Annotated in this window: 53 protein-coding genes, 1 tRNA gene and 1 pseudogene (1 of these 55 cut by a window edge); 34 read left to right on the top strand and 21 right to left on the bottom strand. The window is 65.3% G+C overall.

What is annotated here, in order from left to right; genetic code table 11:
- The 4 genes from AADX97_RS12510 to AADX97_RS12495 all read left to right on the top strand — a co-directional run.
- On the top strand, positions 1-218 hold the 3' portion of the coding sequence (locus AADX97_RS12510) for a porin (RefSeq protein ID WP_374236203.1). It extends 1111 nt beyond the left edge of the window; the window shows 218 of its 1329 coding nt (coding positions 1112-1329); the start codon falls outside the window, past its left edge; it ends in the stop codon at positions 216-218.
- A gap of 367 nt (positions 219-585) precedes the next feature.
- Positions 586-1779 carry an efflux RND transporter periplasmic adaptor subunit gene (locus AADX97_RS12505; RefSeq protein ID WP_374236202.1) on the top strand — a complete coding sequence of 398 codons (1194 nt, stop codon included), beginning with the start codon at positions 586-588 and terminating at the stop codon, positions 1777-1779.
- Complete coding sequence (locus AADX97_RS12500) at positions 1776-3029, top strand: ABC transporter permease (protein ID WP_374236201.1); 1254 nt, start codon at positions 1776-1778, stop codon at positions 3027-3029. Before AADX97_RS12505 ends, AADX97_RS12500 begins: the two co-directional genes overlap by 4 nt.
- Positions 3022-3738, top strand: a complete 717-nt coding sequence (locus AADX97_RS12495; protein WP_374236200.1) for an ABC transporter ATP-binding protein — start codon at positions 3022-3024, stop codon at positions 3736-3738. The genes AADX97_RS12500 and AADX97_RS12495 overlap by 8 nt, the downstream gene beginning before the upstream one ends.
- A gap of 1307 nt (positions 3739-5045) precedes the next feature.
- Here AADX97_RS12495 and AADX97_RS12490 read toward each other — a convergent pair.
- Both AADX97_RS12490 and AADX97_RS12485 read right to left on the bottom strand, forming a co-directional pair.
- On the bottom strand, positions 5046-5513 hold the full coding sequence (locus tag AADX97_RS12490) for a tetratricopeptide repeat protein (protein WP_374236199.1): 468 nt from the start codon (positions 5511-5513) through the stop codon (positions 5046-5048).
- Positions 5514-5669: 156 nt separating this feature from the next.
- The gene (locus tag AADX97_RS12485) at positions 5670-7190 is read right to left on the bottom strand and encodes a multiheme c-type cytochrome (RefSeq protein WP_374236198.1); all 1521 of its coding nucleotides are present in this window, start codon (positions 7188-7190) and stop codon (positions 5670-5672) included.
- 431 nt (positions 7191-7621) lie between these two features.
- Here AADX97_RS12485 and AADX97_RS12480 point away from each other — a divergent pair, with 431 nt between their 5' ends.
- From AADX97_RS12480 to AADX97_RS12465, 4 genes are all read left to right on the top strand, one after another.
- Positions 7622-8212 (top strand): cytochrome c, encoded by a 591-nt coding sequence (locus tag AADX97_RS12480; RefSeq protein ID WP_374236197.1) that lies wholly within the window; start codon positions 7622-7624, stop codon positions 8210-8212.
- A gap of 13 nt (positions 8213-8225) precedes the next feature.
- Positions 8226-9509: an NAD(P)/FAD-dependent oxidoreductase gene (locus AADX97_RS12475; RefSeq protein WP_374236196.1), complete on the top strand. Its 1284-nt coding sequence runs from the start codon at positions 8226-8228 to the stop codon at positions 9507-9509.
- Positions 9510-9535: 26 nt separating this feature from the next.
- Positions 9536-10132 (top strand): hypothetical protein, encoded by a 597-nt coding sequence (locus tag AADX97_RS12470; RefSeq protein WP_374236195.1) that lies wholly within the window; start codon positions 9536-9538, stop codon positions 10130-10132.
- A gap of 176 nt (positions 10133-10308) precedes the next feature.
- Positions 10309-10794, top strand: coding sequence for a hypothetical protein (locus AADX97_RS12465; protein WP_374236194.1), 486 nt, complete (start codon positions 10309-10311; stop codon positions 10792-10794).
- Positions 10795-10842: 48 nt separating this feature from the next.
- Here the strand turns inward: AADX97_RS12465 and AADX97_RS12460 are convergent, their stop codons facing one another.
- The 5 genes from AADX97_RS12460 to AADX97_RS12440 all read right to left on the bottom strand — a co-directional run bounded on the left by AADX97_RS12460 (position 10843) and on the right by AADX97_RS12440 (position 13846).
- On the bottom strand, positions 10843-11367 hold the full coding sequence (locus AADX97_RS12460; protein ID WP_374236193.1) for an ATP-binding protein: 525 nt from the start codon (positions 11365-11367) through the stop codon (positions 10843-10845).
- 139 nt (positions 11368-11506) lie between these two features.
- Positions 11507-12325 (bottom strand): DnaT-like ssDNA-binding domain-containing protein, encoded by an 819-nt coding sequence (locus AADX97_RS12455; protein ID WP_374236192.1) that lies wholly within the window; start codon positions 12323-12325, stop codon positions 11507-11509.
- The gene (locus AADX97_RS12450; protein ID WP_374236191.1) at positions 12322-12546 is read right to left on the bottom strand and encodes a helix-turn-helix domain-containing protein; all 225 of its coding nucleotides are present in this window, start codon (positions 12544-12546) and stop codon (positions 12322-12324) included. The genes AADX97_RS12455 and AADX97_RS12450 overlap by 4 nt, the downstream gene beginning before the upstream one ends.
- Positions 12547-13061: 515 nt before the next feature.
- The gene (locus AADX97_RS12445; RefSeq protein WP_374236190.1) at positions 13062-13229 is read right to left on the bottom strand and encodes a hypothetical protein; all 168 of its coding nucleotides are present in this window, start codon (positions 13227-13229) and stop codon (positions 13062-13064) included.
- A 152-nt stretch (positions 13230-13381) separates the two neighbouring features.
- Positions 13382-13846 (bottom strand): helix-turn-helix transcriptional regulator, encoded by a 465-nt coding sequence (locus AADX97_RS12440; protein WP_374238754.1) that lies wholly within the window; start codon positions 13844-13846, stop codon positions 13382-13384.
- A gap of 141 nt (positions 13847-13987) precedes the next feature.
- Here AADX97_RS12440 and AADX97_RS12435 point away from each other — a divergent pair, with 141 nt between their 5' ends.
- The 3 genes from AADX97_RS12435 (at position 13988) to AADX97_RS12425 (ending at position 15381) form a co-directional block, all read left to right on the top strand.
- Complete coding sequence (locus AADX97_RS12435; protein ID WP_374236188.1) at positions 13988-14344, top strand: flagellar transcriptional regulator FlhD; 357 nt, start codon at positions 13988-13990, stop codon at positions 14342-14344.
- Positions 14341-14940, top strand: a complete 600-nt coding sequence (locus AADX97_RS12430) for a FlhC family transcriptional regulator (RefSeq protein ID WP_374236187.1) — start codon at positions 14341-14343, stop codon at positions 14938-14940. Before AADX97_RS12435 ends, AADX97_RS12430 begins: the two co-directional genes overlap by 4 nt.
- Positions 14941-15060: 120 nt before the next feature.
- Positions 15061-15381 carry a helix-turn-helix transcriptional regulator gene (locus tag AADX97_RS12425; RefSeq protein ID WP_374236186.1) on the top strand — a complete coding sequence of 107 codons (321 nt, stop codon included), beginning with the start codon at positions 15061-15063 and terminating at the stop codon, positions 15379-15381.
- 1263 nt (positions 15382-16644) lie between these two features.
- Here AADX97_RS12425 and AADX97_RS12420 read toward each other — a convergent pair.
- Positions 16645-16735, bottom strand: a tRNA-Ser gene (locus AADX97_RS12420).
- Between the two features lie 219 nt (positions 16736-16954).
- Between AADX97_RS12420 and AADX97_RS12415 the strand changes: the two genes are divergently transcribed.
- A complete protein-coding gene (locus AADX97_RS12415; RefSeq protein ID WP_374236185.1) occupies positions 16955-17755 on the top strand; it encodes a class I SAM-dependent methyltransferase in 801 nt (266 codons plus the stop codon).
- 171 nt (positions 17756-17926) lie between these two features.
- Here the strand turns inward: AADX97_RS12415 and mobB are convergent, their stop codons facing one another.
- On the bottom strand, positions 17927-18487 hold the full coding sequence (gene mobB, locus AADX97_RS12410) for a molybdopterin-guanine dinucleotide biosynthesis protein B (RefSeq protein WP_374236183.1): 561 nt from the start codon (positions 18485-18487) through the stop codon (positions 17927-17929).
- A 240-nt stretch (positions 18488-18727) separates the two neighbouring features.
- On the opposite strand from mobB, the gene ettA reads away from it, so the two are divergent.
- The 5 genes and pseudogenes from ettA to AADX97_RS12385 all read left to right on the top strand — a co-directional run bounded on the left by ettA (position 18728) and on the right by AADX97_RS12385 (position 23390).
- On the top strand, positions 18728-20395 hold the full coding sequence (ettA, locus tag AADX97_RS12405; protein WP_374236181.1) for an energy-dependent translational throttle protein EttA: 1668 nt from the start codon (positions 18728-18730) through the stop codon (positions 20393-20395).
- 28 nt (positions 20396-20423) lie between these two features.
- Positions 20424-22523 carry an EAL domain-containing protein gene (locus AADX97_RS12400; RefSeq protein WP_374236180.1) on the top strand — a complete coding sequence of 700 codons (2100 nt, stop codon included), beginning with the start codon at positions 20424-20426 and terminating at the stop codon, positions 22521-22523.
- A gap of 59 nt (positions 22524-22582) precedes the next feature.
- Positions 22583-22839: pseudogene (locus AADX97_RS12395) on the top strand (DUF815 domain-containing protein); the annotation flags it as partial.
- Positions 22840-22897: 58 nt separating this feature from the next.
- Entirely contained in the window at positions 22898-23020 is a 123-nt protein-coding gene (locus AADX97_RS12390) for a DUF815 domain-containing protein (RefSeq protein WP_374236208.1), read from the top strand.
- A gap of 205 nt (positions 23021-23225) precedes the next feature.
- Complete coding sequence (locus tag AADX97_RS12385) at positions 23226-23390, top strand: hypothetical protein (protein ID WP_374236179.1); 165 nt, start codon at positions 23226-23228, stop codon at positions 23388-23390.
- A gap of 67 nt (positions 23391-23457) precedes the next feature.
- Here AADX97_RS12385 and AADX97_RS12380 read toward each other — a convergent pair whose 3' ends face one another.
- Positions 23458-24624 carry a hypothetical protein gene (locus AADX97_RS12380; protein WP_374236178.1) on the bottom strand — a complete coding sequence of 389 codons (1167 nt, stop codon included), beginning with the start codon at positions 24622-24624 and terminating at the stop codon, positions 23458-23460.
- 496 nt (positions 24625-25120) lie between these two features.
- Here AADX97_RS12380 and AADX97_RS12375 point away from each other — a divergent pair, with 496 nt between their 5' ends.
- The 6 genes from AADX97_RS12375 to AADX97_RS12350 all read left to right on the top strand — a co-directional run bounded on the left by AADX97_RS12375 (position 25121) and on the right by AADX97_RS12350 (position 34752).
- Positions 25121-25507: an RES family NAD+ phosphorylase gene (locus AADX97_RS12375; protein ID WP_374236177.1), complete on the top strand. Its 387-nt coding sequence runs from the start codon at positions 25121-25123 to the stop codon at positions 25505-25507.
- Between the two features lie 83 nt (positions 25508-25590).
- Positions 25591-26658, top strand: a complete 1068-nt coding sequence (locus AADX97_RS12370; protein WP_374236176.1) for a DUF6973 domain-containing protein — start codon at positions 25591-25593, stop codon at positions 26656-26658.
- A 401-nt stretch (positions 26659-27059) separates the two neighbouring features.
- Positions 27060-28256, top strand: coding sequence for an RtcB family protein (locus tag AADX97_RS12365; protein ID WP_374236175.1), 1197 nt, complete (start codon positions 27060-27062; stop codon positions 28254-28256).
- A gap of 368 nt (positions 28257-28624) precedes the next feature.
- Positions 28625-31657 (top strand): chemotaxis protein CheB, encoded by a 3033-nt coding sequence (locus AADX97_RS12360; RefSeq protein WP_374236174.1) that lies wholly within the window; start codon positions 28625-28627, stop codon positions 31655-31657.
- Positions 31654-32094, top strand: coding sequence for a PAS domain-containing protein (locus AADX97_RS12355; RefSeq protein WP_374236173.1), 441 nt, complete (start codon positions 31654-31656; stop codon positions 32092-32094). The genes AADX97_RS12360 and AADX97_RS12355 overlap by 4 nt, the downstream gene beginning before the upstream one ends.
- A gap of 147 nt (positions 32095-32241) precedes the next feature.
- Positions 32242-34752, top strand: a complete 2511-nt coding sequence (locus AADX97_RS12350; RefSeq protein ID WP_374239294.1) for an EAL domain-containing protein — start codon at positions 32242-32244, stop codon at positions 34750-34752.
- Positions 34753-35277: 525 nt separating this feature from the next.
- Here AADX97_RS12350 and AADX97_RS12345 read toward each other — a convergent pair.
- Both AADX97_RS12345 and AADX97_RS12340 read right to left on the bottom strand, forming a co-directional pair.
- Positions 35278-36762, bottom strand: a complete 1485-nt coding sequence (locus AADX97_RS12345) for a heavy metal sensor histidine kinase (RefSeq protein WP_374236171.1) — start codon at positions 36760-36762, stop codon at positions 35278-35280.
- The gene (locus AADX97_RS12340) at positions 36759-37436 is read right to left on the bottom strand and encodes a heavy metal response regulator transcription factor (RefSeq protein ID WP_374236170.1); all 678 of its coding nucleotides are present in this window, start codon (positions 37434-37436) and stop codon (positions 36759-36761) included. The genes AADX97_RS12345 and AADX97_RS12340 overlap by 4 nt, the downstream gene beginning before the upstream one ends.
- A gap of 283 nt (positions 37437-37719) precedes the next feature.
- Between AADX97_RS12340 and AADX97_RS12335 the strand changes: the two genes are divergently transcribed.
- The gene (locus AADX97_RS12335) at positions 37720-38175 is read left to right on the top strand and encodes a hypothetical protein (RefSeq protein WP_374236169.1); all 456 of its coding nucleotides are present in this window, start codon (positions 37720-37722) and stop codon (positions 38173-38175) included.
- Positions 38176-38274: 99 nt separating this feature from the next.
- Here the strand turns inward: AADX97_RS12335 and AADX97_RS12330 are convergent, their stop codons facing one another.
- From AADX97_RS12330 to AADX97_RS12295, 8 genes are all read right to left on the bottom strand, one after another.
- Positions 38275-38820, bottom strand: a complete 546-nt coding sequence (locus AADX97_RS12330) for an NADH-quinone oxidoreductase subunit B family protein (protein WP_374236168.1) — start codon at positions 38818-38820, stop codon at positions 38275-38277.
- Positions 38821-39021: 201 nt separating this feature from the next.
- On the bottom strand, positions 39022-39243 hold the full coding sequence (locus tag AADX97_RS12325) for an antitoxin MazE family protein (protein ID WP_374236167.1): 222 nt from the start codon (positions 39241-39243) through the stop codon (positions 39022-39024).
- A gap of 333 nt (positions 39244-39576) precedes the next feature.
- Complete coding sequence (locus tag AADX97_RS12320; protein ID WP_374236166.1) at positions 39577-41211, bottom strand: NADH-quinone oxidoreductase subunit C; 1635 nt, start codon at positions 41209-41211, stop codon at positions 39577-39579.
- A complete protein-coding gene (locus tag AADX97_RS12315; RefSeq protein WP_374236164.1) occupies positions 41208-42704 on the bottom strand; it encodes a hydrogenase 4 subunit F in 1497 nt (498 codons plus the stop codon). The genes AADX97_RS12320 and AADX97_RS12315 overlap by 4 nt, the downstream gene beginning before the upstream one ends.
- Positions 42701-43399, bottom strand: coding sequence for a formate hydrogenlyase (locus AADX97_RS12310; RefSeq protein ID WP_374236163.1), 699 nt, complete (start codon positions 43397-43399; stop codon positions 42701-42703). Before AADX97_RS12310 ends, AADX97_RS12315 begins: the two co-directional genes overlap by 4 nt.
- Positions 43396-44361 carry a respiratory chain complex I subunit 1 family protein gene (locus AADX97_RS12305; RefSeq protein ID WP_374236162.1) on the bottom strand — a complete coding sequence of 322 codons (966 nt, stop codon included), beginning with the start codon at positions 44359-44361 and terminating at the stop codon, positions 43396-43398. Before AADX97_RS12305 ends, AADX97_RS12310 begins: the two co-directional genes overlap by 4 nt.
- A gap of 199 nt (positions 44362-44560) precedes the next feature.
- Entirely contained in the window at positions 44561-46576 is a 2016-nt protein-coding gene (hyfB, locus tag AADX97_RS12300; protein ID WP_374236161.1) for a hydrogenase 4 subunit B, read from the bottom strand.
- On the bottom strand, positions 46573-46854 hold the full coding sequence (locus tag AADX97_RS12295; RefSeq protein WP_374236160.1) for a helix-turn-helix domain-containing protein: 282 nt from the start codon (positions 46852-46854) through the stop codon (positions 46573-46575). The genes hyfB and AADX97_RS12295 overlap by 4 nt, the downstream gene beginning before the upstream one ends.
- A 216-nt stretch (positions 46855-47070) precedes the next feature.
- Between AADX97_RS12295 and AADX97_RS12290 the strand changes: the two genes are divergently transcribed.
- The 6 genes from AADX97_RS12290 (at position 47071) to AADX97_RS12265 (ending at position 51855) form a co-directional block, all read left to right on the top strand.
- Complete coding sequence (locus tag AADX97_RS12290; RefSeq protein WP_374236159.1) at positions 47071-47421, top strand: YebG family protein; 351 nt, start codon at positions 47071-47073, stop codon at positions 47419-47421.
- 497 nt (positions 47422-47918) lie between these two features.
- A complete protein-coding gene (locus AADX97_RS12285; RefSeq protein ID WP_374236158.1) occupies positions 47919-48491 on the top strand; it encodes a DUF3365 domain-containing protein in 573 nt (190 codons plus the stop codon).
- A gap of 72 nt (positions 48492-48563) precedes the next feature.
- On the top strand, positions 48564-49178 hold the full coding sequence (locus AADX97_RS12280; protein ID WP_374236157.1) for a hypothetical protein: 615 nt from the start codon (positions 48564-48566) through the stop codon (positions 49176-49178).
- A gap of 22 nt (positions 49179-49200) precedes the next feature.
- Positions 49201-50394 carry an NAD(P)/FAD-dependent oxidoreductase gene (locus AADX97_RS12275; RefSeq protein ID WP_374236156.1) on the top strand — a complete coding sequence of 398 codons (1194 nt, stop codon included), beginning with the start codon at positions 49201-49203 and terminating at the stop codon, positions 50392-50394.
- 139 nt (positions 50395-50533) lie between these two features.
- Positions 50534-51013, top strand: a complete 480-nt coding sequence (locus AADX97_RS12270; protein ID WP_374236155.1) for a CreA family protein — start codon at positions 50534-50536, stop codon at positions 51011-51013.
- A gap of 239 nt (positions 51014-51252) precedes the next feature.
- On the top strand, positions 51253-51855 hold the full coding sequence (locus tag AADX97_RS12265; RefSeq protein WP_374236154.1) for a hypothetical protein: 603 nt from the start codon (positions 51253-51255) through the stop codon (positions 51853-51855).
- Positions 51856-51905: 50 nt separating this feature from the next.
- Here the strand turns inward: AADX97_RS12265 and dksA are convergent, their stop codons facing one another.
- Complete coding sequence (gene dksA, locus AADX97_RS12260; protein ID WP_374236153.1) at positions 51906-52331, bottom strand: RNA polymerase-binding protein DksA; 426 nt, start codon at positions 52329-52331, stop codon at positions 51906-51908.
- Between the two features lie 460 nt (positions 52332-52791).
- Here dksA and AADX97_RS12255 point away from each other — a divergent pair, with 460 nt between their 5' ends.
- From AADX97_RS12255 to AADX97_RS12240, 4 genes are all read left to right on the top strand, one after another.
- A complete protein-coding gene (locus tag AADX97_RS12255; RefSeq protein WP_374236152.1) occupies positions 52792-54453 on the top strand; it encodes a porin in 1662 nt (553 codons plus the stop codon).
- Positions 54454-54651: 198 nt separating this feature from the next.
- The gene (locus AADX97_RS12250; protein ID WP_374236151.1) at positions 54652-55557 is read left to right on the top strand and encodes a metal ABC transporter substrate-binding protein; all 906 of its coding nucleotides are present in this window, start codon (positions 54652-54654) and stop codon (positions 55555-55557) included.
- Positions 55554-56153 (top strand): ATP-binding cassette domain-containing protein, encoded by a 600-nt coding sequence (locus tag AADX97_RS12245; protein WP_374236150.1) that lies wholly within the window; start codon positions 55554-55556, stop codon positions 56151-56153. Before AADX97_RS12250 ends, AADX97_RS12245 begins: the two co-directional genes overlap by 4 nt.
- Positions 56150-56980, top strand: a complete 831-nt coding sequence (locus AADX97_RS12240; protein WP_374236149.1) for a metal ABC transporter permease — start codon at positions 56150-56152, stop codon at positions 56978-56980. The genes AADX97_RS12245 and AADX97_RS12240 overlap by 4 nt, the downstream gene beginning before the upstream one ends.
- Positions 56981-57157: the final 177 nt, after the last annotated feature.

Genomic DNA, 57157 nt, shown 5'->3' with positions numbered 1-57157 from the left:
ATCGCCTGAACCGCGCCACCGCGAGCGCCCTGACCGAGCGCCGCTTCGACACCCTGACCCTGGGTCTGACCTACCGCTTCAACAAACAGGTGCGGGTGCTGGCCGACTACCAGTTCCGCGACTTCGAGGCCCCGGGGTTGCCTGGTAGTGCGGTACCCAACCAGAACCTGGCGGACGTCGACGACCTCCTCGCCTTCCGGGTCTGGGCAAGCTTCTGATCCACAGCACGGGCACACGAAGAGCCCGAGCCACCCGCTTTCTTATGCTGTTCCTCGACAGGGTCGATGGCGAGCGTCCCCACGGCGGATCGATTCTCACGGAGAGCGGGCACCCGGCACCTTTGACCTGAGTCAAGGACGAAGCGCGGCTCCATCCCCATGATTCATACAACTTGGGAGGTGCGCGATGTTCTGGAAGTCCGCTTTCGTTCGGAATGTCTCTGTCCCGTGCATTGGCCTGTGATCTCGATCCCCGTGCCGTTCCGCAACTCCGGGTCCCCGATGGGTCTTCAAGGCGTTTTCCGACGTCGACACACCCTTCTCGACCGACTCCCCGGAGTCGCTCGCCATTGCTTCTGAGCTTCCTATGAACCTTCCCAAGCCAAGCCGGCGTGTCGTCTTTCTGCTCGCGGTGCTCGTCCCGCTCATCGGCGCCTTCCTCTGGCTGGCGCTGACATCGGGTCCGCTGGCCCCGGTGCCCGTCACCCTGACCACCGTCGAGATGCGTCCTGTCACCCCGACCCTGTTCGGAGTGGGCACGGTCGAGGCGCGCTACACCTACCGCATCGGTCCGACCTTTGCCGGCCGGGTGCGGCGGGTCGAGGTGCAGGTGGGTGATCGGGTCGAGGCCGGCCAACTGCTCGGCGAGATGGATCCGGTCGATCTCGACGACCGCGTCGCCGCGGCGGACGCGGCTCTGCACCGCGCCGAATCCGGCGTGGTCGCGGCCCATGCCCAGGTCGGCGATGCGCAGGCGCGGCGGGATTTCGCCAGTGCCCAGGTCGCCCGCTACGAGCAGCTTCTGCTGTCTCGCACGGCCAGCGAGGATACGGCTGAGGCCAAGCGCCAGGAGGCCCAGGTCGCCGAGGCGGGTCTGGCACTGGCCGCAGCCAATCTGGAATCCGCCGAGCAGGATCTCGTCCGGGTCCGGGCGGAGCATGAGGCATTGGTGCAGCAGCGGGCCAATCTGCGCCTGATCGCACCGGTAGACGCACTGGTGGTTTCGCGCGACGCCGAGCCCGCTAGCACCGTCGTGGCGGGACAGTCGGTCGTGGAGGTGATCGACCCGAGTCGTCTCTGGATCGATGTCCGCTTCGATCAGCTCGGCGCCGGGGCGCTGCGTGCCGATCTGGGGGCCCGCATCGCGCTGCGTTCGCTGCCGCTGGAGACCTTGCCCGGCGAGGTGCTGCGGATCGAGCCGCGGGCCGACGCCGTCACCGAGGAGTTTCGCGCCAAGATCGCGTTTTCGACGTTGCCCGAGCCGCTGCCCCGACTCGGCGAGCTGGCCGAGGTGACCGTGGCCCTGGAGCCGCTCGAACCGGCCCCGGCGCTGCCCAATGCCGCCTTGCACCGGCGCGACGGCCAGCTCGGCGTCTGGGTGTTGGATGACGCCGGTGCGCGCTTCGTCGCGGTCGAGACCGGCGCGCGTGACCTGGAGGGTTGGGTCCAGATCCGCGACGGCCTGGTGTCCGGCGATCGCGTGATCCTGCACTCGCGCGTCCCGCTCAGGCCCAGCCGTCGGGTCGAGATCGTCGAGCAGATCCCCGGTCTGCCCCGATGATCAGCCTGGCCGGGCGCGACATCCTCCATGCCTGGGGCAAGTTCGTCTTTACCGGTGTGGGTCTCGGGCTCCTGATCGGCGTGACGCTCTCCATGGCCGGCATCTACCGCGGCATGGTCGATGATGCCGAGGTGCTGCTCGACAACAGCGGTGCGGACCTCTGGGCGGTGCAGAAAGACACGCTCGGCCCTTACGCAGAGCCGTCCACCCTCGCCGACGATCTCTACCGGGGCATCCTGACCCTGCCGGGCGTCGCGCGCGCGGCCAACGTCACCTATCTCACCATGCAGGTGCGGCCGGTCGCCCCGAATCAGACCGGCGTTCAGGCGGGCAGTCCAGCCGGCGACGAGGCCGCGCGCGAGCGCCGCGCCATGATCGTCGGCGTGGTTCCCGGCGGTTTCGGCGAGCCCGGCCAACCGCCCTTTCTGGTCGCCGGGCGCCATCTCACGCGCAGTCATTACGAGGCGGTCGCGGACGTGACCACCGGCTTTCGCCTCGGCGAGCAGGTGCGCATCCGCCGCAACCTCTACACCATCGTCGGGCTGACCCGGCGCGCGGTCTCCTCGGGCGGTGACCCCATGGTCTACATCCCCCTGAAGGACGCCCAGGAGGCGCAGTTTCTCAAGGACAACGACGCCATTATCGCGCAGCGCCGCCGCACCGCGGCCAACCCCGTCTTCAACCGACCCGGTCAACCGGAGGTGCTCGATGCTGTGCTGGCCGCCCAGACCCAGAGCAGCTCGGTGAACGCCATTCTGGTGCGTCTCGAGCCCGGTGCCGACGCCGATGAGGTCGCCGCCGACATCCGACGCTGGAAGCACCTGACCGTCTACACCCGCGCCGAGATGAACGAGATCCTCCAGGCCAAACTGATCGCCACCTCCGCGCGTCAGATCTTCATGTTCCTGGTGATCCTCTCGGTGGTGAGCGCGGCCATCGTCGCCTTCATCATCTACACACTCACGCTCGGCAAGATCCGCGAGATCGCCGTACTCAAGCTCATCGGCACGCGTAACCGCACCATCGCCGGGATGATACTGCAACAGGCGGTCGGGCTCGGGGTGATCGGCTTTGTCGTCGGCAAGACCGTGGCGACCCTCTGGGCGCCCATCTTCCCCAAATACGTCCTGCTGCTCCCCGGCGATGCCGCGCGCGGCTTCCTGGTTGTGGTGATCATCTGCGTGCTGGCGAGCCTGGTCGCCATCCGCGCCGCGCTCCGGGTCGATCCGGCGGAGGCCATCGGTGGCTGACGACACCCAAGGCATTCTTATCGAGGGGCTGCGCAAGCGCTACGGCAGCGGCGACACCGCGGTGGACGCGCTCAAGGGTGTCGACATGGCGGTCGCCCCGGGCGAGGTGGTCGGGCTCGTCGGGCCCTCGGGGTCCGGAAAGAGCACCCTGCTCAAATGTCTGGGCGCCGTGATCGAGCCCACCGGCGGGCGCATGATCCTGGGCGATCACCCCATCTACGATGACGGCTGGCGCATCCGCGATCTGCGCGCCCTGCGTCGGGACAAGATCGGCTTCGTGTTCCAGGCGCCCTATCTCATCCCCTTCCTGGACGTTACCGACAACGTTGCCCTGCTGCCGATGCTCGCGGGCCGCCCCAACGGCGAGTCGCGCGAGCGAGCGCGCGAGCTGCTCGCGGCACTGGATGTCGAGCATCGCGCGCGCGCCATGCCGTCGCAACTCTCCGGTGGCGAGCAGCAGCGCGTCGCCATCGCCCGCGCCCTGGTGAACCGCCCGCCGGTGATCCTCGCCGACGAGCCCACCGCACCGCTCGACAGCGAGCGCGCCCTCGCTGTCATCCGCATCCTCAACCGGATGGCCCTGCAATATCGGACCGCCGTCATCGTCGTCACCCACGACGAGAAGATCATCCCCACCTTCCGGCGCATCTATCATATCCGCGACGGGCGCACGCACGAGGAGGCCGGCGAGGGACGGGCGCTGGATTAGCCGACCCTGGATTGAGCCGATTGTGTGTCTGGCTTTGGCCCGAAATCAACGCATCAGTCCCTCCTCTGTAATGGCCTGGTCCGCCCCCGCTCCTCCGACGAGCCCTTTGCCCAAATTTAACGTGCGCCGTGGAAAGGCGGTGCTCTCCCAGTGGGTGAAGTCCCACCCGGCAACTGTCGCTCCAACCGGACGTCCGTGAGGGACAGGCCGGGCGCTTTGGGGTGGCGGAGATGCCCGTAATACTCAGGTGACCGGGTGATGCCGGTGGAGGGAAGGGGCCTCAGTTCAAGACAAGCGCGGGAGGTAAAACAGGACAGGAGATTGGGTGTGGATCGTGAGGACTTCGTGGCGATAGATGCCTACGGGGCCGAGCGGTGGCTCGGGAAACTGGCGCAGAGCCTCAAGCACGAGGCGTACTAACCACAGCCGATCAGGCGCGTGTTCATCCCCAAGGCCAACGGCAAGAGCCGACCGCTGGGCATCTCGACCCTCCGGGATCGGGTTTGCATGACGGCCGCGATGCGGGTGTTGGAGCTGATTTTCGAAGCCGACCTACCCATGGGAGCAGTATGGCTACCGCGCGGGGCGCAGTGCCCAGCGACGCGGCATCCCACAAGGATCTCCGATCCTACCCTACTGGCCAACCTGTCTATGCGCCGGTTTGTGCTCGGGTGGAAACAACGGGGTTTGGAGCAGCGCCTGGGCAGTCGCCTCGTGACGTATGCCGATCATCTGGTGATCCTCTGCCGGGCGCGGCAAGGCGGAGGAGGCCCTGCAGCACACGCCTCTGTCGACTCCCGGAAGAGTCGTTTGACTTTCTGGGCTACCGCTTTGAACGCATCTATTCACCGCGCACAGAACGCCCCTATCTGGGGGCGAGTCCATCACGCAAGAGCGTCCAGCTCGTGGTTGGTACGACCTATGCTTAGTCGGACCGAACAGGCCGCGACCGGCATCAGATAGGGTAGTTTGGGCGGGCGTGGCCGGCGGCGTCGCGGTCGCGGTACGCTCGCAGTCGTTTTTCGTCACCCCATCGGGCTTGAGGATCGGCTCGGGGCGAGCCGGAAGACGTCTTTGAAGTGCGGATGCACCAGCACCGCGCCGAGCATCTGCTGATCATCGGCGGTGGTGCCGTTGCGATGGTGCTTCTCGCCTCACTGCGCGCAGTGGATCGTCTGCGAGGAGAAGTCGCCCGTGCCGTCGATCGAGAGCAGGTCATGCTCATTAAGGTTGGCAAACCCCCCCAGCTTGTACAGAACGCTGTTCGCCGAACTGCAGCGTGGCAAGGGTGTTTAGTAGTTAGTGGGTCACTCCGGATGCGCCGCGGGCATCTCGCCCGGGGCCGCATCGGCACGGGCCATCGCCCGGTCGATATAGGCGATCAAGGACTCGGCTTCTTCGCGCTTTGCGGGGTCGATGCGGATCGCCTCGTCCAACGCCGCGCGTGCCAATCCGTAACGCCCGCTATGCAGATAGGCCACCGACATGCCGATAAAGGCGTTGGCATTGTTCGGGTCCAGCCTCAGGGTCTCGCGAAACCGCTCAATCGCGCCCGGATACTCCTGCTGCATCAACAGCGCACCGCCGAGTCTCAGTCGCGCCAGCGCCGAGGTCTGATCCAGTGCGACCGCCTCCTGCAGGACGGCGACGGCGGCCGGAAGCTCCCCGGCCTGAAGCTTGGCCTCGCCGTCTCGGATCAAAGCCTCGGCATCGGCGGCAAGTGTCGCTGTCGAGACCAGCAACAGGGCAAGGAAGACGATCGGAATCGTGCGCATCGGTGGCTCTCGGGGGCTGGGCGCTCCCGGACGCGAGAGCGGAGGGTTGAAACCGGAAGGGGGTTTGGATGATCGCTGATCGGGAGTGGGCACGGCGTCGCCGGCAGGTCATGTAGGGGCGACTTAAGTCGCCCCTACAGCCGAGCGCTCGGCGCCTTACTTCAAGGATCCCTCGCCATAACGCGCCTCGAAGCCTTTACGGACCACATCGAGCTGATCCTTGCTCATGCCGTTGAAATACCAGTCATGCCCGTCGATCGGCTTGAAGTATTCCTCCAGCAGGGCGACCGCGAACTCTTCATTGCCGTCCTTCTTGATCACCACCTCTTTGAGCTCCGGGATCCATTTGAAGTAGGTGTGCTGGGCGACCTCGTACATGCCGTGCCACCAGGTGTAGTCCGGTCCGCTCATGGATGCACCGTGACGCGCGCGACGACCCTCGTGATGCCAGATCTCCCACCAAGTCCACTCGATCTTCTCGTCGAAGGGCGCACCCGTGATATAGCCGTCATCCTTGAGTCGAACCATCATGGCCGCGATCGGCTTGGCGAACTTATCGTTGTAGAGGTCAACCACGTCGTCGAACTGCTTGTAATGGCCCGTGATCACGCTCTCGGCATGACAGCCGAAGCAGACCTTTTCCATCTTGGCGCGCCGATCCTTCCAAGTCAGCACCTCGATGACCTTTGAGCCCTTCGCCTCGTCGCCCACCGCCGGAATCGGCTGACCCTCGGGCACATCGAACTCCTGTCCGTTCTCCAGTTTGACCAAGTTGATCTTGGTCGAGATCGGCGGACGCAGGGTCCAGGAGATGCGCTCGCCGACGTTGTGCGTGGCCCCGATCCCCGGTCCGGCGCTCATATGGCAGGTCGCGCAGGTCGGTGCGGCCGAGTAATCCACACCCGCGACCCATTTGCGTGAATCGAGGTTCATCTCGTCGACCTTGGCGCGGTAGATGATGCCGTGCTTGGATTCGTTGTAGACCTCGATCTGCGGATGATCCGGTCCGACATGGCATTTTCCGCAGGTATCGGGGGTGCGCGCTTGAGCCCGCGAGAAGCGATGCCGACCGTGACAGGCCGTGCAGGAGCCGAGGCTGCCGTCCGGGTTGATCCGGCCGATGCCGGTGTTGGGCCAGGTCCCGGGCGTCGGGCGACCCTTGTTCTTGCCTTCGGTGTAGAACTCCAACTCGCCGCCGTGACACTGCTTGCAGCCGGCGTTGACCGCGGCGGGTCCGCCGATGACCTCGCCGAGCAGATTGTCGAGCGAGCCCAGGATCTGACCGGCTTTCGCGTGATGGGAGCCGTCCATCTCCTCGAACTCGGTCTGGTGACAGGTCGAGCAGTTCTTCGGCGTCACCACGATGGAGATGAACTCGCCCTCGTGCTTGAAAGCATCGATCGCGCCTTCTTCACGCTGATGACAGTCCAGACAGTGCACGCCGGCCTGACCGTGCGCGCTGTGGTTCCACTCCCAGTAAAGACCGGGGTTCTCGGTCATATGACAATCCACGCACTCCTCACCGCGTGGATCCCCCCAGTCGACCCCTGCCTGACCGGTTGGACGTGCCGCCTCGACCGTGACGGCGAGGGTGAGAAGCCCGATGGCGAGACCCAATCGGGCGAGACCGACCCGACCCAGGCCCACGGGACTCGGTCCGCGAGGATGTTGCTTCATAGTGCACTCCGGATTCTTTAGTTATGGATCCCGTCCTTGGGCCAGTCGGCGAGCTCTCGCGCTGACGACCCCCCGCCTGATCGACCGACACGCGCCGAAAAAACAACGTGCGCTCATCGGACTTGGCGATCACCCCTATCGGCCCGGACGATGCCGAGAGGATTTCCTGGCGTCCTTGATCCAAGTCAAATTTAGCAAACGGTTGATGGATGGTTGATCTTTGTCAATACACTGCCTCCGATCGGACTTGCGCCGGATGGACCGCCCACCGTGCCGCCGATGCCGATTCCGGAACGGATCGGCCTTGATCTACATCAAGGCCGATCCCTCGGGAGTCGTTCAAGGTGCTGCGAAAACAACAATGATCCTCCGGTCGCAACCATCTCGACATCCGCAACCCGGAGGCCTGTCGACCCAAAGGAGAGAGTGCCATGCCAGTATCCACGCGGAGCCACGCCCTGTGCGTCGCGCTCCTGATCGGGACGCTCCCGAGCCTGCCGCTCCATGCCGAGGAGGTCCGCTCCGAAGGCATGCTCGCCAACACCTGCGCGGGCTGTCACGGCACGCTCGGCGCAAGCGCCGGGGAGGTCATGCCCACCATCGGCGGGATGGACAAGGGCTATCTCGTCGCGGTGCTCACCGACTACAAAACCGGTCGGCGACCCTCGACCATCATGGGCCGCATCATGCAGGGCTATGGCGACCAAGAGATCAGCGCGATCGCAAGCTTCTACGCCGCGCAGCCTTGGGTTTCCACCGACCGTGTCGCCGTCGCGGATCAACTCGCCGAGGCCCCGGCCCTGCACGAACGCTATTGCGAGAGCTGTCATCAAGACGGCGGGCGCTCTCAGGACAAGGAATCGCCGCGCATGGCCGGACAATGGGCGGGTTATCTGGAGTACGCCATGCAGGCCTGTCGCGACGGGGAGCGCTGCCACCCGCGCAAGATGAGGAACCGCGTCGCGGATCTCTCGGACGCGGAGATCGCGGCCTTGGCCCATTTCTACGAGAGTCAGAAATAGGAGGATCGACGAGATGAAAACACTGACCCGTAGAACCTTTCTGCAGTCCTCCATGCTGTCCACGGCCGCCGTGCTTGGCGCTCCGTCGCTCGCCGTCCACGCCGCAACCCCGCCGAAGGCCCGTGTGGTGGTGGTCGGCGGCGGTTACGGCGGCGCCATCGCGGCCAAGTATCTGCGGATGTCGGACCCGGACCTCCGCGTCACCTTGATCGAAAAGGAAGCGGCCTACGTCTCCTGTCCGCTCAGCAACGAGGTGCTCGGCGGCGAGCGCGACCTGGCCAGCCTCACCTTCGACTACCGTGGGCTGACTCGGCGCGGTATCGCCGTGATGCAGGACACCGTCGTCGAGATCGACCCGGCACAACACTTCGTCAAAGGCGCGAGCGGCAACCGCTACAACTACGACAAGTTGATCGTCTCGCCCGGCGTCGATTACGACTGGGGCGCGATCGAAGGCATGTCCGAGGCGGTCGCCGAGCGAATCCCCCACGCCTGGAAGGCCGGCAAACAAACCGAAATCCTGCGCAGACAGTTGGAAGCGATGGAGGACGGCGGCGTCTTCTACATCGTCGCGCCGCCGAATCCATTCCGCTGTCCGCCGGGCCCCTACGAGCGCGCCGCACAGGTCGCGCACTACTTCTCGACCCACAAGCCCAAATCCAAGATCCTGATCCTCGACGCCAAGGACGCCTTCTCCAAACAGGGCCTCTTCCAGGCCGGTTGGCAGGAGCACTACGGCGACATGATCGAATGGGTCTCGGGGGCGCAGGGCGGCATCATCGAGGCGATCGATCCCGAGACCCGTACTTTAATGGGGTCGTTCGAGGAATTTAAGGGCGACGTGATCAACCTGATCCCGCATCAGAAGGCCGGCACCCTCGCGCAAACCGCAGGACTTGCGAATGAATCGGGCTGGTGTCCGGTCGATCAGCGGACCTTCGAGTCTTCGATCCACAAAGACATCCATGTGATCGGCGATGCCTGTATCGCCGGGGCCATGCCAAAATCGGGCTATTCGGCCAACTCGCAGGGCAAGGTCTGCGCTGCCGCCATCGTCGCCGCGATCAACGGCGAAGCTGCACCCGCGCCGTCCTATGTCAACACCTGCTACAGCATCATCGCGCCCGAGCACGGCATCTCGGTCGCGGGTGTCTATCGGCTCGAAGAGGGGCGCATCGTGGACATTCCCGGTGCGGGCGGGGTCTCGCCGGCCGACGCGGATGCCCGAACCCGCGCACTCGAGCAACAGTTCGCGTTGGACTGGTTCCGCAACATCACCTCGGATATGTTCACCTGAGCGATCAAGCAGATCGAGGGAACAGCATGACTCGAGCGTACTCAAGCCGCGCGAAGCGGCATCTTGCCCAGATCCCACTGGTCGGACTGGTCGGACTGATGCTGCCCGGAGTCGCGCCGGCGGCACCGCCATCAACCGAGCCGGGCGTCCAAAGCGACGCCGATCCGACGGCCGGAGCGTCGCGCCTGCAAGCGCTTGAGCAGCGTGTCGATGAGTTGGCGCGTCGTCTGCAGCAGCTCGAATCCGGGCCGAGCTCGGGAGCCTCCGCCGCTGCGCCGTCAAAGGCCGGCGACATCCACTGGAGCTTCGATGCCGCGTTGAGCCGGGATCCATTCAACGTCACGCATCAGAGCTTCGATCGAGGGTCCGGGCGATGCGATGTCCTGCTCAAGATCGTCGCTCCGATCCCGGACCCAACCCCCTGGCAGGTCCCGTCCGGCGCGCCCGTCCCCGTGGTCGCGCGGATCGGACTCGCAGACGGCACCGCCAGCGAGAGCCTCGTCTTCCGCCTGGCCCGCGGGCCGCGGCTCGAGCCGGGGGCCATCCTTCATCTCGAGGCCCAAGTCCCGCCCGATCAGGCCGCCGCCATCAGCGGACTGTCCGTCGGCATACGCCGGGAGTGACCCGAGATCGACCACCCCATCGCGCTCACCGGCGCGACGCACCGGGTTGAGAAGCCACACCCGAGAAGAGCCGCGTCGGCGGTTCTCCGAGCGGTGTTCGGTATCCGATCGAGAGTCGGACGGGCGCTCCTGTGCTACCGTTCGCCTCATCGCTCCGACTCCCCGACGAGACCTCCATGGCAACACGCTACCCTTTGATCCTGGTAGATGCCTCAGGGTATCTCTTCAGCGCCTATCACGCGCTGCCCAAACTGACCAACTCCAAAGGCGAGGCCATCGGGGTGCGGATGGGTGTCGTCAGCATGCTGCGCAAGCTCATCGACGAGCATCGGCCGGACTATATCTGCGTGGTCTTCGACGAGCCCGGCAGGACCTTTCGCGACGAGATCTATCCCGATCACAAGGCCAATCGTCCGGCCATGGCGGACGATCTGCGCGAGCGTGCGATCGATCGAGCGAACGGCAGAGTGACTTGTCCGAGATGGGTCCGAGCCCGGGGGAGGGGATCGACCGGGCGGCATCGGGATCGCCGCGGCAGTGATCGATACCACGGGCTCCTTCATGACAGACGGTCGGAGCACGCGGTCCGATGTGCATGTTGCGCCCGCGGAGAGCATTGCATGGCCGGAGTCTCCCGAAGCGCCCTTCCTGCGACAGCGTGAGTCACCTCTCTCCGGAGAAGATCCGCACGCACCCGATCCCGGAGCGCATCAAAAGGCACCCCCGCTGCGCCGATAACTCGGCCAGGTGAACGACACGATGGGGGAACCGGTCTCCAGCAACCGTTCCATGATGCGCTCCCCAAGGTAGATCTCCATCTCGGCGGCGGTCAGGTTGCCGATCAGGATGGTGGGGCGCATCTCCCCGTAGCGGGCATTGAGCACGTCGAAGAGCATGGCACGGCGCTTGGCGTCGGTGCCGATCGCCACACCGACTTCGTCGAGCACGAGCAGGTCCGGGGTCGTGAGCAGGGCGAAGCTCTCGATCTCTGAGCGCTTGGCGACCGGCGAGTAGGCGTCGCGCAGCATCCGCAGCGCCCCGGAGATGGACATCAGGAGCCCGGTGCGGCCGGTGCGGATTACCTCGGTGAGGATTGCGCAGGCGAGATGGGTCTTGCCGGTCCCGGGTCCGCCGACCAGCAACAGCGAGCTGCCCCGCTGTCTGAGCGCCTCGAAGCGTTGTGCGTAGCCGCTGCACACCGCCAGGGCCTCTCGCTGTGCCCGGGTGTGCGCCACATAGCCATCGAAGGTCCGGTCCAGGAAGCGGCGCGGAATCCCACAGCTCCCGACGGCCCGCTCGAGGTGTGCCTGGGCCGCTCGGAGCCGCTCGGCGGCGAGTTGGTCGACCTCGGCTCGCCCGACAGCGGCCAGATCCTCAGCCGAGAGGATCGGGGATGAGCCAAGGGATCTGATCGAGGGGGGTGGCCCCGACGCTGTAGTCCTTGTCGGCCAATCGGGGCTCCGGCTCATGGTCTTGCCTCGTCGCGTCGCTTGCCTGCAGGGTCCGCAGTCGGTTGATGAAGGTCGCGTCCCAGCTGTCGCGTTGTGTGCCGGTGTCCGTCCAGTAGACGACGAATTCGTCGACCTGAGCCGCGGCCCAGGTGCGGGTCATGCCGTGCTTGGCGGCCCAGTCGAAGACCCGTTGACTGGGTTGCCAGTCGGGCGGGATGGGGGTGCGCCCTCCCCCGCGGATGCCGGGGCGTTCCGGTGCGGAAGCGTCGTCGCCGAACAGCACTGACGGCTCACTGACGGTTCCATGACGGTTCATATACCGGTCCGGGGGAACTGTGTTCCCGATCAAAGAGGAACTCTGTTCCCTACCGACGGAACCGGGTTCCCGACCCATGGGCACGGTGTTCCCTAAGGCACGCTGTTCCCTCCTCCCGGATAGGGCGCTGGGATCCCTATTCCACTGGCACCCTTGATCCTGCTGCGAGGCGGACAGCAGAAGCCGGTAGTGAGTCGCTCGTCCGGGTCCGCCTCTCGCGCGCTCGATCAGGGTGCCATCGAGCCCGCCCAGGGCCTTGGTGATGCCGCGGCGGCTGAGCTCCGTCATCCATTCCAGGAGTGCGAGGGAGGGGAAGCACTGCTCTCCCCGTTCGTCGGCATACTCGGCCAGCGCGAGCAGCACCAGCCGCTGAGCGAGCGTCAGTCCGCGGCAGTCCCAAGCCCAATCGCGTGCCGCTCGGCTCATGTCGGGCGCCCCTGCTCGGGGCGGCGTTGCAGCAGATCCACGACCTGGACATCCAGAGCGCGGGCGATGCGGCGCAGGCTGGCGAGGGTCGGGTTGGCGTCGCCGGTCTCGATGCGGCAGATCCAGGCTTGCGAGGTTCCGGCGCGCTTGGCCACCTCGGCTTGGGTCCGACCGGATCGCCTGCGCAGGTGACGGAGGTTTCCTCCGATGGTGCTGTTCATTCCGGGCTCCGAATCGTTGTCTGTGATATCCGGGCCGGCGGACCGGGCAGACCGTGACGCTGCCGCCGCCGACATGGAACATGCGCTCGAGACCGTCCCGCCGGCAGCGTGGTCGAAGCGTGGGCCGGTGCGGAAAGCGTCCTCGAACGCTGAACAAATGGTAGGCCGATTGCGTGCGCGGCGAAGCCGCTCAAGATGACGCTTTTCGACGCCTTTCGCGTGTTTTGGGTTTTTTAGCGGCCATCGGGAGCGACGTGGCGCAGCGCGCCGAGCCGGGGCGGCCCGGCACCCGAACAGCAGGAGACGAACAGGGGGATGACGGCTGGCGCGGGCTTGGCGCTTTCCGCCGGTTCCATGCGGTGGATGGACGGACGGCCCGATCGCCCGCGCAATCGCCGGAAGGTGTGCTCTGCCGAGGGCGCGCGAGGCTGCGCGGTACCGTCGCGACCGGGCCGCATCGGCAATCGTCGCCCGACAGACACGCGGCCGCTCGCGCACGAGCAGCCGTCGTCGGATCAGGACGATTCGAGCATCGTCGCGATCGTAAGACTGATCAGACTGAGATTGATGCCGCCGATATCGATGCTCACCGCCGGCATCGCCTCCGACGGCCTGGGCTTGGGCACGCTGTCGCCCATGATCCCGCGAATTGTGGAACGGATTTCATCACTGTTGTCGAGCATGGAAAAAACCTCCGCTGTTCCGTGATCCGAAGTCGGTACATCGTGTCGAACGCGACGGATCGTCGCCCGAGGCATCGACCGGGTCAACGCAAAAACGGGGCGTGCAGCCGTCATTCCGGGGCGGATTCGCTGAACCGTGCACTCGGTCACGCTCAGCTCGCCAGCCTGACAAGCTCCAACACCGGCGCCTTGCGGACATCCTCGCTGCTGCGATAGAGGCTGTAGAGCGCCGTGACCAGCTTGGCCTTCTTCGTCGGCGTCAAGGTGGCGCCGATCTCGTCGAGTCCGGCTTCGACGGACTCGAGCAGGGTTTCCAGCAACATCACGTCGACCGGACCCCGGACCAGCGCATCCGTGCCGTCCTCGGCACGCCCCTGTCCGGTCGCCAGCCAGAGCAGGGACACACCGGCCACGCGGGCGATATCGACCAGCTTGTCCGCCCCCGGAACGCTCACGCCCGCGAGGTACTTGCGGAAGATGCTCTCGGAGATACCGCACTTTTGCGCGAACGCCTTCGTGGACAGCATGCCCTTGGCCTGTGCCAGGCGCGTCGCGAACCCGGCAGCATCCCAGCAGGCTTCTCTAAGTAAATCAGAATCTTGATTGTCCGTCGCCATGGTCATACCACCCGAGTCGAGTGCCGAGAAATCGCTTTATAGCGCTTATAATGGCGCTTCTTACGCTTTTATGTTTGACAAGATCGCTTTATCAGCACGATTATAACACTATCGACATGTTTTTCTGCCGTGAGAACGACGATGACGGACACACCCTCGGCCCCCGACCTGGAGCCACCCCGGTCCAACCCTGCGCCGAACCACGATTGCGAGGTCGATACCCTGAACCTGATGTGGCTGCTCGGCGCACGCGAGTTGGCCCGTTCGGACACCGAAAAGGCGGTCTTGGTCTATGGTCTGGACCGGGAAGTGCTGGACATCCTGCGTCACGCCTCGCTCGCGATGCTGCGCGAACTGGCCGCTTCGGGGGTGCTGTTGTTTCGACCGCGCTTTCGCGTGTGCTGGCTGCAGGACCGTCTTCGCACGACCGGGCCGTCCGCACTCGGGCTGGGGCTACAGGTGATTCTGCTCGCCGCCGAGGAGGTCGCCCAACCGTGAGACTTCAGCACCATGCCAGGACGCAGTTGGCGATTACCTTGATCCGGCGCGGCATGCGCACCTCGCTCGTCGGGCGGATCAGCGGTCTGCGCCCGGCCGTGCTGCGCACCCTCCACCGCGAGATTCACGGCTGCAAGCCTTTGCCCGGTCAACTGCCGAGCACCGGCAGTCTCCTCGGCTCGGCGCGGCGGCAGGCCAACGCGTCGGTGTTCGCAGGCTTGTATCGTGCCTTCGGCGGCGCGGCGGTTCAGCGGAGCATCGACATCGAGGCGCTGCTCACGGGGCATCGCCTCTATCTGGAGCAGATGGTGCGGCTGGCCGCATCCGACACGCTCGGCGCCCCCCTCGACATCAATCAGGGCTGGGTGATTGCCCGCGACCTGACCACGGGGCTCGTGCTCTTCCGCACCTGCGAGCGCTGCGCGATCCCCTACGTGGCAGGGGCGTTCTCGCGCCGGGCGGTGGACTGTCCGATTTGTGCGTTGAAGATGTCTCGGCCGTCGCGCGATGGGGCTGATCGCCGGCCACCCGACGAAGCCGTGCATTCACCTCCGGCCGGGAATCACAAGGATCACATCACGACAACAGATCCCTGACGTCGGCCCCCCGTTCACCCTGCAACCCGAGCGATCGCCTTTGAATCCATCTTGGCGCCCAGTCCAATCCCGGCGCGCCGAAGCGCCAATCGAACCGCTTACTTCATTTGGAGACGTTACATGCCGACCTCTGTGCTGCGCTTGCGAACCGTGCTCGAGCGCACCGGCTACAGCCGTTCCGTAGTGTATGCCCGCATCGCCGCCGGACTGTTTCCACGTCCGATCGCGCTCGGTGCACGCGCGGCCGCCTGGCCCGAGCATGACATCGAAGCGGTACTCGCCGCGCTGATCCGCGCCGTCACCGACGACGAGCTGCGCACCCTGGTCTCGGGCATCCATGCGCGACGATCGACCTTCGGTCTCGTCGCAGATGAACGCGCGCACGCCGTCACGCCGGCCTCCGCCGCGCCGCAAGCGCCGACGTCACGTCGAGCAGGCTGACCCAGCAGACGGGGCGATCGCAGAGCAAAGCCGCACTGCGGCCGCGGGACGGCAGCTTTCGGACCGGTGCGGCAGAACCAAGTGCTGTTTCACAAACGAGAGGCCCAGGGACAGATCAAGCTCGGCGCCGCTCTCGGTTCGACACCCGCGGCCCTACGGCAGCGAAACCGGCAGTACTCGCCGAAGGATCCGTCTATATCTGCATGCAGGCCGGGGACGAGGGTTCGGCGCCGCCTTCGGATCCGTCGTCAAAGAGGAACGAGGGCAACCGGGACCGAATCGCTGCGATCTTCATCGGAGGTGTTGCGTGTCGCTCGTAATTCCGTCCAGGTGCATCCGGCCGCCGGACGGACGCGCTCCCAGACGACAGGCTGACACAAACCCGGTCCACTCTAAAGGCCCAGCCGGACCCGACACGACGTTGTGATCTGCCGGGTTCGACAGGCCCGCAAAGACTTCACGGCGTGACGGATGTGCTCTGTAAGTTGCCTTCGCCGCCCCCTCTGCTGCGCCCTTCGTCGGGTAGGCAACCGGCTCGGGCCGACGGCTACCAGGGCCGGTCGGTTTCTCTCCGCTTTCCTTGCCTCGCAGCGAGCATCCACGGCAGACCGAGAGCACGCCCGGGGAGGCGACGGCACAGCTCGACGCCGTTTCCGAATCGCAGCCCGGATGCTTGAACCGAACAGTCCGAGATGTTCCGCAAAGACCAGCGATTCGAATTGACTGAGCCAAGGGCCGAACCCCTTTCTGCGAACGGCGGCGCCAGTTGAGTTCGGGCATACAATTGCGAGAGTAGCGCTGCTCCGCCGGTGCGGGCTCCGAGGATCCTAAAGCGGCACCCCGGAAGTCGGAACGCCATCTCCCGAGACCGGCGCACAGAACGGTTCGCGGCGCTCGCATCCGCAAATGCAACACGCGCGGCGTACCATGTGCTGGGGATCGTGCAGGGAGGGCCACGCAGTCCACAGAGACTCGTCAGGAAAATGTCGTTGCGGTGCCACCCCGGACATTGGGTCGATGCCGGATTGCCGCGACGTGGTGGACACGAGACCCGTTACGTCAGCGTCGCCAAGCTATGGGGGCAAGCATGGCCGTCAGGCAGGCGCCAGGGCAAGGATGAAGCGTGTTCGTGATCCGAGACGCCCCTATGAACGGCTCCGTAGATCGAACGTTTTGGTTGGGGGCATTTTTGGGGGCAGTATGGTTTATACGGGACTTTCTGAATCTTAAGCTATTGTTTTTATTTTATTTTTTCTAAGTGAGTGGCGGAGAGGGAGGGATTCGAACCCTCGATAGGCTGTTAACCTATACACACTTTCCAGGCGTGCTCCTTAAGCCACTCGGACACCTCTCCACGGGAAATCGCGATCGAGCCGGTGGGAGGATTGCTCTCCTGTCGCCATGCTCCGGTCCGCGAGCAGCGTAGAGTACAGGAAGTTATGATTGCGTTCAAATCAGGCAAAAAGACTGGAAGGACGATCCCTATGCGACGGGGAATGTCCTTTCCGAAATCCACCTCCAAAGAGAAATCCACAAAAACATGGTTTCCCGAAAGGATCCGGGGCATCCGGCGATGGCAGATGTTGCCGATCGTTACCGCCTGTATCAGCTTGCAGTCCAGAACCCGCGAACGGAGATCGACTTCGTCGACCGCACCTTTCGGCAATTACGCGGACGAAGCGCCCGCTTGCTGCGGGAGGACTTCTGCGGAACGGCGGCGGTGTGCTGCGAGTGGGTGGGTCGGCGCAAACGCAATCGGGCCTGCGGCGTCGACTTTGATCCCGATGCCCTCGCGTGGGGGCAACGTCATAACCTTGCGGCGATGGACGCGACCGCACAGGCGCGTGTCGCATTGATCGAGGGGGATGTCCGCGAGGTCGAGACGCCCTCCCCCGATATCCTGTTGGCGATGAATTGCAGCTACTGGCTGCTCCGCGACCGCTGCCATCTGCTGCGCTATTTCGAGCGGGTACGCGACGCCTTGGCTGTGGGCGGCATCTTCTTTCTCGACGCCTTCGGGGGTTACGACACCTTTCGCCTGTTGACCGAGGAGCGGCGCGTGGAGGATCCGCAGGGCGGCGGCTTCACCTATATATGGGAGCAGGCTCTGTACGAGCCCGTGACCGGCAGACTGGTCTGTCATATCCATTTTCGTTTCGACGACGGATCGGAATGGCCGCGTGCCTTCAGCTACGATTGGCGCCTGTGGACCTTGCCGGAGATCCGCGAGTTGTTGGCGGTAGCCGGTTTTTCGCGCGTGATGGTCTATTGGCAAGGTTGGGATGCGCACGGCAAGCCGGACGGCGTCTTCGTGCCGGTCGAAAGCGGGGAGCCGGACGCCGGGTGGATCGCTTATCTGACGGCGGAGAAGTAGTCATCTTTCGGGGCTGACCTGGATCCGTTCTTTGGCTTCGGGGCGAGCTTGCACATCCGGGCGGCGTGACGGCGCAGGGGCTGCCGCGGGGATGGGTTTCGCTGCGCTCGGGCTGGGCTGGGACTGAGACGTGGGAGCGGGAAGGATGTGTTTCGCTTCGCTCTACCCATCCTACGGCATTTGTTGGGTGTGGGCAGGGATGCGCAAGCGGATGTCTTGGATGCGGGACAGGATGAAATCGCCAACGGTATCGGGTGTGTCGAGAGGGAGGACAACGAGCGGCGGCTCGACCGCGAGGGGCGCGTCGGTGGCCACGGCGATGATGTCCGAATCTCCGGGGTAGAGCGGCGCTTCCCCGGTGGACGGGCGATGGACCTCGATCTTCGGATAGGCCGCATGCTTGAAGCCTTCCACAAGGACCAGATCGAGTCGCTCGAGCTCGAATCGCGCGAGCATCCGACGAAGATCCGGGTCCTCGCCCTGCACCGGATTTTGGACCTGCAACGCCCAGCGCGCCTTGGAGGCAAGCAGGGTCTGATGCGCACCCGCCTCGCGCACCTCGTAGCTGTCCTTGCCCGGCACGTCCAGGTCGAAGCGATGGTGTGCATGCTTGAGGTAACCGACACGCAGACCACGACCGCCGAGGACGGCGACGACCCGCCGGATCAAGGTAGTCTTGCCGGTCCCGCTCGGGGCGACGAAGCCGACCACGGGAATGCTTGTCTCGCCCATCGGGTTGATCCTTGGTGCACATGGGGGACGGCATCGCCTCTTCGGGCGCGCCTGTTCGTCGTTATTCTAAACGCATGAGCCCAGTCCACACCTTGGACATTTCCAGAAGGCCGGCGCAGAATGTCACCCAGAAGCGGTCGGCCCCTATACCGGTCACGACCGACGCCGCGCACCACCGCGCATTCCTCGCGAAATCCAGTTCCTCGACGGCATCGTCCCGAAGCAAAGACCCCCGAATCCATGGCTCAATACATCTTTACAATGAACCGGGTCGGCAAAATCGTGCCGCCCAAGCGCGTCATCCTGCGCGATATCTCGCTGTCCTTCTTCCCGGGTGCCAAGATCGGCGTGCTCGGTCTGAACGGCTCGGGCAAGTCGACCCTGCTCAAGATCATGGCCGGTCTCGATACCGAGATCGAGGGCGAGGCGCGTCCCCAGCCCGGCATCAAGATCGGTTTCCTGTCGCAGGAGCCGGGGCTCGACGCAACCAAAGACGTGCGCGGCAACGTCGAGGAGGCGCTCGGCCACATCACGGCGGCCTTGGAGCGGCTCGACGCGGTCTACGCGGCCTATGCGGAGCCGGATGCGGACTTCGACGCCCTGGCCAAAGAGCAGGCCGATCTCGAGAACCTAATCGAGGCCACCGACGGACACAACCTGGAGCGCACGCTGGAGGTCGCCGCCGATGCGCTGCGTCTCCCGCCTTGGGATGCCGACGTGACCAAGCTCTCGGGCGGGGAGCGTCGCCGAGTCGCGCTCTGCCGTCTGCTGCTGTCCAAACCCGACATGCTGCTCCTCGACGAGCCGACCAACCACTTGGACGCCGAATCCGTCGCCTGGCTCGAACGCTTCCTGCACGAGTATCCCGGCACCGTCGTGGCCGTCACCCATGACCGTTACTTCCTGGACAATGTTGCCGGCTGGATCCTGGAGCTCGACCGCGGACACGGCATCCCCTGGGAGGGCAACTATTCCTCTTGGCTGGAGCAGAAAGAGCAGCGACTGGAGCTAGAGCAGAAGCAGGAGCAGGCCCGCATCAAGTCCATGAAACACGAGCTGGAATGGGTGCGCTCCAACCCGAAGGGCCGCCACGCCAAGAGCAAGGCGCGCATGGCCCGGTTCGACGAGCTGCAGTCGCAGGAATTTCAGGCGCGCAACGAGACCAACGAGATCTACATCCCGCCCGGCCCGCGTCTGGGTGACATGGTGATCGAGGCCGATGGGCTGAAGAAGGCCTACGGCGACAATCTGCTCTACGACAACCTCTCCTTCACCCTCCCCAAGGGCGGCATCGTCGGCATCATCGGCCCGAACGGCGCGGGCAAAACCACGCTCTTCCGCATCCTGACCGGTCAGGAGACACCCGACGCCGGCAACCTGCGCATCGGCGAGACCGTTCAGATCGCCTATGTCGATCAAAGTCGTGATGCGCTCGACGACAGCAAAAGCGTCTGGGAGGAGATCTCCGACGGGGCCGACAACATCGTGGTCGGTCGCTACGAGATGTCCTCGCGCGCCTATTGCAGCCGCTTCAACTTCAAGAGCACCGATCAGCAAAAGCGCATCGGCGATCTCTCCGGCGGGGAACGCAACCGCGTCCATCTGTCGAAACTCTTGAAGAGCGGCGGCAACCTCCTGCTGCTCGACGAGCCCACCAACGATCTGGATGTCGAGACCCTGCGTGCGCTCGAAGAGGCGCTGTTGACCTTCCCGGGCTGCGCGGTGGTGATCAGTCATGATCGCTGGTTCCTGGATCGGATCGCGACCCACATCCTGGCCTTTGAGGGCGACTCGCAGGTGACCTGGTTCGAAGGCAACTATGCCGACTACGAGGCCGACCGGCATCGGCGCTTGGGCACCGAGGCGGATCAGCCGCACCGGCTCAAATATCGGAGGCTTACCGCCTAGACGGCCACGGGGCCGTCTGCGCCCGACCATGAGTCTGCGTCTGAACCGATTGATTCGGCAACACTGGAAACCCTGGCCGGTTGTTCCCGCCTCCACGCGCTCGGCCACTCGGGGCTTTCTGATCGCCCTGAGCGGCAGCCTCCTGACCTTAGGCCTGGTCGCCTGGGACTATCGCGAGCGGCTGTCCGCGATCGCGGACGATGCGAGCAATCAACCCGCCGAGCTCGGGGTTGCATTGGTCCTCGCGCTGGTCGCCGCGACGGCAACGGCGGCAATCACACTCTTCTTCTATTTGCGTTTCCGTGTGCTCTCTCGCGCCGAGCTGCGCGACCTCTCCGATCTGAGTGCGGCCGGAGAGACCTTGCGCACGCTGCTCGGAACCGTCTCGCACGGGGTGATCCTGACCGACATCGACGGCCGAATCCGCTTGTTCAATCCGGCCGCCGAGATCCTTTTCGGACGCCTCGCCGAAGAGACCCTGGCCTTACCGATCGAGATCCTGATCCCGGATCTGCGGCAGTCGGATGCGGTCGATGGCTCGCGGGCGAGCACCAAGCTCTCACCGCGCGTTCTGCACCTCAACGGCGTGCGCGCGGACGATCGGCGGCTCCCGATGCGCGTGCTGACCCGGCCCTTGACGCTCGACGGGGAGGATTTCCGACTGCTGATCGTCGAGGACTTGACCGAGTCCGAGCGCAGCGGGCAACGCATGGAATTCCTCGAGCAGCGCGACCCGCTGACGGGGCTTCAGAACCGACCGACCTTCGAGCGTATCCTCGGTGCCGTCGCACCGCTGCGCAGCGCGGAGCACCCCAAACATGCGCTCTGCTTGATCGACATCGACCGTTTCAAGGTGATCAACGACACCTTCGGCCACGCCGCCGGCAACAAGGTCCTCGAACAGCTCGGGCAGATCGTCAAGACCAAATTGGCCGCCGCAACCGCCCTGGCCCGCTTGAGCGGAGACGAGATCGTCGCCCTCTTCGTCGGGGATGCGGCAAATCATGCGAAGGGGCTCTGCGAAGATCTGATTCGCACGACCCGCAACTTTCTCTTCACCTGGCAGGAACGTTCTTTCGACATTACGCTCAGCATCGGCCTTGTCGCGTTCGACCCTGCGAAGGTCGGTGCCGTCGATGCGCTCGGACAGGCCGATCTCGCCTGCCGTGCCGCCAAACATCAGGGTCGCGATCGGATCCATGTCTACGGCCATCGCGATGCCGAGAGCATCCGGCACCGCGGAGATCTGGCCTTGGTGCCCGCGATCGGCCGTGCGCTGAACGACGGGCGATTCCGGATCATGGCTCAGCCGATCCAAGCGCTCAACGGCACCAACGAGCCGGTCCACTACGAGATCCTGGCCCGGATGCAGGATGAGAAGGGCAACGCCGTGGTGCCGGACACCTTCATCGCGGCGGCCGAGCGCCACATTCTCATGCCGACGATCGACCGATGGATCGTCACGCATGTCTTCTCCCACCAATCCGAGCAACTTGCCGCTTGGCACGAGGCGGTTCCGGATCGCTTCATGCTCGCGATCAATCTGTCCGGGACCACGCTGATGGACGACGGCTTCACCGCCTATCTCAAACGTCAATTCGCCGAGTACGCGGTTCCCTACGCCAGCATCTGCTTCGAGATCACGGAGACCGCCGCCGTCGCGGATCTGCGCCGCGCACGAACCTTCATGCAGGAGATGCGCGCACTCGGGACATCCTTCGCGATCGACGATTTCGGAACGGGCTTCGCCTCCTATGCCTATCTGAAGTTCCTGCCGGTGGACTATCTCAAGATCGACGGGAGCTTCGTGCGCAATCTGGAGACGAACCCGGTTGATCGCGCACTCGTCTCGTCGATCAACCATATCGGGCATGTCTTGGGCATGAAGACAATCGCCGAATGGGCCGAGACCCCGAAGCTGGTCGAGCGACTTCGCACGATGGGCGTGGACTATGCCCAAGGCTTCGCAGTCGGACGACCGTTGCGGCTGGAGGATCTTCGGCTGCATCGCGCCTTGCGACAGGATGCATCCGTGCAGGCTCCGGCGGATGTCCTGCCTCGCTCGGTCGCGCTTTCGTTGTCGTTGTCATTGTCGTTGTCGTTGTCGTTGTCGTTGTCGCAATCGTAATCGTAATCGACAACGATCAGATTCGGTGCTCAACTGATTACTGACACGTTACTAACGAGATGGGTGCCAAGAAACGACTCCTCCAACGCGCAGAGACCCTGATGGAGCGTCTCGCGGTGTTGCTGCCAGGCGGCACCGAGTCCCCGGACTGGGACGCCCACGCCTTTCGGTGGCGCCGCCGCGGCGATCGCGGTTGGTTGCAGGCGGTGCCCGCTCCGCATCGGATCGACCTCGGCGACCTGCTCTGTCTGGATCGGCAGAAGGCCGAGATCGAGCGCAATACCGTGCGTTCCTCGCCGGTCGCGGGGCCAACAACGTCCTTTTGTGGGGCTCTCGCGGGACCGGCAAATCCTCGCTGATCAAGGCGGTCTTCAATTTCCGAAGCCGCTGCACGCGAGACGCTCGAGCGTGCCGCTCTCCAGTGGGCCTTGCGCCGCGGCTCGCGCAGCGGTCGGACGGCCTGGCAGTTCGCACGCGACTGGTCCGGGCGCGGCTGACCGGCGGGATCTATGCGGCCGGCGAGCTCGACGCCTAAGGCGAATTCCGGAAACCTTTATGCCAAGGGCGTAGGTTGTGCCGAGCCGTGCGAGGCACAACCGACCGTAGGCGCAAGTTGTGCCTCCTATCGTCAGCACAACCTACGGGTATGGAAGTTTGCAGAAATCACCTACAAGCGCCGGGTGTGTGCGCTGAACCGCGGCGATGTCCTGCGGTTCGTGGATCTCACCTTCACGGGAGCGAATTCGTGAGCTCTTCGAGGGCATCGGCGAGAGTTTGATGGGAGGCGACGAGGAGAAGGTCGGGGTGCTCGACCTCACGCTAAGCTCCTTCGAGACGTCTCCCGAGCGCGCCCGCGCGGCGGACTGAAGTCCGCCTCCCCGGGGTGCCGACTGAAGTCGGCGTACCCGGGGCGTGCGGCCGGGCCCTGCCCGCTCTACCTCACCACATACGGCTTGGTCTTCACCGACGCTGCACCGGCCCCGACCAGCTCCCCCGCGTTAACCAACACCGGCTGAATCCACCCTAGCCGGCTCTCCGCCAACCCCTCGCCATAGCGGATCCGCCGGAAGTGTCCGCGCCGCCAATGCGGCTTTACGTGCCGGTCGGTCCCGCGCGGCAGGAACCCGCCCTGCCCTGCTCCACCCAAGCCTTCCGGAAGAGCACTCGGCCCGATCAGGATCCGGTCATAGGCCGTGGTCAACTTGCGGCCGATCTTCGCCGCCTTTCTCGGCCCGAGACCCCGCAGGCGCTGCTCCAGGTCGCTCCGCTCGGTAACCATCAGCTTCTCCGCATCGGGAAGGTTCAGGTACAGCAGCACCTTGGCCAGCTCCGAGATCGCGGCAGTCGCACAGGCGATCTCGACCGGCAGCGGCGGCAACACTCCGGCATCCTCGCCGCGTGGCGCGGCATAGTAGGCGTTGTGCCGCGCGAGCATGGCGCTCAGACACTCGTCCTCGTCTTGGATGAACAGGGTCACGTCCTGTGAGGCATCATCGAGCGCATAACGCTTGCCGATCGGCGAGCCGGTGAAGATCAGCTCGACCACGTGGGTCGGACGCGAGGGATCCAGCCGCAAGGCAGCCCCGCGGGTCTTGCGTTCGTGCAGGATATGGTGGGGCGGCACCTCGTAGCTGCCGACATAGGCCCCCTCGAGCTCGTGCAGACCGGTCGCCCGATTGAAGACCTGCAGCGCACAGGGGCGCGGGAAGGCGATATAGACCGTGGTATAGGGCGCACGGAAGAAACGCACCGGCAACCCCTCGGTCAGATCCGTTGCGCCCAAGAGCCTTTGAAGAGCGGGCGCCACGGCGAGGATCGGGTCACCATGCACCCGCAGGCGCGCACGCGCCAACAGCAACAGGAATGTACCCAGGTTGTAGCTCGCCGGCGCATTCATCTGCAGCCCGGCCAACCGCGTCAGCTCGGGCACGCTGCGCAGCAGCCAGGAGCTGGTCACCGATGGATCCAGAAACAGGGGCCGTAATCGGTCCCGCAACGCGTCCCCGCCGAGCAAGGATGCTTCGATCGGCGTGCCGAGCGCCGCATCCACGCGCACTGGATGCGGCAAGGCAAGGACGGCAGGGTCATGCAAGCGGTCCATCAGGCAATCGACACCGGTGAAACCCCCGCGGGCAGTTGAATCATCGAGCGAGTATAAACCCCCGGAGGCGTATCACTCGAACCGCCGGCGCTCGGGCGATCTAGCTTGCCACCGACTCAGTCAGCGCCGCCATCATGGTACCCGCTCGAAATGCCTCTCACGGAGACGCTGAGGGCACGGATGATCCGAGACCCTTCCTGCGTGCGCTCCGTGTCTTCGTATCCGATCGAGCTGATCTCAACTCAGCCGCGTCAGCCGAAGCGCGATGCGTCGCGACCGAGCATCGCAGCCCTGCAACACCTGCATCTACCGGCTGGGTCTGTCCACCCGAGGAAGTCCGAACCGCGATCGGCCGAAGCTGATCATTCTCCGGATGCTGCTCTACGAACGAACCTATTCCTGCGTTCCGTCACAAGACCCTGTTGCAACTGGTACAGGAAGGCCGGACCGAGGATGCGATCGGCGACTTCGAGTCCATCAGCACTGGATGCATCGGTTGATCCTCTCCGATCCGCCCCCCGGCACCAGGTTATTCCGGGCGCATACCCCGCAGTGGGCCAGCCGGCTCACCCGCGGCGCAGGCGCCGCAACCCGAGGCGGACGCTTCAACCGAGAAGGCGTCGAGGCGCTGTACCTGTCGCTGGATGAGGTGACCGCCTTGCGCGAGTCCCAGCAGACCTCACCCCTCCTTCCACCCTGCACGATGTGCTCGTACACCGTGGCGCTGCGCGACCTGGTCGACCTGCGCCAGCTCCACCATGTGGCGAAGGATAGGGTTGAGCGGCAGCTTTTGGCCGACCCCGGGCTGTCGGCAGGCGTGCAGACGTGCAGACTTGGTTCGACTCCGCAACACCAGGATCAGGCCCGCTCTCACGGTGCATAACGGATATTTCGAGCATTGTGCCGTATGCTATCCACCCGTCGAGGCGCCCGCCCGCGGAGCCCCATGATGCCGACCTCCTCACCATGCGTCGTCAGTTTTCGAACCTACGCACACACCGACTCATCATCCTGCTGCTGCTCGTCGGGATCCTTTGGGCCGCGCTCTGGACCCTGACCTCGGCGTTGGCGCCGTCGCTCGCGCGCGAGGCACTTCCGCCGTTGCAGGCACGGTTGGCGCCGATCGGCATCGGTCTGGGCGATGTCGCCTTCTCGGACCTTCGGATCTCGCCTTGGCTGAACGGCCTCGTGCTAAGCGATCTGGAGGCTCGACTCGATCTGAGCCCACGGGATCGGATTCAGCTGAGCTCGCAGCTCGACATCGCGACACTCGAGGTGCGACTAACCCACCCGTTCAGCTCGCGCGGCTCCATTCAGGCCACCGGCTTGGAGGTCCACCTCGATCCTTCGGATCGCCCCCCGCAATTGCCGTTCGACCGCTTTACCAACGTCCGCTTGGCGATCGGCGATCTTCCGCTGGGTGACCCTCGACAGGCCGCGAATGCGATCCGCGAGAAGCTGAAGGCGTTGTTCTTCGAGAATCACGCGGTCGGCGAGGTCGCGTTCAGCGGCGAGGTCATCCTCGTCATCGACGGTGTCGACCGGGTCGCAAACCTCTACACAGAACGCGTGGGCGAGGCCTTCAAGCTGCGCTTCCGGGAAGACGACATCCGGGCGATCGCGCAGACCAAGGGCCTGGACTTAGTCCCCGAGCAGATCGAGATCGTATCGCTCTACCCGCTGCGGGCGCCCGTCCTCCTGATGCTGACCGACCAGGCACGCACCCTCGCGACACAGTCCGCGCCGGATGATGTTTGGCTCCAAGATGCGATGCGCCACGTGATTTGGAGCTTCCTGCTGACCCGCACCTTCGGCCCGGTCTTCGCAACCAAGGTCACCGATGCCCAAGAGCTGCGGCCGGGCAATACCCCGGACGAGCGGACCATGGACTTCCACAACAATGCCATCGGCCGGCGCTTCGTCGTCGAGAATGTCCCGCTCGCTGCCCTGCCGCGTCGCGTCCGGTCGGATCCCGACGTCATCCGCCATCCCGAGGAGGTCGAGCACTTCGGCGCGGAACGCCTGCTGCGTTGAGCGAAGATGAGGAAGGACGAGAGGACCCAAGCGCAGGCGATCACCGAGCACGCTGCCGTCGGGTTGCGCTGGGTCGAGACGTTCGACATCCTGTCCGTGCATACCTCGGCAGGGCCTTATCTAGCGCCAACTGACGATAAGGAAGCACGACATCCGCCGACGGTTGGTTGTGCCTCGCAGGGCTCGGCACAACCTACGTGTTCCCGGGCGAGGCGCGCCTTGATGCGCAACCTGGCATAAGGGTTTCCGCAATTCGCCTCGGTAATCGCGATACCCGGCGCCATGCTGTATCCTTGATCAAGTGTACACAGCCGATTGCGCGGCCACATGAGACGGCTTAGGGTTGTCGATCTCGTGGCCTGAAGCGCTGACTCGACTGACCCGTCGCTGCAGGAGGACCCATGACCATCAAGCAGGTGATCACCGAAGGCGACAAGCCGGTCAAGGTCTGGACCGAGGAGCTGGACGAGCGCTCGCGTGCGCAGTTGGTCAACCTCTCCAAGCTGCCCTTCATCCATCGTCACGTCGCTGCCATGCCCGACGTGCACACCGGCATCGGCGCCACCATCGGCAGCGTCATCGCCACCGACCGGGCGATCATCCCGGCCGCCGTGGGGGTCGATATCGGCTGCGGCATGGCCGCCGCGCGCACCTCGCTCGGTGCCGACCGGCTCGACGAGCGGGCGTTGAAGAAGGTCTTCGATCAGATCAGCCGCGACGTACCGGTGGGGCGTTCCCAGCACACCGATGCGCGCGCGCTGACCGAGGCGGCCACGCCCTTCGCCGCGCCGCTCGCCGCGCTGACCGAGAAGCACCCGCAACTGCTCAAGGCCTTCGGGCGCTTCTCCAACTGGATCAACCAGATCGGCACCCTGGGCGGCGGCAATCATTTCATCGAGGTCTGCCTCGACGAGTCCGGGCGCGTCTGGATCATGCTGCACTCGGGCAGCCGCGGCATCGGCAACGCCATCGGCCATTACTTCATCGAGCTGGCCCGGCGCGACATGGAGCGCTGGATGATCCAGCTCCCCGATCGGGATCTCGCCTACCTGCCCGAGGGTACCGAGCATTTCGACGACTACGTGGCCGCGGTCTCTTGGGCGCAGGCCTATGCGCGCACCAACCGCGAGCAGATGATGGCGCTGGTGCTGGCCGCGCTATCGCGTCATCTGCCGCCCTTCTTGGTCACCGAGGCGGTGGTCAACTGTCATCACAACTATGTCGAGCGCGAGCACCACTTCGGGTCCGACGTCTGGGTCACCCGCAAGGGTGCGATCCGTGCGCGGGAAGGGGACCTCGGCATCATCCCGGGCAGCATGGGCGCGCGCAGCTACATCGTGCGCGGCAAGGGCAACCCCGAGAGTTTCTGCTCCAGTGCCCATGGCGCGGGGCGACGGATGAGCCGCACTGCGGCCGAGAAACTCTTCACGCCGGCGGATCTGGCCGCGCAGACCCAAGGGGTCATCTGCCGCAAGGACAAGGGTGTACTCGACGAGATCCCGGGCGCCTACAAGGACATCGACCAGGTCATGGCCAACCAGGCGGACCTGGTCGAGGTGGTACATACCCTCAAACAGGTCGTCTGCGTGAAGGGTTGAGTGCGGCATGAGCGTTGCTTGCTCTGCAACACGCCTGACCGGCTCAAGACTCAACCGACACTTGGCCGCAAATCCAGACATAGCCACAGCCAGTCCAGTTTCGACCGGTGGAAATCCAGGCAAGAAGTTGTCCCTTCGGCCAACCCCGAACAGCCGCAACCATCACGACAGGCCAGGCGGTTACTGCTAATCTTCCTCTCAAGGGTCTGCGGCAGACAGCCGCCTCAAGTACGCACACGCGATGACGGATCGTCACTGACCGGCTCAGGCCCTCGCGGTCGGCACGCATCGGCTCCTGCTCGCAAACACCGGCGGCTGGGCCCGCGAGTCAAGATCTATTGATGGTGACGAGAGGGATCATTGCACCCATGGCGGCAAACAATCAGAAGATCGCGCCGGCGCCGCGCGAGGAGAGTCCCGGCCTGGTGCCGGAGACGGCCGAAGCGCCCCCGGAGCGCTTCCCCATCGTCGGTATCGGCGCCTCGGCCGGGGGGCTGGCGGCCTTTGAAGCCTTCTTCTCCGGGATGCCCGCCGACACCGATCCGGACATGGCCTTCGTGCTGGTGCAGCATCTGGCCCCGGATCACAAGAGCATCCTCAGCGACCTCATCCGCCGCTATACCCGGATGCGCGTGTCCGAGGTCGAGGACGGGATGCTGGTGCAGCCCAACTGCGCCTATATCATCCCGCCCAATCGCGACATGGCCTTTCTCAACGGCGCGCTGCAACTCCTGGATCCCGCCGCCCCGCGAGGTCGGCGCCTGCCGATCGATTTCTTTTTCCGCTCGCTCGCCCAGGACCAGCACGCGCGTGCCATCGGGATCGTGCTCTCGGGCACCGGCAGCGACGGCACCCTGGGCGTGCGGGCGATCAAGGGCGAGGGCGGCATGGTCATGGCCCAAACCCCCGAGTCCACCGAGTACGACGGGATGCCGCGCAGCGCCATCGCCACCGGATTGGTGGACTACGAGCTGCCGCCGGCCGAGATGCCCGCCCAGCTCATCGCCTACGCGCTCCACGCCTTCGGCCACCCGCCCCGGTCGGGCGCGGTCCCGCCGCCCCGAAGCGACAATGGTCTGCGCAAGATCTTCGTCCTGCTGCGCGCCCAGACCGGCCACGACTTCTCCCAGTACAAACCGAGCACCATCCAGCGCCGCATCGAACGGCGCATGGCCGTCCATCAGATCACCGTCCTGGATGACTATGCGCAGTATCTGCGGCAGATGCCCGCCGAGTCGGACGCGCTCTTTCGCGATCTGCTGATCGGCGTCACCAATTTTTTCCGTGACCCCGCCGCCTTCCAGGCGCTCGAGGAAGCGGTGATCCCCCGGCTGTTTGCCGGCAAGTCGGCGGAGGTCGCGATCCGCGTCTGGTCGGTGGGCTGCTCCACCGGCGAGGAGGCCTATTCGCTCGCCATCCTGCTCGCCGAACGTCAGGAGACGCTGAAGCGGCGCTTCAAGGTGCAGGTCTTCGCCACCGACATCGACGCCCGGGCGATTGCCGCCGCGCGCGTCGGACTCTATCCGGCCAGCATTGCCACCGACCTGTCCGCGGAGCGCCTCGCGTGCTTTTTCACCGCCGAGCCCGGCGGCGACGCCTATCGCATCCACAAAGGCATCCGCGACCTGCTGGTCTTTTCCGAGCACAGCCTGATCAAGGATCCGCCCTTTTCCAAGCTCGACCTCATCAGCTGTCGCAACCTGCTCATCTATCTCGGCGGGGAGGTGCAGAAAAGGCTGATTCCGCTCTTCCATTACGCCCTGAATCCAGGCGGTTTTCTCTTTCTGGGCACGTCCGAGACGGTGGGCGAGTATCCCGATCTGTTCGAGGTGCTGGACCGTAAGCTGAAGCTCTATCGCCGCCGGGACGATGGCTACGCCGCGCGGCGACTGCCCCTGGAGCGGTTCGTGCCGCCCCTGACCGCGCGTGATCCGACGCCCCCTCGGGCGGCTGGAACCGCGGCCTTCTCGATCAAACTGCCGCTGCGCGAGCTGACCGAACAGACCCTGCTGCAAGAAGTCGTCCCGTGCGCCGCGCTGATCAACGCGCGGGGCGACATCCTCTATCTGCACGGACGCACCGGTCTCTATCTGGAGCCAACCCCCGGCGAGCCAGGGGTCAGCAATCTGCTCAAAATGGCGCGCGAAGGGCTGCGGCCCGACCTGACCACGGCCCTGCGCCGGGCGGCGGTGAACCGGGAAAACGTGCGCAGGGCGGGGGTCCGCGTGAAAACCAACGGCGCTTTCACCCGCGTCAACCTGCTCGTCTGTCCGGTAACGCCGGACCCTGCCGCGACGTCCGAGGCGCCGCTGTTTCTGGTCGTCCTGGAGCCCGCGCAATCCGGCGAAGGCGAGCCGAGGCTCCCGGTGGCCACGCGCGACGACGAGGTCGGGAGGAACGGCACCGCCAAGGACGCCGACACGCGCATTGCCGCGCTCAAGGAGGAACTGCGCGCCAAAGAGCAATACCTCCAGACCTCCAACGAGGAGCTGGAGACCATCAACGAGGAGCTGAAATCCTCGAACGAGGAAATGCAGTCGGTCAACGAGGAATTGCAGTCCACCAACGAGGAGCTGGAGACCTCCAAGGAAGAGCTGCAATCGGTCAACGAGGAGCTGGCCACGGTCAACGCCGAGCTGCAAACCAAGGTGATCGACCTGTCGCGCACCAACAACGACATGAACAATCTACTGGCCGGCACCGGCATCGGCACCGTCTTTGTCGACCATCAACTGCGCATCCTGCGCTTCACCCCCGACGCGACCCCGATCATCAACCTGATCCTCAGCGATGTCGGTCGGCCGGTGGGCCATATCCTCTCCAATCTGGTGGGCTACGATCGTCTGGTGGCGGATACTCAATCGGTGCTGGATACCCTGATCCCCAAGGAGCTCGATGTCCAGACCACGGCGGGCGTCTGGTACCGGATGCGCATCCATCCCTACCGCACGCTCGACAACGTGATCGACGGCGCGGTGCTCACCTTCGTCGATCTCACCGAGATCGTGCAGGCGCGCGAGGCGTTGCGGCGGTCCGAGGATCTGCTGCGCCTGGCCGTGGTGGTGCGCGACGCGAACGATGCCATCACCGTGCAGGATCTGGATGGCCGCATCCTGGCCTGGAACCCCGGCGCGGAGCGGCTGTTTGGCTGGAGCGAGGCCGAGGCGCTGCGGATGAACGTCCGCGACCGCATCCCCGAGGGGCTGCGCGAGGAGGCCCTGGCCAAGGTCCACCAACTGAGTCAGGCGGAAGTTCCGGAGCCGTTTCTGACCCGGCGGACGACGAAAGACGGGAGGCTCTTGGACGTCTGGCTGACCGCGTCCGCCTTGATCAACGCGACGGGGAAGCTGTACGCGATCGCCACCACGGAACGGGCGAACCGATCCGGGAGCGCCCCATGACGCGCCGGGATCAGCGACCCGAGCACGACACCCCGGAGTCGGACGCGGCACGGGCGCTGCGCCGGCAGGCCGAGGCGCGCATCGGGAACGACGCGACGCACTCGTCGACGGACCTCGCCGCGCTCACGCCCGAGGAGATCCGGCGCACGCTCCACGAACTGCAGGTGCATCAGATCGAGCTGACGATGCAGAACGAGGAGCTACGTCGGGTGCAGGCGGACATCGACGCCGTGCGAGCGCGCTATTTCGATCTCTACGATGTGGCCCCGGTGGGCTATTGCACGCTCTCCGAGACGGGACTGATCCTGGAGGCCAACCTGACCGCGGCGTCGCTGTTGGAGATGCCCAAAAGCGCGCTGATCAAGCAGCCGCTCTCCCGCTTCATCGTCAAGGACGATCAGGATCTGTATTACCTGCATCGGAAACGTCTCTTCTAGACGGGCGAACCCCAGGAATGCGACCTGCGGCGGGTCAAGTCGGATGACGCACGCGTCTGGGTGCGTCTGACGGCAACTGCCGCCCGGGCGGACGACGGCGCGCCGGTCTGCCGGGTGGTGATCAGCGACATCACAGGGAGCAAGGCCATGGAAGCGGCACGGGAAGAGGCGCTGAATCGGCTCCGGAAGATTGCCAGCCGGGTACCGGGAATGGTTTATCAGTATCGTTTGCGACCCGACGGCAGCTCCTGCTTTCCCTTTGCCAGCGAGGCGATCCGCGACATCTATCGCGTCAGCCCGGAGGACGTCCGCGAGGATGCCTCCCCGGTCTTCGCCGTGCTGCACCCGGATGACAGCGATGCTGTCGTCGCGTCCATCCAGACCTCGGCGCATGCCCTGACCCCCTGGCGGGCCGAGTATCGGGTGCGCTTCGCCGACGGCACGGAGCGCTGGCTGTCCGGCAATTCGCTGCCCGAGCGCGAAGCCGACGGCGCGGTGCTCTGGCACGGCTTCATCACGGATATCAGCGAGCGCAAGCAGGACGAGCAAGCGCTCCAGCTCGCCGCCAGCGTCTTCAGCCATGCCAACGAAGGCATCATGATCACCGCCGGCGATGGCACCATTCTCGATGTCAATGAGGCATTTACCGAGATCACCGGGTATCGCCGCGACGAGGTGCTGGGCCAAAACCCACGCCTCCTCGGCTCGGGCCGGCAGGATCAGGCGTTTTACGCGGCGCTGTGGCGCACGCTGCTCGCCACCGGCGAGTGGAGCGGTGAGCTCTGGAACCGACGCCGGAACGGAGACGTGTACGCCGTGCGGGAAAACATCAGCGCGATATGCAACGCACAGGGCAACACCCATCAGTATGTCGCTTTGTTCTCCGATATCACCGCGCTCAAGGAGCACGAAGGCCGGCTCGAACAACTGGCCCAGTTCGACGCGCTGACCGCGCTGCCCAACCGCAGACTGCTGGCCGACCGCCTGCATCAGGCGATGGCGCAGACCCAGCGACGGGGACAACGGCTGGCGTTGGGCTATCTCGACCTGGACGGCTTCAAGGCCATCAATGACCGGCATGGACACGAGTTGGGTGACCGGGTGCTGGTCGCCGTGGCGGAGCGGATGCAGGCGGTGCTGCGCGAGGGCGACACGCTCGCCCGGCTGGGTGGCGACGAATTCGCCCTGGTGCTGATCGATCTCGCCGACCCCGACGTCAGCGCGCCACTGCTCGAGCGCCTGCTCGCCGCCGCCGCCGAGCCGGTGCGGATCGGTGATCTCCTGGTGCAGGTCTCGGCCAGCCTCGGCGTCACCTTCTACCCGCAGGCGGGCGTGGTCGATGGGGATCTCCTGCTGCGTCAGGCCGATCAGGCCATGTATCAGGCCAAGCAGTCCGGCAAAAATCGCTTCTACCTCTTCGACACGCAACTGGACCAGCGCATCCGTGGCCATCACGCAGACCTCGAGCACATCCGCCACGCCTTGGCCGCGCGTGAGCTCGTGCTCTATTACCAGCCCAAGGTCAATCTGCGCACCGGCACAGTCATCGGCGCCGAGGCCCTGATCCGTTGGCGGCACCCGCAACGCGGTCTGCTGGCCCCGGCGCTCTTCCTGCCGACGACCGAGAATCACCCGCTGGCGGTCGAGGTCGGCGAGTGGGTCATCAAGACCGCCCTCGCCCAGACCGACGCCTGGCGGGCGCTCGGCCTGGCGCTTCCGGTGAGCGTCAATGTCGGCGCCCGGCAGTTACAGCAGGTGGATTTCGTCGCACGCTTGCGCGCCCTGCTGGCGGAGTACCCGGGGGTCGCGCCGTCCGGTCTCTGTCTGGAGATCCTCGAAACCAGCGCGATCGATGATCTGGTCGGGACATCCCGGGTGATCGATGCCTGCCGCGAGCTCGGGGTGAGTGTCGCGCTGGATGATTTCGGCACGGGCTATTCCTCGCTGACCTATCTGAAACGTCTGGCGGTCACCCAACTCAAGATCGATAAAAGCTTTGTATCCGGGATGCTGAACGACCCGGAGGATCTGGCGATCGTCGAGAGCATCTTGAGCCTGGCGGGCACCTTCAATCGTCAGGTCATCGCCGAGGGGGTCGAGACCCTGGAGCACGGGGAGATGCTGCTGAGATTCGGCTGCGACCTGGCTCAGGGCTTCGGCATCGCGCGTCCCATGCCGGCCCATGAGATGCCCGGTTGGCTGGCCGCCTGGCAGACCCCTGCCGGTTGGGCCGAGCTCCCGGCCGCGCGCCGCGAGCATCTGCCCTTGCTCTATGCCGGCGTCGAACACCGCGCCTGGGTTGCCGCCATCGAAGCGCATCTCGGGAGCGAGCAGGGCGTGCCCCTGCCGGATGTCCGTCAATGCCGTTTTGCGGCCTGGTTACGGACCGAGGTATCGTCTGGTCATGGCGCGGAGCCCGGCTTCCAGCGCATCGATGCCTTGCACCGGCAGGTGCACGGGGTGGTGGACGAGCTGCTGGAGCTGCGGGCGTGCGACCGAAATCCGGAAGCGCTGACCAGACTGGGAGAGCTCCATGACCTGAGGGACAGCTTGCTGGATGCCCTGAAGGAGTGGGTGCGCGAACGGAGTCGATCGACCGCGATGATCGGTGAGGTGCGGTTGAGCGACTTGTACGGCCATCTCGGACAAGCGAGATGATGTCGTGAAAACGTGCGATTGCCATGGGACCCGACAATCGGACGTGGGGGCGGTTCGAAAACCGCTGCTTCGGCAAGCAGACACTGGATTTAACCTAAAAGCGGCAGTTGAACGGCCCCCGGGGTGCGTCCCGCGCGGTGCCTGGCAAGGCGCAACGAGGCATCGTAGTGGTTCTACGACAACGCGTTGCAACACAGCCAGGTGCCGCGCGGGGCGTGCCCCGGGGGTCGTCGTGGTCATCACCCTGCAGGTGACGCCGAGTAGAGCCTCGATGTCGATTCCGATCAATCCCTTGGGCCAAATCCGGGGACAGTATACGTAACTCGAGGACGCGGCGAGTGTCGTCTGTCCACACAACTGCGGACCCTGAACAGGCGTAGGTTGTGCCGAGCCGTGCGAGGCACAACCAACCGTCGGCGCAAGTTGTGCTTCCTATCGTCAGCACAACCTACGGGTATGGAAGTTTGCGGAACTCACCTTATCTCCTCGAACCTGCTCGACAGCTCGACACCCTGCTGACCCCGGTCATGTTCCTGTGCTGGGGGCAGGCACCTGCGCGGCGGTATGAGGATGCGCACTGGGCAAGGTCACCCTAAATCGCGTCCAACCCGCGCTGGAGGCGGCTGCGACAGCACCACCGTGGGCCTCGACGACGGACTTGACGATAGCGAGGCCGAGCCCGGTGCCGGAACCCGCCGTTTCGCCGCGGCGGCCGCGGGCGGGATCGGCACGGTAGAAGCGCTCGAAGAGACGGGCAGCCTGCTCCGGCGAGATGGGTAGCCCGGGGTTCTCCACGAGGATCCGCACGTGACGCCCGTCGTCCTCGAGCTGCACGCGTACCTGCTGTCCCGTGCCGGTGTGGCGGATGGCGTTGCTCAGGAGGTTGCTCAAGGCCCGGCGCAACATCAAAGGGTCGGCCCGCGCGCAGGCACTGCCGGTCAAGATCAGAGAGACGCCGCGCTCCTCGGCCCAGGCATCGAAATAGTCGAACAGGTCTCGCACCTGGGCTGCGAGGTCCAGGACATCGGCGGTCGGGTGCAGCAGGCCGTGGTCCGCACGGGCGAGAAAGAGCATGTCGCCGATCATCTGGCCCATGCGCTCGTACTCTTCGAGGCTCGAATACAGCACCTCGCGATACTGATCGGCGTCGCGTGCGGCATTGAGCGCGACCTGGGTCTGGAGCGTGAGATTGGAGATGGGCGTGCGCAGCTCGTGGGCGATGTCCGCGGAGACATCCGACAGGCGTTGGAAGCTGTCCTGCAGGCGCGCGAGCATGGCGTTGAAGGCGACCACCAACGACTTGATCTCGGGCGGCACCCGCGTCTCGGGCAGGCGTGCACCGAGCCGGCTCGCGTCCAGGTCCGCGGCCAAGGCCGTGATGCGTCGCAGCGGGCGCAGGCCGGCGTGCGTGACGGCCCAACCCAAGGCGGCGGCGGCAGCCGCGGCCAGCAGCATGGCCAGCACCAGGATGCGCCGAAACTCGGCCATAAAGGCTTGGTGATGGCTGATGTCGAGGCCGATGGCGACGGTATCGGACGGCGGTTCGGCCATGCCCTCCATCTTCGCGTCCCGCGTCTGCTGAGACGCCCCGACGGGGACGCGGGCGATCAACCCGCGAAAGGCGCGCGGGCCATCGTCCCAGCGGACCCAGAGGGTATCCTCCGGCTGCCCCGAATCGCTGCGCCCCGACGCGGTCTCGGGAGGAAGCTGCCCGCGCGCACTGACGAAGCGAACCCTGCCGTCGGGCGCCTGGACACGCAGCGCCAATCCCGGATGGCCGACCAGCGCGGCCTCCAGGTCCGCCGGCAGGCTCGTCAGTGCCGCAGGTGTCGTCGCCCTGCCGAGCAGGTTACGCACCAATGCGAGCTTGCCGGCGATCTCGTGGTGATCGAGCTCCCGGAAATGCAGTGCGACCGCGCGCTCCAACGTCCATCCCAGGCCGAGCAGCAGGGCCACGGTCGAGACCGCGAACAAGAGGCTCAGCCGGACGGTAAGGGACGGCGCCCTCACTCCGGCGTGTCCAGCACGTAGCCCATGCCGCGCACGGTCTGGATCAAACGGGGCTCGAAGCCCTCGTCGACCTTCAGACGCAGCCGGCGTACGGCGACATCGACCACGTTGGTATCGCTGTCGAAGTTCATGTCCCACACCGAGGAGGCGATGAGCGATCGCGGCAAGACCTCCCCGCGACGGCGCATGAACAATTCCAGCAGGGCATATTCCTTGGCCGTCAGCTCGATGCGTCGACCGCCGCGCAGCACGCGACGGCGCAGCAAGTCCAACTCCAGATCGGCCACGCGCAGGACGGTCGGCTCGCTCGTCGCCCGGCCTCGCCGCAAAAGGGTCCGCACCCGCGCCAACAGCTCGGCGAAGGCAAAGGGCTTGATCAGGTAGTCGTCGGCGCCGAGCTCCAGCCCCTTCACGCGGTCGTCCACCTGGTCGCGCGCCGTGAGGAACAGCACCGGCAGATCCGGATCCTTGCGCCGCACGCCGCAGAGGACTTGCCAGCCGTCCAGACCCGGCAGCATGACGTCCAGGATCACCAGGTCATAGTCCCCGCCGGCGGCCAGATGCAGACCGTCGAAGCCGTCGCGCGCCAGGTCGACAACGAAGCCCGCCTCGGTCAATCCCTGGCGCAGATAATCGCCCGTCTTGGGCTCGTCCTCGACGATCAGAATCCTCATCACTGTCCTCGACGTCGTTGCGCTGGCTCGGGCCGTGGATCCCGAACCTTCTCCGGCCGATCGTCAAGCGATGAAAATGACGCATTTGTCATGGTCCGGTCAGCATGGGGTCAGTGCCGCGAGGGAGAATCAAAGGGCCAAGCGGATCCTCGCATCCGCCTCGGTCCCGGCCGGTTCCGGCTCGGGCACCGACAATCCATGGTGGGCGTGGCTCGGTTGCGCGCCGTCGCGAAACCCGACGCCTCGCCCGCCGCACGACCCGACCGCAAACGGAGAGAGTCCCATGAGAACCATGACTGGCGTCCTGCTTGCACTCGCCCTCGCAACCCCCGCACTCGCGCATGACGACGCCACGCTGGACGCGACGCCGTCCCCGAACGGCGGTCAGATCCGCATGTCCGGACCCTACCATTTCGAGCTGGTGCTCGGCGACAACGAGGTCAGCGTCTATCTCACCGACCACGCCGATACTCCCGTGCCGAGCGAGGGCGTCGGCGGCAACCTGATCATCATGAGCGGCGAGCGCGTGACGATCCCCGTCGTCCCGACAGGCGACAACAAACTCACCGGCCAAGGCACCTTCGAGAAGCGCCAGGACATGAAGGCAATCGTGTCGCTGAACTTCCCGGACGGCAACAGCTGGCAGGCCCGATTCACACCGGGCACCCGCGTCGGATCGGATCAATCCGCAGCCGTCGATCCAGCGACCGACGGCGACGACCACGCCCACCATCACTAAACCGCGTCCAGAGCGACATGCGTCGTTATCATGTTGTATTCGGCCTTGGGGATTTCACCGACCTTGGCGGAGACGCGGTTTAATCGCGGAGCCGACCGATCAGCGCTCGTTCCGATCGCCTGCCGCGGTTTCATCCGATGGCATCATGGCCCCGAGCAGTCCCTTCAGAAGATCGATCGGCGCGGGCGGACAGCCCGGAATCTTCACATCCACCGGGATGACGTTCTCGACCGCACCGCAGGAGGCATAAGAGACACCGATCTCGCCGCCGTCGCAGGCGCAGGTCCCGGCGGCGATCACGAATTTGGGTGACGGGGTGGCGCGCCAGGCGCGGCGCAGTGCGGTCTCCATGTGCCGCGAGACCGGTCCGGTCACGAGCAGCACGTCGGCATGACGGGGCGAGGCAACGAAGTGGATACCGAAGCGCTCTACATCATAGAAAGGGTTATTGAGCGCATGGATCTCCAGCTCGCAGCCGTTGCAGGAGCCCGCGTCGACCTGGCGGATGGCGAGACTGCCGGCGAAGCGCGCATCGATCTGTCGGCGCACCTCGATCCCGAGCCGTTCCAGCTCCGCATCGTCGTGTGAAGGCGCGGCCTCGGCGACGACACCGGTGCGGAAAGATTGCTTAAGAATTCGGAACATGCTGAACCGCGTCTCGTAGTAATACGGAAGAGTGATCGCCAACCGCGATGGCGAGGATACCCATGAACCCTGTGCATGACGCGGTTCAGAAAAAAAGCATTCAATATCCTGAACCGCGCCCGCTCCGGCGTCCGTTGATGGCCGTGAGGTCGAACCGAACCAGGAAGGGCGCCTGTCGTATAGAGGCGCGGTTCAGAAGCTTCATGCCAACCACTCATCGGCATCCGCGACGGCAGCGTCGATGAAGTCCATCAATCCCTGATCCGCCGGATCCGCCTGCGCAACCGCGATCGATTGGCGACGACACACCTCGGAGAACCCCGGCTGGTTTGTATCGGGCATCCAGATCTGCAAGGGCCTCAGTCCGGCCGCTCGAAGCGAATCGCGCCGCTTCCGAACACTTTCGTTGGCGGGTGGCGTCATGGGAGTCTCCAGGGAATCGTTAGGCTTTTTCCCGTGAAATAGTCATCCCGACTCCGCATGCCGGGAAGACCTTTTGGGACCAGGGGCGAATGAATTCGCCCCTACACGCATGTCGATCCTTTCCCGAAATCACCTGACATGTCGCTTATGCCGAACGCCAGGCGCATCAATAGCCAATTGATAGCCGCGATGACAAGGATACCTACGAATCCTCTGCATAACGCAGTTCCGAAAAAAGCTTTCAATATCCTGAACCGCGCCTGCGAAAACATTCGTTGATGAGCGCGAGTCCGAGCCGAGCGGCCAACCCCGCATGTGCTAAAGGGGCGCGGTTCAGAGGTCCACCCCCGCATACGACCCATTAACCGACTTATTGCACACCGGAAAGTCGGGGACAATGTTGCCGTGGATCAGCCGCTCCAGGGCCGGCCAGGTGAACCAGCTCGGGTCGCGCGGAAAGAAGCGGGCGATCCGGCCCTCTGCGGCGAAGCGCACGAAGCAGAGGATCTCGCCGCGCCAGCCTTCGATCAGGCCCAGGCCCATGGCGCCCTCCTCCGGTCGCGGGAAGGGTGCGGCGATCTCACCCTCCGGCAGGGCATCGAACAGGCGATCGAGCATCCAGAGACTGGCACGGACCTCCTTCATGCGGACCCGCACACGGGCGGCGACATCGCCGGCCGTCTCGTCCGGGATCTCGACGTTCACCTGATCGTACGGCGCATAGGGGTTGTCGCGGCGGACATCGAACGTCAGCCCGCTGGCCTTGCCCACATAGCCGGTGCAGCCGAGCGCGCACGCGTCGGCTTGCGCGAGGATGCCGGTGCCGATCAGCCGATCGTCGAGCGAGGGATGGTCGTCGACGATCGCGAACAGGGGCTCGATGGCCTTGTGCAGGGCCGCATGGTCCAGACGCAGCTCGCGGAAGGCCGTCTCCGAGAGATCGCAGGCAACGCCGCCGGGGATCAGCGTGTTCATCATCAGGCGGTGGCCGAAGAGTGCGGCGCTGCGGCGCTGCCACTGCTCGCGCAGCCGGGCGCATTGGATGTGGGCGAAGGCGAATCCGACATCGTTGCAGATGGCGCCGATGTCGCCGAGATGATTGGCGATGCGCTCACGCTCGGCCAGGATGGCGCGCAGGCTCATCGCGCGCGGCGGCGGCGCGCAACCGGCGGCGCGTTCCATCGCCTGGGCGGCGGCCCAGGCGTGGGCAACGGTCGAGTCGCCCGAGACACGCCCGGCGAGTCGCATCAGACCCTGCGGATCGCGCCCGACGGCGAGCTTCTCGATCCCGCGATGGACATAGCCGAGGCGCTCCTCGAGACGCAAAACGTCCTCGCCTGCGGCCTGGAAGCGGAAGTGTCCTGGCTCGATGATGCCGGCATGGACGGGGCCGACCGGGATCTCGTAGACGCCGCTGCCCTGGATGCGGGTGAAGGGGTAGTCGACATCGGCCGGGGTGCGCCGCGTGCTGCGCCCTTCGATCGGGAAATCCGCGCGCAGGGGAAAGTCATCGGTCGACCAGGCCTGATGGCGGGTCCAACGTCGATCGTCCGGATGCCCGAAAAAGCGCACGCCGGTCAGGTCTTGGGCATGGCGTTCCAGGCGATCGACGCCGGGGTAAACCGGCGTGTGCGAGCCCAGATCCGGGTGTGCTTGCGGCACCAGGGTTTGCAGGATCAGATAGTCGCCGCCCTGCTCCAGACACGCCTGGACACGGATGGCCGGACCTTCGATCCCAGTCCCGCTCTCGGCCCCGCTCTCCATCGGGCCAGCCCCGAGCGGATCGGCCCAGAGGCCGGCGTGTCTGAGCCCCATCGCCGCGGCGATCTTGCCTGCCGGCCCCCAGTCCTCGGCATCGAGCTCCAGACAATGGGCCGGGGCCAGGGCGCGGGCGTCGCCGTGTCGGGCGATCACATGATCGTCCTCGAGCCGGGCCAGAAACTCGGACAGCCAGTCGAAACGGCTCATAGCAGGCTGCTCCCCGTAATGAGTTGCGTCGCCCGGTTCAGCCATTGCGCAAGGAAGCCGGGAATCGCAAGCCCGAGCCAGAGCACCAGTCCCAGATGGACGACGACCGGGATCATGTTGGCCTGAACAGGCTGTTGGCCTTCGGGCCGGGTGCCGTAAACCATCGGGTGCAGGTGCCGGAAGAGCCCGGCGAAGGCGATGGCCAGACCGGTCACGAGCGGGAGCGTCAGCCAGGGCTGCGCCTGCATGGTGGCGGTGAGCAGCAGGAACTCGCTGGTGAAGACCCCGAACGGCGGGAAGCCGGCGATGGCGGCCACGCCGATCAGCAGCGACCAGCCGACCGCCGGCTGGGTGCGGATGAGTCCGCGGATCTTCTCGATCCCCTGACTTCCAGCGATGTGCGCGGCATGACCGACAGTGACGAAGATGGCGGATTTGGTGAGCGAATGCACCAGCATGTGCAGCAGCGCGCCGAAGGTGGCGAGCGGGCCGCCGAGTCCGAACGCGAAGGTCATCAGCCCCATGTGTTCGATGGAGGAGTAGCTGAACAGACGCTTGATGTCGCGCTGGCGATGCAGAAAGAGCGCGGCGACCGTGAAGGAGACCAGCCCGAAACCCATCAGCAAGGCGCCCGCCAGGTGCGGCGAGTCGGTCGCCGCCAGCGAGCCGTCGACCAGCATCTTGAAACGCACCAGGGCATAGAGGGCGACGTTCAGCAGCAACCCGGAAAGCACGGCGGACATGGGTGTCGGCCCCTCGGAGTGGGCGTCGGGCAGCCACTGGTGCATGGGCACCAGGCCGATCTTGGTGCCGTAGCCCACCAGCAGGAAGACGAAGGCGATGCGCATCACTGTGGGGTCGAGCGCCGCGGCATGGGTGTGAAGGCTGCTCCAGATCAGTCCGGCACCGGGCTCGGCAAGCGCGCCGAAATCGACATGCTGGGCGGCGAAATAGGTCAGCACGGTGCCGAACAGGGCGAGCGCGATGCCCACACCGCAGAGGATGAAATACTTCCAGGCCGCCTCGATCGCCTCGGGTGTGCGATAGAGCGAAACGAGCAGGACGGTGGCCAGGGTCGCGCCCTCGACCGCCACCCAGAGGACACCCAGGTTGTCGGTGGTGAGCGCCGTCAGCATCGTCAGCATGAAGGTCTGATACATGCTGTGATAGACGCGCATGCCGCCCAGATAGACGCGACCCTCGGCACGGACATGGCGCATGTAAGGTCGCGAGAAGATCGATGTGGTCAGGCCGACGAAGGCGGTCAAGGCGACCAGATAGACGTTAAAGGCATCGACCCGAAAGCCGATGCCGATCAGTTGGCCGAAGACCTCGCCGTCGATGGCCACCGTCCAGGCCAACCAGCCGGCCGCGACCAGCGTCAGCGCCGAGACGGCGAGGTTCAGCCAGCCACCCCAGACGGGCGGCCGGACCAGGGCCAGCAGGAGCGCACCCAGCAGAGGCGTGAGCAGGGTGAGCAGGAGTGCGGTCACGGGCGCTCCTCCCCCGCCATCTCGGCCGTCTCGCTCAGCCGATTGAGCCGATCCACGTCCAGCGAGTCGATGCTCTGGCGGATCTGCAGGAAGAAGACCCCGAACAGGACCATGGCGACCAGGACGTCGAAGGCGACGCCCAGCTCGACAATCAAGGGCATGCCGCCGGTCGCCGAGACGGCGGCGAGGAAGAGCCCGTTCTCGATCGACATGAACCCCAGCACCTGGGCGACCGCCTGGTGGCGCACCACCATCATCAAAAAGCCGATCAGGACCACCGCAAGACTGATAGCGAGGATGTTGCGGGTGAAGGCCTGCTCCTCGGCCACCATCGGCAGGACCAGCCAGGAGCTGAAGATCACCAGGCCGACCGCCGCCATGATGGACAGGGTCGGACGCTGTAGGGCCTCGGTGTGCCGCTCCAGCTCGAGCCGGCGGACCTGTCGGTGGAGCATCGCCGGGATCACCAGCGCCTTGAGGAGCAGCGTCAACCCGGCCGAGAAATACAGATGATGGACCTCGCCGCTCAGCGCCACGACCGCGGTGACCGCAGCGACCAGGGCGCCCTGCCAGGCGAAGGCATGGATCGCCGAGACCAGCCGACTCTGCGCCAGCAGGACAAAGGAGAGGAAAAGCACCAGGGCGGCCAGCAGGACCACCAACTGTTGCAGCAGCGGCAACGCCGGGAGGTTCATGCCCCGACCTCCAGGATCACGTGACTCAAGAGTCCGAGGAGCGCCAGCAGCAAGGCGAGATTCAGAAAAGCCGGGACACGGAACAGACGCATCTTCGCCAGGACCGTCTCGGCCACCGCCAGTGCGGCCCCGAGCACCGCCAGCTTGAGCAGGATGGCGCCCAAGCCGATCGCCAGCGACAGGGGGGCCGGATCCGTCGCGATCCCCCAGGGAAAGAAGATGTTGGCGACCAACACACCGTAGAGCAGGAGCTTGATCTGAGCGGCCCACTCCATCAGGGCCAGGTGCCGACCCGAGTATTCGAGCACCATGGCCTCGTGGACCATGGTCAGCTCCAGGTGGGTCGTCGGATTGTCGACCGGGATGCGACCCGTCTCGGCGAGCGCCACCAGCGTCAGCCCGGCAAAGGCGAAGAGATAGGAGGGGCGCAGAACGAAGGCGTCGCCCAGATGATTCGCGATGAGGCTGCCCAGATTGGTGCTGTGGGCAGTCATGGCGAGGGTGAAGACCGCCATCAGCATCGCGGGCTCGGCCAGGGCGGAGATCATCATCTCGCGCGAGGCGCCCATGCCGCCGAAGGCGGTGCCTACGTCCATGCCGGCAAGGGCCAGAAAGACGCGCGCCAGGGCCAGCAGCCCGGCCAGGACGATGATGTCGGCGACCACTGCGGTCGGCAGATCGATGGTCAGGAGCGGCACCGTCGCCGCCGCCAGCCAGGTGGCGACGAAGACCACGGAGGGTGCGGCACGAAACAGAGACGAAGCGGTATGGGCGACACGGGCCTCCTTGAAGAGCAGCTTGCGCAGCTCGCGATAGGGCTGAAAGGCCGATGCCCCGCGCCGGTTCTGCAAGCGCGCCTTGACCTTGCGGATCCAGCCCACCAGAAGCGGGGCGAGCGCCGGAAACAGGAGCGCCTGCACGAAGGCAAGCAGCCAGGCGGATGGAGTGAGGATGTCGACCATTAAACCGCGTCCAGAGCAAGATGCTTACTTTCGATTGAGATCGACGTTTGGTGTATCCACGACCCTGAGCGGGGACGCGGTTTAAACTTTTATATTTTTTAATACTTTAAACCGCGCCAGCTCTAACGGTCGTCAAGTCTGCCGGGGCCGATCCCATCCAAAAACATCGCGTACCGCGCTGGGCGCGGTTTAAATCCGCTCACGCGGAGACGATCCACAGCAGGACCAGAAGGGTCACCAGGGTCCAACCCAGATAGACGCGCACATTGCCCGACTGCAGACGGACCACGCGTCGCGCCGCGGCCTCGACCAGACGGGCCAGGGGCAGATAAAGCGCGTCCCAACTGCGGTCGCCGATCTTGATCTGATGGCGCATCCCGCCGTCGTCGCGCGCGGCCTGCGTCTCCTCGACCCGGAACAGCAGCGCGAAGACCCGCCGCACCGGTTGGGCGAAGGCGGTCGCGGTGTATTGCATCCGCGCCGTCGGCGGTGCGAAACCGCAGTCCCAGGCATCGCAGCGGCGCACCCGGCGCACGCCGACGTGGTGCAGGCCCCAGACCACGAGAACGGCGATGGCGATGAGCAGCACCGTCACCAGAGGCGCGCTGTAGCTGGCCGTTTCGAACACATCGGGCACCAGCCAGAGCCAGCCTTGGCTGCCTGCGTCGGGCAGCCCGCCGCCGAGGACCTGGCGCGGGACGGCGTCGATCAGACCGATGACCAGGGTCGGAAAGAGACCGAGCAGCACACAGAGAACGGCGAGCAGCCCCTGCCCGGCGCGGATCCCCCAAGGCCCGGGCCGGGCGCGGCGCACATGCCGACTGCGCGCCTGACCGAGGAAGGCGATGCCGTAAACCTTCACGAAGGTCGCCGCCACCAAGGCGCCGGTGAGCGCCAGCACGGCGGTCGCGATCGGGATGAGGCTGCGCATGACGCCGCTGTCGAGCTGCCAGGCCTGCAGGGCGGCCTGGAAGGTCAGCCATTCGGAGACGAATCCGTTGAAGGGCGGCAGTGCCGCGATCGACAGACACCCGATCAGGAAAAAGAGCCCCGTCCAAGGCATGCGCCGCAGCAGACCGCCCATCTGCTCCAGATCCCGCTCGTGGGTGCTGTGCAGGATGGAGCCGGCGCCGAGAAAGAGCAGGCCCTTGAAGAGGGCATGATTGAGCGCGTGATAGAGCGCCGCGACGAAGGCGAGCGCGCCCGGCAGCGGATGGCCGGTGTCGATGAAGATCAGCGCCAAACCCAGTCCGATAAAGACGATGCCCAGATTCTCGACCGATGAATAGGCGAGCAGGCGTTTCAGATCGGTCTGCATCAGCGCAAAGAGCGCGCCCGTGAGCGCCGAGAGGCAGCCGATCGCCAGCACCGCCATCCCCCAGGTCCACTGGACATCGCCGATCAGATCGAAGACGACGCGGATGAAGCCGTAGACCGCCACCTTGAGCATGACGCCGGACATCAGGGCCGAGATGTAGGACGGCGCGGCCGGATGGGCCTCGGGCAGCCAAGCGTGCAGCGGCACCAGACCGGCCTTCATGCCGAAGCCGAGGAAGACCAACCCGAACGCGATGCTGGCCCAAGCCGGCGACAGCTCGGCAGCGCGCATAGACGCAAAGGCGAAACCCTCGCCGAAAGAGGCCAGCACACCGAACCCGAGCAGGATGCTCAAACCCCCGACATGGGCCATCAGCAGATAGAGAAAAGCCGCGCGTCGGTTAGCCGCCTGCTCATGCTGAAAGGCGACCAGGAAGTAGGACGCCAGCGACATGACCTCCCAGGCGATCATGAAGAGAAAGGCGTCGTCGGCCAGAACGACCAGGAGCATCCCGGCGAGGAAGAGCCCGGTGAAACCGCCGAGTGCGACCAGCGAATCCCGGCCCTGCTCGAGACCGCGCACGTAGGCCGGCCCGTAGAGCCCGACCGCGCTGGTCACCAGACCGATCAGGAGCAGAAAGAACCCGGCGAGTGCATCGAGACGCAGATGCCAAGGCAGCCAAGGCAGTCCCAGGGGCAAGGTCGCCGTCGCCGCGCCGCCCGACAACAAGGCGCCCAATCCCGCGACGATCGCCGCGACACCGCAGAGACCGGTCAGCGGCATGGCCGCGAAGCGCACCACCTTGGGGAAACGCGCCGTCAGCAGAGAGACTGCGGCCGACCCGAGGGCGAGCGCCACCGCGAGTCCGGCGATGGTCAGAGCGGTCTCGATCCTCATGGCGTGGCGTCGGCGCCGCTCGCCTCCGAGGCCGTCTGCTTGAGGCGGACCCCGCGCCCGCCGCCAGCGCTGACCTGACCCTCGCCGATCAGCTCGATCCCGGCCCGGTCGAGGGCCTCGATCAGCTTCATGACCGAATCCAGGTTGCCGCGGACTTGACCCTCACTGGCTTCCATCCGTTGGATGGTCGGCACGGACAGACCCGCAGCCTCGGCCAAACGCCTTTGGTCGATCCCCAGCAGGGCACGCGCGGCGCGGATTTGAGCGGCAATAATCATGTTTTAGGCATCATTACTCATGGTTTCATGATGATTTTATGGTGCTTAGCGATCATTTAGCAAGGCCCTTCCGATGCATCGAGCCGTTCGGCGCCCGGCTGAGCGCTCGCACCGGCGCCGACGGTCTCGCGTGCATGCCTGTCTTTTTACACAGTATACTGTCGGCTCAAGCCCTCGCGCGGGGCATCACCACAGCCGACCCCGGAGCCCAAGACCGTGATCGAGATCGAATACGTCGTCAGAGACCAGAAGGGAGCCGAACGCTTGCGTACGACCGACAAAAAGGCCGCCGACGCCTACGACAAAGCACTTGAAAGCGCGGAACGTCTCGCCGAGCTCCTGCGCCACGACAGGATCCTGCCCGATTTGCCCGAGAGCGATCTCGAGGAGCTGACCATCTATCTCGCGCGCAACGCCAGGACGGTCGAGCGCATCCTCAAAGGCAAGTCGGCCGAGATCGAGCCGATGGAGAGCGAGAAAGGCGACAACGAGAAGGGCGCCATCGAGACGGTCGCGGAGCAGCCCGAGCCGACGTCCAAGGTCGCGCCCCTGCGGGCCGCAGGCTGATCGGGCCGTTCGGGTTAACAAGCGCAGCCAATGCGGCAATCCAGGCACGAGCAACCGGGTCGGGTGGACAAGTGCAGCGCAGCCGGGCTCGGTGGACTTCGCTCCCGCTCGTCCACCCTGCCGACCGGACGATAGGCTCGGTCAGAGCGGACAATACCCGACGCGTTCGATGCATCGAAGAATCAATGCGTGTCGGGGTGATCCTGTCTAGGGTGCACCCGAAGACCAAGCACGTGGAACTCTCGACGATCGATCCGTCAAAGATAGCGTGCCGCGCATCGGGGGCACGGATGCGCGACCAATCCAAGCCGGTCGAACTCAACGCACGATCAGCTATCAGCTCTCAGCTATCAGCTATCAGCTCTCAGCTCTCAGCTCTCAGCTCTCAGCTATCAGCCACTAACCACTAACCACTAACCACTAACCACTAACCACTAACCACTAACCACTAACCACTAACCACTATCCACTATCCACTATCCCCGGAGACCTTACGCATGAAGCTCATCGCACGCCTGACCGCTGCAACCGCCATTCTCGCCACGACGACACTCAGTGCCGAACCGGCTCCGAACCCGAACGCTGCCGAAGCCAAGGCCATCGTCCAGGAGTTCGCCACCACCCTGCAGGGCGAGCTGCAGGCCGCCATCAAGGAAGGCGGGCCGACCAACGCCATCGCGGTTTGCCAAGACCGTGCACCCGCCATCGCGGCCGACCTCTCCAAGCGCTCCGGTTGGGAGGTCGGTCGGACCAGTCTCAAGACCCGCAACACCGCCGACAACGCGCCGGACGCCTGGGAACAGAAGATCCTCGCTGACTTCGACGCCCGTCGCGCCGCCGGCGAAGACGCGCAACCCATGGCCTATGCCGAGGTCGTGGAGACCGCCGACGGCAAGACCTTCCGCTTCATGAAGGCGATCCCGACCGCGGAGGTCTGCCTCGCCTGCCACGGCAGCGACATCACGCCGGAGGTCGCGGCGGCGACCGATGAGCGCTATCCTGACGACATGGCACGCGGCTACAGCCTCGGCGACGTCCGAGGCGCATTCAGCCTATCCAAGCCGCTCTGATCCTACACCGCCCGGGTGACAGCCCGGGCGACCGCTTCAGCATCGGTCCGGGCTCTTGCCCGAGCCACCAACGTGACATCAGCCATGGCCGAGGAACGGTTCGATCTCAGCTATAGGGGCGATCTGACTCCCGGAGCCGATCCGGCACGGGTGCGCGAGCGCCTGACGGCGCTCTTCAAGCTCAGCGAGACTGGTGCCGAGCGCCTCTTCACCGGTCGACCGGTGATCGTGAAGCGCAACGCCGATGCCGCGACCACGGCACGCTTCACCGAGGTCTTCGAGGAAGCCGGCGCCCTCCTGACGGTGACGCCGCTGGATACCGGATCGCAGTGGCCGCCCCCCGACAACGCAACGGATGCCGTATCCGCTGCGCACCGCGACCCATCCCCGCAGTCGGACGCATCCGAAGACAGCGGCACCCCGCCACTCGCGCTGGCCACCACCCAAGATGACTTTCTCGAACCCTCACGCACGGTTAACATAGCGGCCTTCGACACTGGCGAGCTGAGCCTCGTCTCGGGGCAAGACTGGAGCCTGGCGGACTGCGAGCCGCCGCCCACGCCGATTCCGATCCCCGACATCGACTATCTCTCGCTCGCCGAGATGGAGCCGCCGACCGAGCGCCCTCGGACCGAGAGCCCGCGGAGCGAGACCCCTCGTCGTGAGAACCAAGACCCGCCCGACTGACGCATCAGCCTATGAGCAGAGTATGAGCACGGATTTGGACCATATCGTCATCGGCGCCGGCATCAGCGGCTTGGGTGCCGCTCATTTCGCGACCCGCCGCGGCCGGCGGACCCTCGTGCTCGAGTCCTCGGATCGTGTCGGGGGCTGCATCAACAGCCAGAGCTTTCCGGAGCTCGGCGGCTTCTGGACCGAGGCCGGCGGTCACACCTGCTTCAACAGCTACGGCAATCTGCTGTCGATCCTGGACGATCTCGGATTGACCCGACACGTTCAGCCCAAGGGGAAGGTCGGCTATCTCCTTTGGAGGGGCGGGCAGCGGGGCTCGATCGTCTCGGCACTGCACATTTGGGAGGCGCTGCGCTCGATCCCGAAGATCTTCTCCGCCCCCAAAGAAGGGCGCAGCGTCTCCGACTATTACGGCGATGTGCTCGGGCGCCGCAACTATCGCGATCTCCTGCGTCATGCCTTTCAGGCCGTGATCTGCCAGCCGGCCGACGACTACCCCGCCGAGGCGCTGTTTCGGCGCAAACCGCGCCGCAAGAACGTGATCAAGGCATTCACCTTCTCGACCGGACTCTCCGCCATCCCGGCGGCGATCGCCGCGCAGAAGGGGCTCGAGGTCCGCACCGGAGCGCAGATCTCCGCGATCGAGCGCAACGGCGAGGGCTTTCGCGTCACGACCGGCGGGGAGACGTTGAGCTGCGGCTCGCTCACCCTCGCCGTCCCGCCCGATGTCGCCACCGCGCTGATGCCGTCCGGCTTCGACGCCGCGCGGGCCGCGATCACCGATATCAGCGTGGCCGAGATCGAAACCCTGGTCCTGGCGTTCCGCACCTCGGACCTGGGGCTCAAACCTATCGCAGGCCTCATCGCGGTGGACGAGGCATTCTACTCGGCCGTCTCGCGCGACTTTCTCGCCGACCCGAGCTACCGCGGATTCGCCTTCCACTTCCGACCCGGCGTGCTGAGCGAGCAGGCCCAGATCGAGCGAGCCTGTCTCGCGCTGGGCACCACGCCGAGCCACATCGCGGCACAGGCGCGGGTGCACAATCGATTGCCGGCCCTGCGCACGGGCCATGCCGCGCGGATACGACGGCTCGACGAGACCCTCGCCGGGACACAGCTCGCGGTCACCGGAAACTGGTTCCTCGGCGTCTCCATCGAGGACGCCCTGACACGCAGCCGCAGCGAGTCCGATCGACTCTTCGCGGGATAAGGTGATTTCCGGGAAAGCATCGACCAACATGTAGCGGCGACTTTAGTCGCCCGGTCAGCATTGGCAACACGCACGGCCGGGATGATCATTCCCGGCAATCCCCTAAGGCTCAACATCGCCACCGATCGAGATCGACCCCATGAGAACACGTATCGCGCTCGGGCTAACCCTATTCTTACTGATCGGCACGGCCGCCGCCGAGATCATCGGCAGCGTCGCCACCAAGTTCAAGTGGATGGGCCCGAACGACAAGATCCTTATCGAGGTCTTCGATGACGAGGAGATCCCGGGCGTGGTCTGTTATTTGAGTCGCGCCAAAACGGGGGGCGTTTCGGGTGCGGTCGGCGTCGCGGAAGACACCTCCGATGCGGCGATCCATTGTGTCCAAGTCGGTCCCATCACGCTGGCCGACGACATTCGCGACGGCAAGCAGGACGGCGCCGAGGTCTTCAAGAAGCGCACCTCGCTGCTGTTCAAGAGCCTCCAAGTCGTGCGCTTCTTCGACGCCCCCCGACATACGCTGGTCTACTTGAGCTACAGCGACAGGGTCATCGAAGGCTCGCCCAAGAACAGTATTACCGCTGTTCCGATTCTGCCGTGGGGCAGCCCCGCGCCATAAGGCGATTTCCGAAGGAACCGTAGGTTGTGCTGACGATAGGAGGCACAACTTGCGCCGACGGCAGGTTGTGCCTCGCACGGCTCGGCACAACCTACGCCCCGCCTTGGGGAAGCCTCGCACCTCGAAGAAAGAGAGAAGAATGCTCCGATTGGGGGGCGATCGTTTGCCTTGTGCGGAAAAAAAGGCGGCGGAGCAAATATTCGACCCGATCTCGACAGCACGAAGGGGAAGGCAGGCCGATGACACAGCCCATCGCAGATGCGCAAGGTGCCGCAAAAAGAATCGCACTCGGCGGGAGCGAGGCCGCTCCTGCAGTGCCGAGCCGAGTCGGTTGGTCCAACGCCGAAATCCATCGATGTGGCCTGGCAGACGCCGAGGGGGTCAACGCCTCCATCGTGTCCGCGGTGAACGGGATGCGAGAGGGTGATTTCGAGCGTCGCTCCCATTTTATCGGTGGTCGGTTCGAGAACCTGTACCTCGAGCGCACACGCATCCCGGCCATTCTGCCGGTTCTGGATCAGGCACTTGCCTGCGCCGGCTTGATCCTCGGGCGCGCGCCAGGGACGCTGCGCTGCGGGTTTTGGCTGAATCTCACGGGGCCGGGTCAAAGCACCTCGGAGCACACTCACGACGAGCACGACGAGCTGCTCTCCGGGGTCTACTATGTCGCCGTCCCGCCGGATTCGGGCGATTTGATCCTCTACGACGGGCCATCGAGGATTCACATCGAGCCCTATGCCGGAACCTTCCTCTTTTTCCCGCCGAACCTTCCCCATGCCGTCGAGACCAATCGCAGCGCATCGCCGCGCCTGTCGATCGGCATCAATATCGGCCCAGGCTGAGAACCGAACGCGCCGCACCAGCCTCGACCGGGCACGGGGCAGAGCTGGCCTCACATGGCGCCACTCAACTGCTGGCGCTCCTTGATCTCGCGCCGCTCCTGCGCCTCGACCGAGAGGGTCGCGACCGGACGTGCTTCCAGGCGTGCCAGCCCGATCGGCTCGCCGGTCTCCTCGCAATAGCCGTAGCTGCCGTCCTCGATCCGCACCAACGCCTGGTCGATCTTGTGAACCAGTTTGCGACAACGGTCGCGGGTCCTCAGCTCCAGCGCCTGATCCGCCTCGCGGGTGGCGCGATCCACGTCGTCGCCGACCTCTTGATGGGCAGTGTCGCGCAGACCATCGAGCGTTCCTTGAGCCTCCTCCAGAAGCTCGGTCCGCCAGGCGAGCAGCTTGGCGCGAAAATAGGCCAGTTGGCGCTCGTTCATGTACTCCTCATCGGGACCGGGAGAATAGTCGGATCCTGGATCCTCAGCCATCGGACACCCCCTCACCTTGACGCAGATCGAATATGTAATAACATAACACGACTTCAGTACCTTCTTGAGTAGGCTAACCCGAACGTGCTGTCGCCACCCGGATCAGGCAACGCATCGGTCCCGATGCAACGCCCTGTTCGCGACCGGAACCCCGCAGATCTCGCCGGCACTCAGCCCGAGGCATGCACCGCAAACCGCCCTTGGCCTCAGCCGGTCAGACCGCCGGCAATCCAAGTGACGTCGGCGGAGCATCGCGTATTCGGGTGGCCTTGGGCAAGTCTATCGGCGACGAAATATCGGCGACGAAAGGCTCCGGGTCCTGGATCCGGCCACCGAGAACGGATGCGGTTCAGCCGGGATGGACCGTCCAATTACCGTCACCCGACGCTGCGACCGAATCCGTATCGCTTTGTAGACCACCTCATGTTGTACCTTGGATTGCAACGAGCGCCTAACATCTATGAAACGCTATAACATCATCTCACGAAACCCGCCAACGGCTGAGATTCCGGTCCCGCGCCCGATCAATCCAGGGTTTACGGCCAAAATCGCTTGCGCTGTTGCCTTGCTGGCGCCGATGACCGCCTTCCCCGCCACGGATGTCGAGATCGCGGAGCTCCGGGCGATCGTCGATCAGATGAAATCCCAGTACGAGCGCCGGATTCAGGATCTCGAAGCCCGCCTCGCGAAGGCCGAGCGTGATGCGACGAAGGCCGCAACGCGTTCGGAGGCCGCTGCGGAGCGGGCAGAGCAGGCAGCCCGGGTCGCCTCGACCGAGTCCCGACCGATGACCGCGCCGCTCGTCACGCCCCCCGCAAGCCCGGAGCCGGGCAAGACGGGCCTCGGTGCACTGGGCTCGGGCAATGCGTTCAACCCGCAGATCTCGGTCTTCCTCGACGGCAACTATTACCACGACGGGATCGACGGCGAGGGAGCATCTCTCGTCGGACTCGCCTACCAACCGTCGCGCGGTGCAGACCAGGGTCACGACCACAACGGCGACGCGCACGACGATGAAGGCCATATGCATGGCGCGGCCGAGAACGGGTTTAACTTCCGCGAGGCCGAGATTGCCTTTTCCGCGACCGTCGATCCCTATTTCGATGCCTCGCTCTTCCTCGCGATCGACGGTGACGGCACCGTCGAGCTGGAAGAGGGCTATTTTCAGACCCGCAGCCTCCCGGCCGGACTGCGCGTGAAAGGCGGCAAGTTCCTCAGCGACTTCGGCTACATCAACCGGCAGCATCCCCATCAATGGGACTTCGTCGATCAGAACCTGCCCTATCTCAATCTGCTCGGCCCGCACGGACTTCAGGACACCGGGCTTCAACTGACCTGGCTCCCGAAGCTGCCGGTCTATACCCTGCTCGGCGTCGAGGGGTTGCAGGGCAATCAGGAGATCTTCGGCGCGACCTTGGGCGACGACGACCAGGCGGCGCTGGAGCTCGGCGACACCGACGACGGCCCGCGACTCTGGACCGCCTTCGCCAAGGTCGCACCCGAGATCGGGGTCAATCATGCGCTTCAGCTCGGGCTGTCCTACGCGAACAACAACCAGCATCAAGAGGTCCAGGAGCACGCCCATGCGCACGACGGAGACGACGATGACGAGGGGCATGACGACGATCACGCGATCGAGATTCACCGCAACGCTCTCTCCGGCGACGCGCAGTTGTGGGGTGTCGACCTGGTGTACAAATACGACGGCGGCGGCGCCTACGGACACAAGAGCTTCAAGCTTCAGAGCGAGTACCTTCGCTCGATCAAGGACATGAGGATCACCTCGAGCGCCCATCCGGAGGTCGTCGGCTCACGCCGCACCTTCACCACGGACGGCCTCTACGCCCAGGCGATCTATGGATTCGCGCCGAAATGGACGGCCGGTCTGCGCTACGACGTGCTCGGGATGACCAACGAGGTCAGCGGCGGCGAGAACGCCGGCTTCGGCTCGTCGGATCGTTGGACCCTCGATGTCACCTGGAACCTCTCGGAGTTCTCGCGGCTGCGCGCCCAGTATGCGCACAACGACATTCTGCAGGCGCCGGGCGAGCGCGAGCGGTTCGATGCCTTTTACCTTCAGTTCCTGGTGAGTATGGGCTCGCACGGGGCGCACGCCTTCTGAAATCCGGGATCGCCGACTTCAGTCGGCCCGGAGCACGGACGATGGGGCCGATCCGTCACCTCCGGACCGCTCGACACAGGTGCCGACTGAAATCGGCGGTCCCGGGAACCGGGCTTCCTGCTGTGCTGATGCCTGGTTGGCGGCGCATTCGGAACTGCTGTAGTCGGTTTTTTCAACGCGGTTGATACGGGAATCATCATGAGCAAAGGTGTTGTTGTTTCGCTGATCGGGACGCTGCTCGGGGGTCTGCTCGCCTTCGGGTCGGCACAGGCCGACGAGCTGGATGTCGTGGCAACCAGCTCGAGTATGGGCGCACTGGCTCGCACGGTCGGTGCCGGGCGCGCGCAGATCAGGGTGCTGGCCTCGCCGGATCGCGATCTGCACATGCTCCAAGCCAAGCCGACCATGATTCGCGCGCTGCGCGATGCGGATCTGGTCGTTGCCGTGGGTGCGGAGCTCGAGGTCGGCTGGCTGCCGGCGGCGATCGCCAGTGCCGCCAATCCGCGGATCCTGCCCGGCCAGCCCGGCTATTTCGAGGCCGCCGCGCAGGTCGATCTGTTGGAGGTCGGCTCGCCGGCGGACCGCGCGCTCGGCGATGTCCATCCGGTCGGCAACCCGCACGTCAATATGGATCCGGTGCGGATGGCGATCGTCGCCGCCGCACTGGGCGAGCGTATGGCGCTGCTCGATCCAGCGGGCGCCCAGACCTATCGGGCCAATGCGCGGTCCTTCGCGGCTGCGGTGGAGCAACGCCTGGACGCTTGGCAAGCCCGGCTGGCTGGCGCACCGGGTGTGGTCCTCTATCATCGCGACGCGCTCTATCTGCTCGATCGCTTCGGGGTGCCTCTGCTGGGCACCATCGAGGAGATCCCGGGCGTACCGCCGACGGCCCAGCAGATCAAGGCCCTGTCCGAGCATCTCCAGGATCGATCGGGCGTGATCGTCTATGCCCCTTACATGTCGGCGCAGGCACCGGAACGCCTGGCCAAGGGCTTGGGATGGGAAGCCCGCCGTCTCGCGCTCGACCCGCCGATCGGCGCCGACGGGGGCGGTTATCTCGACCACATCGACCTCTGGGTAGACACTCTGTCGCAAGCGCGGTGAGCGGGCCGCTGCTGCATGTGGAGGATCTCGTCGCCGGCTATGGCCGGCCGGTGGTCGGGCCCGTCTCGCTCGAGATCTCCCCCGGCGAGGTCGTGGGTCTTTGGGGTCCGAACGGGTGCGGCAAGTCCACGCTGCTCAACGCCATTGCCGACCGTGCCGATCGGCTGGCAGGACGCATCGTCCGGATGCCCGGCCTGATCATCGCCTATCAGGCGCAGCAGCCCGTCCGCCTGCCGAGCATGCCGGTGACCGGGCGCGAGCTGCTGCGCTTTGCCGGTGCATCCCTGCAGGACATGCCCGTGTCCATCCAGTCGGTCTTGCGACGGCGCATCGACCGCCTAAGCGGCGGTCAATATCAGCTCCTGTGCGTCTGGGCCGCCCTCGCCGGCCGGGCCGATCTGATCCTGCTCGACGAGCCCACCAACAACCTCGACCCCGCGCACGAGGCCCTGTTGACCGAGATGCTCACCCCGAGCCGACTCGCCCGGCGAGACGCGAGCGTCGCGCAACCCCGACCGGACCGGGGCGTGCTGGTCGTCAGCCACGAGCGGCGCTTTCTCGAGGAGACCTGCTCGCGGATGATCGAGATCGCATGAGCCCGCTCGACCTCCTTCTGGATCCCTTGTTTCGACTGCCCCTGATCACCGGGATGGCCATCGCGCTGGTCTTGCCCCTGATCGGGGCCTTGCTCCTGCTGCGCGATGAATGGCTGGCCGCACTCGGACTCGCGCACCTGGCCGCCGCGAGCGCACTGCTCGGACTTGCCGTCGGTCTGCCCGCAGTGCTCGGCGCACCGCTCGGCGCGCTGGCCGGCGGCGCGGTCAAGTCGTTGACGCATGCACGCGGCAATCTCGCCTACGGATTCATGATCCTGTTCGGGTGGTCGGCGCTTTATCTGATCGCGGCCAACACCAGTCTCGGCGCGACACTCGGACACGCGCTCGTCGACGGTCAGCTCTATTTCGCGGGGGCACTGGAATTGATTGCCGCACTGGCGCTCGCCGGGCTCGCCGCAGCCGCCCTGCCCCGACTCGTGCCCCGGCTGATGCGCGCGCGTTTCTTTCCACACGACGAAACCGCGAACCGCCTGCCGGCACACCGCTGGCACCTGGGCTTCGACCTTTTGACCGCACTGGCGATGGCGATCGGCACCGCGACCGTCGGTCTCATGGGTGCCTTCGCGCTGGTCTTGGTGCCGGCCTGGATCGCGTTTCGCATTGCCCCGGGCTGGACCTGGACGCTGGTCATCTGCGGTTTGATCGGCGTCGGCGGCTATCTCCTGGCCTACCTCGCGGCACTGGCGCTGGATCAGCCCTTCGGTCCGGTGCTGGTGGCGGTGCTGATCACGCTGGCCGCGACGGTCGAGGCGGGGCAAGGTCTGATCGGCCGAATAGGTCCGGTGCGCGCGCGGCAGGTGCGTTGAACCGCGTCCAGAGCGAGATGGTCAACCTCGAATGAGCTCGACGTTTGGTGCATCCACAACCCTTAGGCGATTTCTGCAAACGTCCATACCCGTAGGTTGTGCTGACGATAGGAAGCACAACTTGCGCCTACGGTTGGTTGTGCCTCGCACGGCTCGGCACAACCTACGGGTATGGAC

The sequence above is a fragment of the Thiocapsa sp. C2-2m genome (genome assembly GCF_041903745.1).
GTDB classification, from domain to species: Bacteria; Pseudomonadota; Gammaproteobacteria; order Chromatiales; family Chromatiaceae; genus Thiocapsa; species Thiocapsa roseilacustris.
Note: the sequence above shows the minus strand (reverse complement) of the source record. Positions and strands in the feature narration are given on the sequence as shown.

Coding starts and splice junctions, on each gene's coding strand:
- AADX97_RS12450 (WP_374236191.1), bottom strand. CDS start 12,546: ATGAACAGCACCATCGGAGGAAACCTCCGTCACCTGCGCAGGCGATCC.
- dksA (WP_374236153.1), bottom strand. CDS start 52,331: ATGGCTGAGGATCCAGGATCCGACTATTCTCCCGGTCCCGATGAGGAG.
- AADX97_RS12470 (WP_374236195.1), top strand. CDS start 9,536: ATGACTCGAGCGTACTCAAGCCGCGCGAAGCGGCATCTTGCCCAGATC.
- AADX97_RS12285 (WP_374236158.1), top strand. CDS start 47,919: ATGAAGCTCATCGCACGCCTGACCGCTGCAACCGCCATTCTCGCCACG.
- AADX97_RS12465 (WP_374236194.1), top strand. CDS start 10,309: ATGGCAACACGCTACCCTTTGATCCTGGTAGATGCCTCAGGGTATCTC.
- AADX97_RS12490 (WP_374236199.1), bottom strand. CDS start 5,513: ATGCGCACGATTCCGATCGTCTTCCTTGCCCTGTTGCTGGTCTCGACA.
- AADX97_RS12445 (WP_374236190.1), bottom strand. CDS start 13,229: ATGCTCGACAACAGTGATGAAATCCGTTCCACAATTCGCGGGATCATG.
- AADX97_RS12350 (WP_374239294.1), top strand. CDS start 32,242: ATGGAAGCGGCACGGGAAGAGGCGCTGAATCGGCTCCGGAAGATTGCC.
- AADX97_RS12370 (WP_374236176.1), top strand. CDS start 25,591: ATGCGTCGTCAGTTTTCGAACCTACGCACACACCGACTCATCATCCTG.
- AADX97_RS12380 (WP_374236178.1), bottom strand. CDS start 24,624: ATGGACCGCTTGCATGACCCTGCCGTCCTTGCCTTGCCGCATCCAGTG.
- AADX97_RS12480 (WP_374236197.1), top strand. CDS start 7,622: ATGCCAGTATCCACGCGGAGCCACGCCCTGTGCGTCGCGCTCCTGATC.
- AADX97_RS12335 (WP_374236169.1), top strand. CDS start 37,720: ATGAGAACCATGACTGGCGTCCTGCTTGCACTCGCCCTCGCAACCCCC.
- AADX97_RS12355 (WP_374236173.1), top strand. CDS start 31,654: ATGACGCGCCGGGATCAGCGACCCGAGCACGACACCCCGGAGTCGGAC.
- AADX97_RS12325 (WP_374236167.1), bottom strand. CDS start 39,243: ATGACGCCACCCGCCAACGAAAGTGTTCGGAAGCGGCGCGATTCGCTT.
- AADX97_RS12485 (WP_374236198.1), bottom strand. CDS start 7,190: ATGAAGCAACATCCTCGCGGACCGAGTCCCGTGGGCCTGGGTCGGGTC.
- AADX97_RS12305 (WP_374236162.1), bottom strand. CDS start 44,361: ATGGTCGACATCCTCACTCCATCCGCCTGGCTGCTTGCCTTCGTGCAG.
- AADX97_RS12425 (WP_374236186.1), top strand. CDS start 15,061: ATGCCGACCTCTGTGCTGCGCTTGCGAACCGTGCTCGAGCGCACCGGC.
- AADX97_RS12475 (WP_374236196.1), top strand. CDS start 8,226: ATGAAAACACTGACCCGTAGAACCTTTCTGCAGTCCTCCATGCTGTCC.
- AADX97_RS12340 (WP_374236170.1), bottom strand. CDS start 37,436: ATGAGGATTCTGATCGTCGAGGACGAGCCCAAGACGGGCGATTATCTG.
- AADX97_RS12435 (WP_374236188.1), top strand. CDS start 13,988: ATGACGGACACACCCTCGGCCCCCGACCTGGAGCCACCCCGGTCCAAC.
- AADX97_RS12455 (WP_374236192.1), bottom strand. CDS start 12,325: ATGAGCCGAGCGGCACGCGATTGGGCTTGGGACTGCCGCGGACTGACG.
- mobB (WP_374236183.1), bottom strand. CDS start 18,487: ATGGGCGAGACAAGCATTCCCGTGGTCGGCTTCGTCGCCCCGAGCGGG.
- AADX97_RS12360 (WP_374236174.1), top strand. CDS start 28,625: ATGGCGGCAAACAATCAGAAGATCGCGCCGGCGCCGCGCGAGGAGAGT.
- hyfB (WP_374236161.1), bottom strand. CDS start 46,576: ATGAGGATCGAGACCGCTCTGACCATCGCCGGACTCGCGGTGGCGCTC.
- AADX97_RS12275 (WP_374236156.1), top strand. CDS start 49,201: ATGAGCACGGATTTGGACCATATCGTCATCGGCGCCGGCATCAGCGGC.
- AADX97_RS12250 (WP_374236151.1), top strand. CDS start 54,652: ATGAGCAAAGGTGTTGTTGTTTCGCTGATCGGGACGCTGCTCGGGGGT.
- AADX97_RS12365 (WP_374236175.1), top strand. CDS start 27,060: ATGACCATCAAGCAGGTGATCACCGAAGGCGACAAGCCGGTCAAGGTC.
- AADX97_RS12400 (WP_374236180.1), top strand. CDS start 20,424: ATGAGTCTGCGTCTGAACCGATTGATTCGGCAACACTGGAAACCCTGG.
- AADX97_RS12330 (WP_374236168.1), bottom strand. CDS start 38,820: ATGTTCCGAATTCTTAAGCAATCTTTCCGCACCGGTGTCGTCGCCGAG.
- AADX97_RS12320 (WP_374236166.1), bottom strand. CDS start 41,211: ATGAGCCGTTTCGACTGGCTGTCCGAGTTTCTGGCCCGGCTCGAGGAC.
- AADX97_RS12270 (WP_374236155.1), top strand. CDS start 50,534: ATGAGAACACGTATCGCGCTCGGGCTAACCCTATTCTTACTGATCGGC.
- AADX97_RS12255 (WP_374236152.1), top strand. CDS start 52,792: ATGAAACGCTATAACATCATCTCACGAAACCCGCCAACGGCTGAGATT.
- AADX97_RS12415 (WP_374236185.1), top strand. CDS start 16,955: ATGGCAGATGTTGCCGATCGTTACCGCCTGTATCAGCTTGCAGTCCAG.
- AADX97_RS12295 (WP_374236160.1), bottom strand. CDS start 46,854: ATGATTATTGCCGCTCAAATCCGCGCCGCGCGTGCCCTGCTGGGGATC.
- AADX97_RS12505 (WP_374236202.1), top strand. CDS start 586: ATGAACCTTCCCAAGCCAAGCCGGCGTGTCGTCTTTCTGCTCGCGGTG.
- AADX97_RS12500 (WP_374236201.1), top strand. CDS start 1,776: ATGATCAGCCTGGCCGGGCGCGACATCCTCCATGCCTGGGGCAAGTTC.
- AADX97_RS12240 (WP_374236149.1), top strand. CDS start 56,150: ATGAGCCCGCTCGACCTCCTTCTGGATCCCTTGTTTCGACTGCCCCTG.
- AADX97_RS12385 (WP_374236179.1), top strand. CDS start 23,226: ATGTCCTGCGGTTCGTGGATCTCACCTTCACGGGAGCGAATTCGTGAG.
- AADX97_RS12310 (WP_374236163.1), bottom strand. CDS start 43,399: ATGAACCTCCCGGCGTTGCCGCTGCTGCAACAGTTGGTGGTCCTGCTG.
- AADX97_RS12265 (WP_374236154.1), top strand. CDS start 51,253: ATGACACAGCCCATCGCAGATGCGCAAGGTGCCGCAAAAAGAATCGCA.
- ettA (WP_374236181.1), top strand. CDS start 18,728: ATGGCTCAATACATCTTTACAATGAACCGGGTCGGCAAAATCGTGCCG.
- AADX97_RS12440 (WP_374238754.1), bottom strand. CDS start 13,846: ATGGCGACGGACAATCAAGATTCTGATTTACTTAGAGAAGCCTGCTGG.